The organism is Phycisphaerae bacterium (genome assembly GCA_017999985.1).
Taxonomy (GTDB): domain Bacteria; phylum Planctomycetota; class Phycisphaerae; order UBA1845; family Fen-1342; genus JAGNKU01.
In genome coordinates, this window is sequence record JAGNKU010000006.1 from 175947 (window position 1) to 233617 (window position 57671).

Consider the following 57671-nt stretch of genomic DNA (forward strand, 5'->3'; position numbering starts at 1 on the left):
CGTGCGCAGCTCGCCCGCCCGCAAGCCGCTTTCAGCCGCCAGCCGATACAGCCAATAGCGCTCTTCGGCGGGCACGCCGAACCGTTCCGGCCCCGTCCGGGCCGCCGTCAGCAGCCGCCGCACTTCGTCCGGCTCAAACGCTCGCCGGGCGTGCCGTTTCTCGGCGTTGGCGTCGGGCTTGGCCGCGTCGCGCAGGGGGTTCACGGGCACGAGCTGTTCCCGCTCGCCCCACCCCAGAAACGCGAAGAGCGCCCCGAAATAGTGCGCCCGTGTTTTGGCGCCGATGCCCTTCCGGCGTGCGCCCTTGGCTTCCAGCTTTCGTAGTGCCCGCCCGACAGCCCCGGGCGTCACGTCCGCGAAGCGCTGCGCGCCCATGCTCTTGAGCAGCAGCCGCACGCGCTGCCCGGTTTTCTGGACGTGAACGGCCGTCGCCGGCCGGCCCTTCTGCTTGTGCGATGCTACGCCGTCGCGCAAGGCTTGTTCGTAGGCCGCGACGTGTTCCGTGAGTGTTCGCTTGGCCGCTTCGGCCGCGACGCTCAGCAGCCCCCAGCGGGCAAGCTTGGCGCGGATCGAACCCGGCAGCCCTTCGATGTAGCGCCGCAGGTCGGGGGGCATCGGCTCGCCGCCGGCGCGAAGATCTGAAAGCCGATCCGCCCGGCGCCCCAGCTCAGCCGACGCGCCGCGGTCCGCGAACGCAGGTAGCCGCCGAGCCAGGCCCCGATGATCCGCAAACTCAACCGTGAACCGCCCGGCTTGTCGCCGCTCGCCCGCTTGTGCCCGCCCCTTGGGAACTCGATACCACCGACGATACACGCTTGCCATTGGGCACCATCCTTTGGAACGTGAGCCGCACCGTACCGCGCCTGCAGCTCGGGCCGCCACTACAAACGGGCGCGAAGAATCGAACCGGGCCGCCGCACCGGCTGCGTTTGCGCCGGCCGTGTCACCCCGGCCCGACGTACCAGCTCGCCGCGCCGCGCTCAGCCGCGGGCCACTTCCGGCCCGTCTGCGACGCGTGCCGCGGCCGGCTTCGCCCAGCCGCCAAGCACGCAACACCGCAACCAGCCGCCAACGCTCCGCAAGTCCGCGGGCATGATCCCCAGCGCCGCGGCAAACTCCGCAGGCCCGGCGAGCGTCGCCAGGTCGCGTGCGTCCGCTTCGCACAGGCCCGGGACGTTCCGCAGCAACCGGAAGCTCAGCGCTTGCACACCGTCGGGCAGCCGCCCGCGCCGGCGCCGCGGCTTGTCCGCCTGCGGGACAAACTGAGCCGCGGCCGAGCTGATCGGCTTGCCGAGCTGGCCGCCAGCTCGCCGCCGCTCCGCGGCGCGTCGTTCGATGAGGTGGCTTTGAAAGCTCGCCGCGTCCGGGTCCGCCACCCGGGCATCGTCGGCAGCAGCAGCAACAGCCACGCCAACCGGACCGCCGTCCGCTCCCGGGTTCTCTCTTGGGTTCACTGTTGGTTCTGTTGGGTTCCCCTGACGCGGGCGACAGGGTTCGATACCGGAAACTTCCGGGTTCGCAGTCGGCGCCGTCAGGGTTCCGGCGCCGTTCGTCCGGGTATCCGGCGCGGCAAACCCTGACGCGGGCGACAGGGTTCGCCCCGCTTCCGGCTCAGCCAGCGCGACGAGCTGAAACGTGTTCGCCCGGCCCTTGCCGTCTGGCCGCACACCGCCACCGTGTTTCAGAATGGACAGCTCTCCGCGTGCGATGAGCGCTCGCAGACAGGCCCGGGCGCGACGCTCGGACAGGCCGGCCCGTGCGGCAATGTCGGCCACGCCGCAATAGCACCGGCCGGCAGCGTTGGCGCGATCCGCCAGCGCCAGCAGCGTGAGCCGTTCGCCGCCGCGGCTCCCGCTTCGCCGGAAAACGTAGTCAAGCCAGACGTTCGCCACAGGTCACCGCCCCAGCTCGGCCGCCGCCAGCCACCGGCGGGCGCGGTCCGCGTCGCGGAGCCGCCACACCGACACCGGCCGCGCGTGCGACACTCGCCGGGCGGAAGTCGCGAAGCCGGCCGGCTCGATAAGGCCCGCGGCCCGCAGCCCGTGCGGAACCGCCCCAAGCCAGGTCGGGCGCCCGTCCAGTTCGCCGAGCTGACCGCGCACCGCGTCAATCGTCGCCGTGCCGTCGGCGCCGGCCGCCAGAAGCAGCCGGACCATGATGCGCTGCGCGTTCAGTACCGCCGCGCCATGCCGCGCCGCCAGCGCCGCCAGGGCGCGAAGCTTGTGCAACTCAGCCGCTTCGGTAGACTCGGGCAACCGACGTGCTTTTTCCCCCGGCCCGGCGCCGCCAGCGTCCGGGCCGGGCGGGAAAAGCTCACCCTGGCCGCTCATGGCCGCACCCCCGCCGCTTCGTCGCGGGACGGGCAGCCGTCCCGAACAAACCGCGCGATGTCACTATCGCGCCAACGCACTGACCTTCCCAGCCGCACCGGAGCCGGCAGCCGGCCACTTGCCAACAACTTCCAGCACTGACGCGCACTCACGCCCAGCCGATGCCCCACCTCTTGGACCCGCAGCAGCCGGTCCGCCTGCATCGCCGGCTTTTCCGTTTCGCTCTTCATCCTCGCACCCTCTTCGGGTTCCACGTCCCGGCCGCACACCGCGGCCGTCACCCGAAAACGTACGCGCGAATACGGACGGACAAACTCAGCGCGGAGTTTGTCCAGCGCAGCGAACGCGCAAACGTCGCAAAGCACAGACGGGAACCGCGTGCCCGAAGCGGACGGAATAACTCAGCGCCTACTTGACACCCTTGCGGCTCTGTCGCTTTCGGTTGCGCTCAAGTGCAAGCTTCACCTGTCGGACGGTTTCCCCTTTTGCCTTGGCAAGCTCTTCGTGCGAGCTGTAGTGCCCGCTTTCCCAAGCCGCGGCGAGCTGAGCATCGGCCCGCGGGTCGGTGTCCGTCGGCCGGCCACCCTTTCGGCGCTGGCGGTTCGCCTGCGTCAGCGTATCCAGCTCGGCCAGCAAGTCCCAACCGCGCGGCGTCAGTGTCAGCCAAGGCCCATACAGCCGCCCCCCTGTCGCCGAGAAACGGGCGCGGCGTTTGCCGTCGATGAGTAGCTCAGTGTGCGTCGTCCGGTCGGGATCGGCTGTACGTTCGTGGCGAATCGTGACGCGCCGGTCATCGGGCAATATCCAGGTTCCCGCCATGCCCCGCCCCGCCGTGCTTTCCAAGTAGCCGGCCCCAACCAGCTCCGTAACGTCGCCCTTGTCAAACGTGTCCCCCAGCTCGGCGCCGATCACCGCCTGCATTACACCGGGCAGCCCCATTACGCGCCCCCGCTCGCTCAGACGTTCGCCGCGTTGCCACGCGCGAACGCACCGCAGAATTGCCAGACAGCCCGACGATAACGGGGGCATGGCGCACCATCCAACCGGGCAAAGCCGCCCGGCCGTCGCCTGGATGGTGCCAGGGGCGACGGGCCGGGCAGCGCGGCGGGCGGCCGCCCGCCTCCCGGTGCGGCCATTCTACACCTTCCGCCGGCCGAACCAACCGGCGCGGCGTGCGGTTTAGTACGCTACTTGCGCCCACCCGCTTTTTCGCTTTTCCTTGGAAAACAAGCCGTTTGCGATGAGGAACGGAACGAAAGCAACGAAACCACCCCATGGCGCGGCGGCGTCTGTGCAAAAACGCCGGCCCGTTTTGCCCGCGCCCCTGGCAGACCCGCGGAAAGAACCTAGCGGCCGGGCCGCTCAGCGTCGCCCGGCCCGAGCCAGAGTGACTATCGCCTGTCGGATCGGGTCGGGCAGCGTCGCCCAGCCGTCCACCACGGCACCCAGCTCAGGCCACGTTTCCCGCCAGCCGGCCCGCCAGACGCCCGCCGGCGCGGCGCCGAGCTGTTCCGTATCGCTCGCCGCCTGCGCTACTTGCGCGCTACCAACGTCCCCCACCCGACAGGGGTTCGAATCCCCTTGGGGGCGTCCTTTCGTACCCCGGCGCACTGTGCCTGCATGCGCCGCCGGACCGGCCGCCGTGCGCAGCCGCTCGCCGACGCACAACTCGCCCGCCGGCACCCAGGCCTGTCGGTCCTCCGAGTACAGCGGGTGCTCCGCCGTCGGCTCCAGCGGTTCGTCCAGCCCGGCCACCCACAGTCGCAGCACGAAGCTGTTGTAGTGCGTGACCGTCGCCAGCACGACCCGCCCGGGCCCGGCCTCCACCGGCGGACACGGCTCGACCATGACGACGTACGCCGGCCCGACGACGCCGAGCTCCGGCAGGCCGAACAGAATCCACCCGCCCGGCTCCGCGCCCGTCTCGGCCAACCACTCCGGCGAGCGCAGGCAGCGGATGTCGATGAGGTCGCCGCTGCCGTCCGGGTTCGGCAGCTTCAGCGTGACAAGCCGCCAAGTCGCGGGATCGACCGCCGTTACGTCGCAGTCGCCGCCCTCCCGCGCGGCACTGGTGACACACGGGGCCGTGCCTTAGTCAATCTCCCCGCCGGGTATTCTAGCTTGTCTATATAGGTGGCTGTCCCGCATTGCACCACATTGCACGCGTTGCAAGACTTCGCCGCTGCACCCGTGTTCCTTCGTGGCTACGTGCCCGCGTGGCTGCAACACATCCTCAATTCACGGCCGCCGGTTGGGCGACGGGCACATGCGGAAACGCCTTCTGCGCTAACCTCGACCTCCTCGCTCGACAACAACCGCTTCGCAGACATCCCCGGATTCTGCGAAACCTGCTATCCGTGGTGCTCCGCAAACACGTTTCTGTAGGGCAACTTGTCGGGGCGCTCGTCCCCGCTGAAGAGGCGTACCTCCCAGATGTGCGGGGATTCCACTTGGATCGCAATCCGTCCCGACTGCCGCCGGCAAGTCAGCGTGCCACGTAGAACGCCGCGGTCCGTCTCGGTTGGCTCGTGCACATGGTCGCGGATCCGCCGGATCAATGTCACGCCGCACGGTCCCCGATACGCGTCTACTTGGTGCCATTTCGGCCCGATGGCCGCTCCCCACATACATGGGCGAACGCAGTCGCACTCCTCATGATAGAACAAGTACACGGCGCTGAAGTGTCCTGCCCACAGATCATGCACAAGCATCCGTGCGCATTCCAGCGCCTCCTGCTCAGTTCGCGCGTCCAATCGCATCCCGTTTTGAAACGGCTTATCCAGATCGAACAAGATTCCCGAGTTTGCGTCAGCGTCATGCATGCTCATTTCACCACCCACGGCCACGGGGGTCGTATCCCGTGTACCAATCCCCCGTGCGCAACCAGCCGCGTTTCCTGCCCAGCCACTCGCAGTGTCGCCTGTGGCGGCCTGCGTTCCAGCATTTATGCCGTAGGCCGCACCAACTCCTATGCCTGTCCCCGCTGCTACCACCCCCGCTACTGCAGCGACGGGCGCGGCAGCAACCGGCGTCGACGCCAAGTATTGACCAGTGGCGACCAGCGTGGTTGCTATCCCTGTGCCCGTGTTGCGAGCAGCTTCGCTGCCGTCCTTGACTAGTCCCCGGCACCCATCTTTCCACGCAACGGTGTATCCCTCTGGAATCGGCGACAAGTACCCGTTCTGGTCTTTAGGCAATAGGTCATTGCACTGCGGGATAGGAAGCTGGAATGTTCCTGCCATCACCAGGAATTGTTCGAGGGACATGTCTTCATCGCTTGGTAGCGGGTAGTAGTCGTGATCGTCGTCCTCGATCGGCGGAGGTGGTGGCGGTACAGGCGGAGGCGGTGATAGAGGTGTGCCGTTGCCGTTCATTATGTCAATCAAGTGCTGGATCATCTGATCGATCCAGGTGCTCAACCAAGGGCAAACCTTCTTCAGTTCTTCCAGGTTTTGGATGATCTGCTCGATGGTCAACTCCGGCGTCTTGTCCGGCTCCGGCGGATCTTTCGTCTCCTCCTTGTCCGGCTTGTTGTCGTCCTTCGACTCACCATCCTCGCTTGGGCACGGCTCCGCCGTCGGCCCGTCCTCGTCTGGCGGACCACCATCGTCACCGCCGTCCAGCGGCGAGGTCGTCGGCGGAATGGCACAGCCATACCCCGCCGCCAGCCCCAACGGATCGGTCAACCGTGTCGGCATGCTCCGAACATACTCGTACAGGTTCACCCCGTCCACGAACCCCAGCGGATCGCGTTGCAGCCAGCGGCCCAGCTCTGGCGAATACGCCCGGGCGAAGAACCCGTACAGCTTCACGCCAGCGTCGTAGCGCTGCCCCGTCCACGCGAACGGGTTGCCGTACTTCGACACCGCCCGCCGGACCGTGCTGTCGTCGTTCTCGATGTACGTCCGCCCATACGGATCGTACTCGTACCGCTCGACCACCGCCGGCGGAACGGACGGAACCGCTTCCGGGTCGCCCATATGCGCGAACCATGGCGCGCCGTCGCGGTACTGCGGGCGCGTCGGCTTGCGAACCGTATGCCACAGCCACGCCGCGCCGGCTGGACCGGAGCTTTATCGGCCGCGGCCCGAGACGTGGACTACATCAGAATCACCCCGGCTGGCCATCTGGCCGATGCATCCATACCCGGATCGTAAGCGGACACGTGGTGTGCCGCCCGGGACACCCGGCTGTTGGCCGTGAAGTCGCACGATGCGCAGCATCGCCGCCAAGTTCCTGATTTCCGTGGCCGTGCTGGGCACGCTCTTCGCGGCGTTCCTGCACTACCGGTCGTACACAACCGCCCGCCGGCACATGCTGGAGCTGACGGACCGGCAGGCCGCGCTGGCGCTGCAGTTCAACCTGGCGGTCCGGGAGTACGTCGCCGAGCAGATTCGACCGCTCGTCGCGGACCTGGTCGGACCGGACGACTTCATCCCCGAGGCGATGTCCACTTCGTTCGTGTCGCGCTCCGTATTCGAGAAGGTGCAGGCCCAGTTCCCGGACATCATCGTTAAGTTCTCCTCCGATCACCCGCGCAACCCGGTGAACGCCGCCAGCCCGGATGAGCTGCGTTTCATCAGGTACTTCAACGCGCACCCGGAAGTCGATACGCTCACTGCGACCCTGGCAATCGACGGCCGCCAGTACAAGGCCTACTTCAGCGCCAAACGTGTGGAGCCGAGCTGCCTGCGGTGTCACGGCGACCCGGCGGACGCGCCCGCGGCGCTGATCGCACGGTACGGCGACCAGGCGAGCTTTCACCGGGAGCTGGGCAAGGTCGTCGCGCTCGACACCGTGGCGATCCCTGTGGATCGCGTGACCGCCGCGCTCGCCAACGAGACCACGCGCCAATCGGCCATCACGTTGGGTGGGCTGGCGGTGCTGCTGGGCGGAATCGGCCTGGTCTTCCGCAGCGTGATCTCGTCACGGTTGGCACACATGGCCGCGCACTTCCGCCGCAGCGCCACGCAGGCCGAGGGAGCGCCGCTCCAGACGGTGCCCGTCCAGGGCCGCGACGAGATCGCGGGCCTGGCAGCGAGCTTCAACACATTGGCCGCGCGCCTGCAGGCCACACACGCATCCCTGGAGCAGCGCGTCGTGGAGCGGACGCAAGCCCTGGCTAACGCCAACGAGGAGCTGAAACGCCAGATCGCCGAGCGCGAGCAAACCGAGCGGCAACTGCAGAAGGCGAAGGCCGCGGCAGAGGCGGCGGTGGAAGCACGCAGCGAGTTTCTGGCCAATGTCAGTCATGAAGTGCGCACGCCGATGACCGCGATCCTCGGGTTCACCGACCTGCTGCTCGACGCGGACGACCTGTCGCCGGACCACACGGACGCGATTCGCACGATCAAGCGCAACGGTCAGTATCTGCTGAGCGTGTTGAACGACATCCTGGACCTGTCGAAGATCGAGGCGGGGCGGATGAGCGTGGAGCGCCTGCCCTGCGCGCTGGGCGACCTGGTCCGGGAGGTGGTCGCGCTGGCGCGGGTGCCGGCGGATTCGAAGGGATTGCCCCTGCACGTCGAGTACAGCGGCCCCATTCCCGCGACGATCTGCACGGACCCGACGCGCCTGCGGCAGATTCTCTTCAACGTCCTCGGCAACGCGGTCAAGTTCACCCAGCAGGGCGAGGTGCGTCTGAGCGTGCGGCTGCGGGACGACGGCCCGGAGCCGTTGATCCAGTTCGACGTGGCGGACACGGGGGTAGGCATGACCGCGGAGCAGGCCACCCGGTTGTTTCAACCGTTCACCCAGGCGGACATGTCCACGACGCGCCGCTTCGGCGGCACCGGCCTGGGCCTGACCATCAGCCGGCGGCTGGCCCGGACGCTCGGTGGCGATGTGACCGTGGTGGAGACGCAACCTGACGTCGGCACGCTTCTTCGTGTGACGATTGCCGCTGGCCCGCTGGACGGCGTGTGGATGACCGTCGCACCGCCCACGGAGGCGGCCGCCCCAACGGTTGCGGCGCACGGCGCCGCCCCGCACGACCCCGCGGCCCTGGCCGGCTGCCGGGTGCTGCTGGCTGAAGACGGCCCGGACAACCAGCGCCTGGTGTGTCGGATTCTGGAACGGGCCGGGGCACGCGTGACGGTCGTCGAAAGCGGCGAGACGGCGGTCAAAGCGGCGCTCGCAGCGGACAGCTCCGACCGCCCGTTTGACGTGATCCTGATGGACATGCAGATGCCGCTGATGGACGGCTACGAGGCGACCGGATTGCTGCGTGCGCGCGGCTACCGGGGTGCGATCGTCGCCCTCACCGCCAACGCCATGACGAGTGATCGCCGGCGCTGTCTCGACTGCGGGTGCGACGACTACCTGAGCAAGCCGCTCGACCGGGCCGCGCTCGTGGAGACGGTCCGGCGATTCGGCGCGACCTGCCGCGCGACCGAAGGCCCAGCTCGGCCGGCCGCAAATGTTCCCCCAGCATAGTTGAATGTGCGCCGCGCGGGGAAAGAATCAGCCGTGGGATGAAGAACCCGGCGTGCAGGGAGTCTCACGGCATGGAGAACACCGTCCGACAAGTTGGGCTGGCCCTGCTGGCCGCGCTGGTCGTTGCAGGCCACGGCGGGTGTCGTCCCGGCGAGGCCAGCGCCGCGGCCCAGGAGCGGCCGCGCGCCCGGACAGGCATGAAGGATGCTGAACGCGACATGAAACCAGTCTATTCAACGCTGCGATACGACATCACACCGCTGACGCGCGCGCGGGTGGCCGAGCTGGCTGCGAAGCTGGATCCCGAGGCCTACCGCGTCACGCAGAAAGCCGGAACGGAGGCGGCGTTCTGCGGCAACCTGCTGGACAACAAGCTGCACGGCACCTACGCATGCGTGGTGTGCGGGCTGCCGCTGTTTTCGAGCGAGCACAAGTTTAACTCGGGCACGGGCTGGCCAAGCTTCTTCCGCGAGTTCGACCCGGCGCATGTTACGCGGCAGCGGGATGCCAGCCGCGGGATGGTGCGGACGGAGATCAACTGCGCGCGCTGCGGCGCGCACCTGGGGCACGTGTTCGACGATGGTCCGGCGCCGACTCACGAGCGACACTGCCTCAACTCGGCGGCGCTGCGCTTCTACGAGCGTGGCGCCGAGCTGCCACCGGAGAGCCGCCCGGTCGCCACGGAGACGGCCTATTTCGCCGGCGGCTGCTTCTGGGGACTGGAGCACTACTTCGGCGCGGGCCCCGGCGTACTGGAGGCGGTCAGCGGCTACATGCAGGGTCATGTCGAACGCCCGACGTACAAGGACGTGTGCACCGACACGACCGGGCACGCCGAGACCGTGCAGGTGGTGTTTGACCCGCAGCGGATCAGCTACCGGCGGCTGCTGGAGGCGTTCTTCGTGATGCACGACCCGACGCAGCGCAATCGGCAGGGCCCCGACGTTGGCGCGCAGTATCGCTCCGGCATCTGGTATACCAGCGAGCAGCAAAAGCAGGAGGCCGAGGCCTACGTCCAGGCGCTGCAATCCCAGAAGCGCTTCGGAGGACGCCGGATCGTGACGCAGATTGAGCCGGCCGCCACGTTCTGGCCGGCGGAGGAATACCACCAGGATTACATCAGCAAGACCGGGCGCGCCTGCCACGTGAAGAATCCGTGGTGACGCGCTGCGCAAGTGTCTCGCGTTTCAGAGCTGCGTGAGCAGTGACACGAACGGGTTGATGTCGCCAAAGCTGACCGTGCCATCGTTGTTCGTATCGCCGTTCAGCACAGGGCAATGCGGGTACGCGCCTGCCCAAGCCGCCGGATTGCTCAGGAGCAGCACAAACGGATTGATGTCGTTGAAGCCGACCGTGCCATCGCAATTCACATCGCCGGCACAGGGACCGCCGGGGATCGGCGGCGCGACGGCGCCGAATTCGTACGCACCGATGTCGATGATCGGGGCCAGGCCACGACCGGTGTCGGGCGTCGCCGCGTCGTCCACGAACCGCGCCAGCCCGCCCAGATCGATCGGCAGCGGATCGGTTTCGCAGCCATCAGCGTCGGCATCCAGCGTGTCGCGCGGCGGGTCGAGGTTGTCGCCCGCGTCGATGCAGGGCGAGCCCGCCGCGAGCCGGTAGTCGTTGTCGGCCCAGGCGAGCGGATCGCCGTCCTGGCCGGCCGGGTCGGCTAGTAGCGGGTCGGCGTCGATGTTCCCGACGCCGGCGAAGCCGCCCCGCACATCGGAATAGCGCACCTCCACGTTGGTGAGATCGCCACCGATCGAGACGGGGTTCTCAGGCCAGATGATGCAGTTCGCGAAGCGCGCCGCGCTGCCGGTTTCGATGAGTAGCGCATGGTCGCCAGGATCGGCGGTGCCGCCCCAGAGCGTGCAGCCGTGCAGCGTGAGTCGGCCGGCACCATGGCACCATATCGCCGACGCATCTAGCGCCGCGTTGTGCGCAAAGACGCAGTGGATGGCGGTCAGTTCACTATCGTAGAGCGTGAGCGCGCCCCCCAGTTCGCTGGCCGTATTGGCGATGAACAGGCAGCGGTCGAGACGTGGCTGAGTCCCCGGCCAACACGCGAGCGCACCGTCAGCGGCTTCGTTGGCGACCCAGAGACACTGTTTGAAGATCGGCGAACCCGCATAGCAATAGACGGTCGCGCCGGTCGGTGGTGTCCCGGCACTGGTCCGGTTGTGCTGAAAGATGCAGCGCTCAACGAGCACATCGCCGCCGGACGTGCCCAGGGCCAGGCCGCCGGATGTTGCTTCGTGGTCATGGATGTAGCAGTCGGCGACGCGGAGGGTCGTCGCGAGCGCGGAAATGCCGGCCGCGTTGCGCGCGAACTCGCATCCCGTGACTGTCGTGTCGGACCAATTCTGAATGCGCAGACCAGCCCGCGTGTTGTCCGTGACCGTGCTGCCGGTGATGGTCGACGCACCACCGCTGATGTAAATGCCGTAGCCAGTGTTACCGGCAATCGTGCAGTTGGTGATCTGGCACGAGCCCGTGCCGGCGGCGACCGCACCGCCAAAATTACCCGCCCAATTGCCCACGATCGTGCAGCCGATGATGGTCACATTTTCGCCACCGCACTGGATACCGCCCCCCCCGCCGCCGGCGTTGTTACGAATCAGGCAATTCTCGATGCGCGGGCTGCCGCCGTCGCAGTGCACGCCGCCGCCGCCGTTGATCGCGTAGCTGTCTTCGATGATGCAGTTGGCAATCACCGGGCTGCTGTTCCAGCAGCGAATCGCGCCGCTGAGCTGCGTGCGGCCGCGGCGAATCGTGAAGCCATCGACCCGAGCCGTGCTGGGCTCGCCAGCCGTCAGCATGAAGCACGGGGCGGAACTCTCGGCGTCGATGATGCAGTTCACGGCGCCCGTAGCCGAGACGAGTTGGATCCCCTTGCCATAGAAGCGCAGGGTGTGGTTCAATTGTCCGGTGTAAGTGCCGTCGGCGACGCGCACATTGTCACCGGTCAAGGCGGCATCGATCCCCGCCTGGATCGTCAGCTTGGGCCCGCACGTGCCGCCGTCCCAGGTCTCGCAAAGACCATTCCACGCGTCATTGCCGTTGGTGCCGTCGACATAGATCGTGTCCGCAATGCAGGTCGCCACGCACACCCCAACCAGGACACAGCATCGCAAGACCGTTCTGGACCCCATGTGTGCGCCTCCTTCCCGACTGCGCTGGGCCGGCGTCGCATTGCACAGCGCTGGCGCGCCGGCCGGGTGGGGCACCGAATCGTGTGCGGTCATTACCCCGTGCCCCGATGATGGCAGCCTACTTCGGGCGGGGGTCGCGGGTCAAGACCAAAGCTGACCGTCGGTCGTGGCTCCCCTGCCCCGCGTGGCAGAATGCGTGGCTAATTGCTGGCGTCGAGCGGCCTGGCGCGCGGCAGCAGGACGTGCACGGTGGTGCCGTCGTCCGGCTGGCTTTCGAGCCAGATCCGCCCGCCGTGGGCCTCCACGATGCGATACGCCCGCGGCAGCCCGAGGCCCCGGCCGCGCCCGGCGGCCCGATGCGAGAAGAACGGGTCGAAGGCGCGCTGCAGGACGGCAGGGGTCATGCCGCAGCCGGCGTCCTGCACCAGCACCTCGAGTGTGTCGTCGGGCAGCGCCGGCTGAAAGTGCAGCACGATCGTCCCGTTGTTGGCAGCCACCGCGTCAGCAGCATTGGCGATCAGCTCGCGAAAAACCGTCTTCAGTTGCTCGCGGTCCACCAGCACGAGCGGGGCCGCGGCCACAGTCCCGCCCGCGAGATCGAGTCGCAGTTGTGACGGCGGCATGTGGCTGGTTTGGAGCCAGTCGCCGCGAACCTCGGCGAGCAGCTCGGCGATATTGACGGGCGCGAGCTTCGGCGGGCGCGGGCGGGCGAAGTCCATCAGCTCGCTCACGATGCCGCTGCACTCGTGGGCCTTGCTCGAGATCATCTGCAAGACGCGGGCGGCTTCGGGGTCGTGCAGTGTGGTCGCCAGCATCTGCGCGCGGCCCGATATTACCGAGAGCGGCGTATTCAGCTCATGGCCGGCCCCCGCCGCCATCTCCGCGATCATCGACAGCGTGCGTGAGCGCAACAGTTCGACCTGCATCTGCTGGAGCCGGCGGTTAGTCTCGGCAAGATCCTCGGACAGGCGCTGGGCGGCGGCCTGCGCGTTGGCGCGGCCGAGTGCCAGGCCCAGGCTGGCCAGGAACGAGCGCAACTCGTCGGCCTCCTCGGCCAGACGGGCACGCTCATCGCCCTCCGACAGGTACACGACGCCGCCGGCCATCTCGCCGTGATGAAAGATGGGCAGCAGCCAGGGCACGCCGCGGTCCGCCGGGCCCATCGCGGCGGCGAGCAGGGTGCGAATCTCGGGCGGGGCCTGGAAGAGCAGCGCGTCGATGCGGCCGCGCGCTTCCTCGAGCCACGCGCCCACCTCGGCGGGGACGGCCTGGGTCGTGTGTCCGCGCTCTTCGGGTCGCTCGCCGGTCCAGCAGAGATCGACCGCCGACTGGTGGTCACGCAACCCAAACGCCGCGACGCGCGGCCGCTGCAGCGCCGCCGCCGCCGCTTCGGCGAGGGCCACGACGACGGCGAGGGGATCGGCCCAGTCGGACAGGTGTTGCTCGAAATGCGTGATGGCCTTGAAGTAACGGGCGCCCGCGGCCAGGCGGCGATTGCCCGCCAGCAGGTCGGCGTTCAGCCGTCCGAGCTCCGCGTTGGCGCGCGTCATGGCCTTGACGTAGACCGCCTGGGGCGTCTCGCCGCCCAGCCCGAGCAGCGTCGCATGCTCGGCCACGTCGGTCGCGAGCGCGTCCACGACGTCTGCAACCTGATCGGTAGTGAAGCCGAGACGCTCCGCGAGGCGCGGCGACAGCTCGTAGAAGACGTGGTTACCGGAGTAGCCGATGCGCTGCTCGCGCGCCACGGTGTCCGCGAGCTGCACGATGCCGATCAGCCAGGGGCATGTGACGGAGGCCGGCAGCGCGTCGGCCGCGAGATGGTGCAGCCAGATGGACTCCTGCAGATCGCGCGGCAGACGCCACCGTTCCGCGAGACGCCGGCCCGCAACCGTGTGATCGGCGCCGAGAATCGTGCGCTCGTGGTCGGCGATGTCGCCCCGGCTGTGATTCGCCTGGGCGGCGATCCGGTCGTAAGCCTTGGGGAAAACGGTGTCGAGGGCGACCTTGCCGAGATCGTGCAGCAGGCCGGCAACGAAGGCCGCCTCCGGGTCGATGCCGAGCTCGCGCCGCGCCCGCGCCAGACGGCGGCTCGCGCAGGCCACGGCGAGCGCGTGCTTCCAGAACTCGACGCGGTCGAACGCCGCCAGCGGGCTGTCCGCCCCGCGCTTGCCGAAGCAGTCGAACACGCTGGTCGCGAGCACGATGCTGCGCACCGCGGAAAAACCGAGCAGCGGCACAGCGCGCTCCAGCGTCGTGACGGGACCACGCACGCCCAGCGCCGCCGAGCCAGCGACCGACAGGATCTTCGCCGTCAGCGACTGGTCGGCGCGCAGCAGCCGGATGACATCGCTGGCCGACGTGTCATCGAGCACCGTCACCTGCAGCAGCTTGACGGCGACCACCGGCAGCGTCGGCAGGCTGTCCAGGTGCGACAGGACGAGTTCGGGCGAAGTTTCCACGGCTTCAGCCACGATGGCTCGCTCGCTCGGGCGTCTTGCCGACCAGCTCGGTGATGCGATTGACCAGTTGCTCGATGCTGAAGGGCTTCTGGATAAAGTCGTCCGCCCCGTCCGCCAGCAGCTTGTCCACGTGCTCGCGGTCGATGACGCCCGAGACGATGATGATCTTCACGTCCTTGAGCGACTCGTCGCTGCGGATGCTCCGGCAGACGGCGTTGCCATTGATGTCGGGGAGCATGTAGTCGAGCACGATCGCGTCGGGGTGAAACTCGCGCGTCCGCAGGCCGGCGTCGAAACCGGTGGCCGCGGTCTGCACCTCGAAGCGGCCGTCGCGCTCCAGAAGTTCGACGAGCATCTCGACGATCGCGGGATCATCGTCCACGACGAGCACCCGCGTCTTCCCCATCTCAAGCTGATCGAGGGGGATATTGTGCTCTTTCATGAACTGGATCAGGGCGTCGCGTGGGATCCGGCGGAAACGCGATCCCGGTACGCGATACCCCCGCAGCCGGCCACTATCGAAGCAACGTATAACCGTCTGCTGACTGAGGTTACAGATCTCAGCCACCTCGCCGGTGGTGAACACGCTCTTGAGAGGAATCAGCCCGTCGCGGTCCGCTCTAGTCATCAAACTGCTCGCAGCTTCCCCAATTTAACTATATTGACAAATATAGCACGTCGGGGAGCTTTTGGCAAGTTTAGGAACTTTGTGGCGCCAGGTTTACTGGTTTCGGCTATCCGCCGGCGGACTGGCGTCCGCAACGATTCAGATGAACCAAAAGTATTGCCACATCGGTTGGATGAATGCCGCTGACCCGTGCGGCCTGTCCGATGCTGGCAGGGCGTACAGCAGACCAGCGATCGACCGCTTCACGCCGCAACTGGGATACCGTTCCGTAATCGATTTCGGGCGGGATCGGTCGGTCCTCGAGGTCGCGGAATTGGCCAATCAGGCGTTGCTGCCTCTGGATGTAACCCTCGTATTTGACGGCGACTATGGCGCTTGCCCACACGTCCGGCGCGCCCGCGAAGGCGGCGAGTTCCGGGACTATGTGCCTGAAGCGCTCACCATCCTCCTCCGATCGACGGAGAAGCTCGCGCAACGCGCGGCCATCGTGGCGCGTGCGATTGATGATGTCCATTAACTCGTTTATTCGCAGATACTTGCGCTGGAACTGCGCCCAACGGGCATCGCTGACGAGCCCGATTTCGCGCCCCAGCGGTGTGAGGCGCTCGTCGGCATTGTCGTAGCGCAGATGCAGCCGGTGCTCAGCGCGGGAGGTGAACATGCGATATGGCTCGGTCACGCCACGGGTCACCAAGTCATCAATCATTACACCGATGTAGCCTTGGTCGCGACCAATGGTTATGGGACGCTGTCCGGATGCCAACCGGGCAGCGTTGATGCCCGCGATGATCCCCTGCCCGGCGGCCTCCTCGTAGCCGCTGGTGCCGTTGATCTGACCGGCCAGGAAGAGTCCGTGCACGTGACGCACCATGAGCGCGGCGTCGAGCTGCTCCGGCGGCGCGAAGTCGTACTCGATGGCGTAGCCCCACTGCACGATCCGCGCATGCGCGAGGCCGTCGAGCAGCGCGACGAGCTGCGCCTGCACGTCGCGCGGCAGAGAGGTACTCACGCCATTCAGATAGATGCGATCGCTGTCACGCCCTTCCGGTTCCAGATACACTTGGTGCTGGCGCTTGTCGGGGAAGCGCAGGATCTTGGTTTCCAGGCTGGGGCAGTAACGCGGACCGGTGGAGGCAATCTGACCGGTGTAGAGCGGCGCGCGGTAGAGGTTCGCGCGAATCAGCGCGTGGACCGCATCGTTGGTCGCTGTCAGCCAGCACGGCACCTGCGGCTGCGTGATCTGTCGCGTGAGGAACGAGAACGGCACCGGCCGCTCGTCGCCGCGTTGTTCCGGCAGGCCGGAGAAGTCGATACTGTCGCGCGCCACGCGCGGTGGCGTGCCCGTCTTCAGCCGACGGAGCTCGATCCCCAAGGCCTGAAGCGCGGCACTCAACCGCTGCGCTGGGGGTTCGCCCACGCGTCCGCCGGGCGTCTGCTCTTCGCCGGTGTGCATGAGGCCGCGCAGAAACGTGCCGGCGGCGACCACGACGGCGCCGCTGCGTAGCGTACGACCATCGTCGAGCACAACGCCGGATATGTGTCGTCGGCCGCCCGGGTCGGGGGGATCCGCGAGCAGCGCATCCACACCGGCTTCGATGATCGTGAGGTTCGGGCAGCTTTCCAGGTAGCGCGAGAGCGTGGCGCCGTAGAGCCGGCTGTCGGCCTGCGCGCGGGGCGCCCACACGGCCGGCCCCTTGCGGCGATTGAGCATACGGAACTGGATGCCGGTCTCGTCGGTAACGAGGCCCATCAGGCCGCCAAGCGCGTCGATTTCCCGCACGATCTGGCCTTTGCCGATCCCGCCGATCGCGGGATTGCAGGACATGCGGCCGATGGCGGTGCGCCGGTGCGTGACAAGCGCGGTGCGGGCGCCGAGGCGCGCCCCAGCCCAGGCGGCCTCGGCACCGGCATGGCCACCGCCGATGACGACGACATCATAGTCCCGCGTGCTCATCGCGTGAGATTGTACCGCCCGGCCGCCTCCGCGGGCCGGACGTGGGGGCGGCGTCACTCTGTCCGCGCGGGTCGCGACAAACTCTGAGGGCCGTGTTACGATCGGGCCCTCTTTGGCGTACGCGGGGCGTTGGTGACAGGTTCGCGAGGGCGGCAGGCGACATGGCAAGCAACCACGCACAGCAGCACGAGCCCGGCGCAGACGGTCATATGCCCTTGCCCGGGATCAAGACCCACACCTTCACCGACGCGATCGTCCACATCTTTCTCGACTCGAACCTCTCGATCATCCTGATTCTGCTTGCAGCCGTGCTCGGGGCTGCGGCGCTGTTCGTCACGCCGCGCGAGGAAGACCCGCAGATCATCGTCCCCCTGGCGGACGTGTACGTGAATTTCCCCGGGCACTCGGCGGCCGAGGTCGAGCAACTCGTGTCCACACCGCTGGAGAAGCTGCTCTACCAGATCGACGGCGTCGAGTACGTGTACTCGATGTCGCGCGAGGGACAGGCGATCATCACGGTGCGGTACTACGTCGGCGAGGACCGCGAACGCAGCCTGGTAAAGCTCTACAAGCGCATCGACGAGCACCTCGACCTCGCTCCGCCGGGCGTCACCGGGTGGGTCGTGAAGCCGGTCGAGATCGATGATGTGCCGATTGTGACGCTCACGCTGCGAGGAAGGGATCGAGGGAGCGAGAGATCAAGGGATCAAGGGGCCGGAGCGCCAGACGAGTACCTCTTGCGGCGTGTCGGGGAGGAACTTGTCGAACGATTGGCGGCGGTGAAGAACGTCTCGCGGGCGTATGTCATCGGCGGGCAGCCGCGGACGGCGTACGTGTACCTCGTACCCGAGCGCATGCAGGCATACAGCGTGTCACCGCTCGAGATCCAGCGGGCGATCACGGCGACGAACGTGATGCAGGTGGCGGGCGACTTCGCGCGGAACGATGCGCTGTTCCGCGTGGAAGCCGGTCGGGCACTGCACAGCCCAGACGAGCTGCGCGACCTGGTGGTTGGGGTGTTCGGCGACCGGCCGGTGTTTCTGAAGGATGTCGCCGACGTGGTGGATGGGCCAGCGGAGGCGACCAGCTACGTGCGGCACGGCTGGGGAATGGCGCGCGGGTTCATGCACGAGGCGGGATTCCCGGGGTCAATCGTAGGAAGGCACGAAGGCACGGAGGCACGGAGGCACGAAGGGAAAGAGCCGACGTCTTTGCCGGCCGTGACCATTGCCCTCGCCAAGAAGAAGGGGACGAATGCGGTTTGGGTGGCCGAAGACCTGCTGGCGGCGATGGAGAAGCTTACCGCCGAAGTTGTGCCGGACGACATCGACGTCGTGATCACGCGGAACTACGGGCTCACCGCCGATGCGAAGGTCGATGAACTCGTCGAGGCGCTCGCGGTCGCCATCTTCATCGTCATCGCGCTGTTGACGCTCGGGCTGGGGTGGCGCGAGGCGCTGATCGTAGCCGTCGCCGTACCGGTCGTGTTCGGGCTGACGCTGACCGTGAACCTGGTCTTCGGCTACACGATTAACCGCGTGACGCTGTTCGCGCTGATCCTGTCGCTGGGGTTGCTGGTCGATGACCCGATCGTCGACGTCGAGAATATCGCCCGGCATTTCGCGCTGCGCGAGCGCGCGACGCGCCGCATCGTGCTCGAAGCGGTCGCCGAAATTCGCCCGCCGCTGATCACCGCGACGCTGGCCGTGATCGTCTCGTTCCTGCCGATGTTCTTCATCACCGGCATGATGGGGCCGTACATGCGGCCGATGGCTTTGAATGTGCCGGTCACCATGGTCATGTCGATGGTGGTCGCGTTCACGATCACGCCGTGGCTGACTTATCACGTGCTGAAGCGGCACTACGCGAAGAGCCACGGAGCCACGGAGCCACGGAGCCACGCAGCAGCGGAGGCAGCGGATGAGGTCCATGATCTCGAAGTGTTGAAGCACAGCTTTTTGTACCGGCTGTTCTATCCGCTGATGGCGCCTTTGCTGCATTCGCGCGTGGCGGCGTGGGCGTTTCTGGGCGTGATGGCGCTCTTGATGGTTGGGGCCGCGGGACTGGCGGCGGTGCGGGCCGTGCCACTGAAAATGCTGCCGTTCGACAACAAGAATGAGCTGTTGCTCGTGCTCGACCTGGACGAAGGCACGACGCTCGAACGCACCGATGCGGCGGTGCGCGATTTCGAGCGCTACCTGAGCGGCGTGCCGGAAGTCACCGACTTCACATCGTACGTCGGCGTGGCTTCGCCGATGGATTTCAACGGGCTCGTGCGGCACTACTACTTGCGGCGCGGCGACAACGTGGCCGAGGTGCGCATTGACCTGGTCGGCAAGAAGCACCGCAAATATCAAAGCCATGCGCTCGGGCTGCGTATGCGCGACGACCTGACGGCCATTGCCGACCGGCATGGCGTGCGGCTCAAGATCGTCGAGGTGCCGCCGGGGCCGCCGGTGATTTCCACGATCACCGCCGAGGTCCGCGGACGGCCGGACCATTCGTATGATGATCTGATCGCGGCCGCGAAGACTGTGCGGGCACGGCTCGAACGCGAGCCCGGTGTGGTTGACGTTGACGATATGGTCGAAGCCGATAGCCCGAAGCTCGTGTTCGTGACGGATCGTGAGAAGGCGGCGCTCAACGGCGTATCGGTCGCCGAGATCGCCAGCACGTTGCAGATCGCACTCGGCGGCGCGACCGCCGGCACAGTGCAACTGGCCGGCGAGCGCAATCCGCTGCGGATCGAGATACGGTTGCCGCGTGTGGAACGTTCCAGTGCGGCGGACCTGGCCGCGATCCATGTCAAAGGGCTGAGCGGAGCGCTGGTGCCGCTGGCGGAGCTGGGGCGCTGGGAGACGCAGAAGACCGACAAGACGATCTACCACAAGAACCTGGAGCGAATTGTCTACGTCTTCGGCGAGACGGCGGGCCGCACGCCGGCGGAATGCGTGGTGGATATTCAGGCAGACCAGCGCATCGACTACACCCCCCTGCCTCCCAGGGTGGGGTCAGGGGGCGGGTCAGGCGCCCAAGCGCGCGCCGTGGCCGGCCGGACGTTTCTCACGAATGGTGGCGGCATTCCTTGGTCTGTCCCCGACGGCATCCGCGTGAACTTCGCCGGCGAGGGCGAATGGCAGATCACGCTCGATGTCTTCCGCGACCTGGGCCTAGCGTTCGCGGCGGCGCTTGTCGGCATCTACATCCTGCTGGTCGCGCAGATGGGCTCGTTCGTCATTCCGGTCGTCGTGATGATGGCGATTCCGCTGACCGTGATCGGCATCATGCCAGGCTTCTGGTTCCTGAACCTGTTTGCGCCCCACGTCGGCGCGTACGCCGATCCGGTGCTGTTCACGGCGACAGGCATGATCGGCATGATCGCGCTGTCGGGGATCGTGACGCGCGACAGCATCATCCTGGTTGATTTCATCCACCTGTCGCTGAAGCGCGGTCGGTCGCTGTTCGATGCGATCATGGAGAGCCGTGTCGTGCGCCTGCGGCCGATCCTGCTGACGACGGGGGCGGCGATGCTGGGAGCGGCGCCGATCACGATCGACCCGATCTTCTCGGGGCTGGCGTGGGCACTGATCTTCGGGCTGTTCGCGTCGACCGTTTTCACGCTGTTCGTCATTCCGGTCGTGTACTGGCTGCTGTACGAAAAGAAGCCGGGACACGGGCTGCCGCTCTTGTCCGAGAATGAGTAACTCACGAATCGGCGTGCCACCGCTGACGATCTGGCAGCGCCGCAGCGGTGCGCGTCGGCAAGCGCATGGCGCACAACTGCTTACATAGAATGCACTTGCGATCCAACTGTGCTCTTGGCACGGCGCATGCTCTTCCTCTTGGCGTTGACGCCGCCGACTGGGTGGCGTGTGAAGCGAAGAGGACGCAACTGGAGGTTTGATCATGTTCGTGCTGCAACGCTTCGCCCGGCCGTTCATCCCTGAGCTGCACCGCGAGCTGGAGCGCGTTTTCAACGGCGCCCTGCACGCCGACGACTGCCGGTGCCAGACCACGACGTCCACCGCGCCGGCGGTGAACCTATGGGAAGAGGACGAGCACTTCGTCGCTGAGGTCGAGGTACCGGGGTTGTCCATGGAGAACCTGGAGCTCGTCGTGCGCGGTGAGGAGCTGAGCATCAAGGGCCAGCATCCGGACCGCCGCGACGAGAAAGTCGGGTATCATATAAAGGAGCGGAGCGGCGGCACGTTTGTACGTCTGCTGGCCCTGCCGGCGAAAATCGACACCGAGCGCGTCGACGCGACGCTCAAGGATGGTGTGTTGAAGGTCGTCCTGCCGAAGGCCGCCTCGGCCAAGGCCCGCAAGATTGCGGTGCAGGCGGCGTGACGACCGCGACTGGAGTTGCCGGGTGCGGACCCGGCGGCTGGGGTCGGCGCGGCAGGACCATGAGAGACAGGCCATGCCGACGTACGAGTACCAGGCTGAAAGACCCGAGGCCGGCTGCGAGCACTGCCGGCAGCGTTTCGAGGTGCAGCAGTCGATGCGCGACGAGCCGTTGAAACGCTGCCCGCAGTGCAACGGGCCGATCGTGCGGCTGATCTCAGCCTGCGGCATCAGCACGCAGATGTCGGAGCGTGCGATGCTGAGCGACAAGAACCTGAAGGCGAAGGGCTTCACCAAGCTGGTCAACGAGGGCGGCGGAAAATTCCGCAAGGTGACGTGAGCGGGAGTCAGGGACGGACTGGCGTGTGGGCGATGGGGCGCGTGGCCAGCAGATAGAAGAAGAACGCCGCCCCGAGGATATTCGTCACCACACCGACGGGGAGTTCTGTAACCGGCAACAGGCGGGCGATGCCGTCGCAGACGGACAGAAACGCCGCCCCAATCAGCAGCGACCCCAGCAGTAGCGGCAAGGTGCGGACACCGAACAGCGCGCGGCCGATGTGCGGGACCATCAGCCCGACAAATCCGATCGGGCCGCAATTCGCCACGATCACCGCTGTAAGCAGGCCAACGGCCGCATAGCAGCTCCAGATCGTCCAGCCGACGCGTACGCCGCGGGCAGCCGCCCAATCGTCGCCGAACGTGAGCAGATCGAGCGCCCGGTGCCCGCCCGCCGCCAGCAGAAGCACCGGCAGCAGCACGACCGCGATTTCCAGCGCGGCGCGCGGCCGCAACGTGCTCAGCGATCCCATCATCCACGTCACGATGTCGTTGGTAATTGCCCGGTCCGCGAGGAAGAAGACCAGCAGAATCCCGGCCGAGCACATATAGGCAACGCACACGCCCGCGAGCAGCAGCCGGGCCATGTCGCGCCCGCGCCGCAGGCGACTCAGCGCATACACGACCCCCATCGCGGCCAGCGCGCCGGCGAAGGCGAGCAGCGTCAGCGGCGGAGCCTGCGCGGCCGCCCCGCCCCGCCAGCCGGCCAGGAACCCGATGGCCGCCCCGAGCGACGCGCCGCTGGCGATGCCCAACGTGTACGGCTCGGCGAGCGGATTCCGGAAGAGCGTCTGGAACACGACCCCCCCCACCGCCAAACCTGCCCCGGCACACGCCGCCAGCAACGCGCGCGGCACACGCAAGTGCCAGAAAATGTAGGACGGCTCATCGGCGGCGAAGATCTCAGACCAGGGAATCCAGCTTGGTCCCAGCAGCGTCGTGGCAGCGACGACCACCACAACGACCGGCAGGAGGACCAGGAAGCGGAACGCGGTCGGGCGCGCAGGCATCCGTCACGGTTCCCACGGAGTCTTTTTCTCGAGGTCGACGTCGTAGAAGGGCATGGCCACCATCCAGGCCGCATCCCTGCCCAGCTTGGTCGCCTCGGCGTCCTCGGCGACGACGTCCCCGGTCTCGGTCACTGGGCGGGCCCGCTCGGTCAGGCGGCCCTCCGGCTCGCTGCTGCCCGGCCAGAGGCGCGCGGTTTCGGACGGGGCGGCGGGATCGATGACCTTCAGCCGCATGCGCACGGCCGCGTGCAGGACCGGCGCGGTCGGCTCATCGCGCATCTGCAGCCGATCGATGCGGATGTAGAGCACCTGCTGGGCATTCAGGCGGCGGCCGACCTTCTGCAGGCTCCACTTGGCGAAGTCGCGGTTCTGGTGGCGCAGCTTCATGACCTCGTCCTGCGGAATGAGCTGCGCTTTCACTTTGTGGTCGCGGAAGATCTCGGCCAGCTTTTCGCAGAGCGCCTGCGTGAAGACGGGGTTGTCCTCTTCGGGGCGCGCGGGCTCCACCAGCACGGCCAGGCGACCCTCGGTGAGCTTGAACTCCGCCTGCTGAATCCGTGGCGGGCTGAGGAAGTAGGCGGCGGCGGAGACGATGTTGCAGCCCGGCACGCCGAGCAGGCCAAGTGCGCCGGACACGCAGAGCAACAGCGCCCGCGCAACCGCGACGGATCTAGTCGATGCAGTCGCAGGCATGTTATCTCACCGGCACCTGGTGGTCGTAGAACTTCACCGCGACATCCTGGGCGAAGGCGGTCAGCGTCGCGGCACGAATGGCGCGATCGGTCGATCCATAGCGGCCCGGACCATCGGGTGGATACACCGTGCGGGCATCGCCCTGATAGGCGGCCTGCGAGTTGGGGTACTCGGTGTTGTACACCCGGAGCGCCGCCGTGATGTGCCCGCGGTAGAGGTACGGGCTCTCGGGCTCACGTGTTGTGTACTGGGTCAGCTCGATCTCGAGCACGCGGTCGGCGCCGAAGCGCTTGCCGAGCGCGGCCGGGTCCATCGTCGCCCAGTCGCGCTCGGTGCGCTGGAACTCGGTGATCTTCCGGGGATCAACCACCGACACGCCCTTGACGTTGGCTTCGAGGGCCACGCGCACATGATCGGCGACCTCCCAGGCCAGGTTGGCGTTCTCGAACAGCAGCTCGTCCGGAGCGCGCACGACAATACAGGCCGTCTTGTCTATCAGGTAGGGATACTCCGCCGGGACCGTCTTCGTCTGCTCGGGCAAAAACAGCGCCAGGGCGCGGCAACCCGCCAGCGAGATCGCCAGGGTCACGAGAAGCAACGTCGTCGCTACGCGCATCATCACCAACCCGCCTTCCCACGCCGCGGCCCCTGTGGCCGCACACGGTCCGCACACCATACCAAGCCGGCTCCGGGTTGGGTAGCCGACGCTGCCCCGGCCGGGCAGTAGAATGAAGCGTCGGGCGCCGGGACCGGCCGGGCCGCACGCAGCGCGGCCGGCGGCCCTACCGAGGTTGCCGCATGCCGTCCACGGGCACGGACACGTCCGAGCGTTTCACGATGCTCTGCCTCAAGTGCGGGCGCGTGCTGGCGGCGCGACGCGAGTGGATCGGCCGCGATGTGCGGTGCCCGCAGTGCGCGGAGCTGATGCGCGTGCCGACGCCGCGGGCGGACGGGCAGCCGGCCAAGGCCGTCCTGCCGCCGATCGGGGGCAGCGCGCTGCGCTTCCAGTTCGGCTGCCCGCGCTGCGAGACCCTGCTGGAGTCCGAGGGCGCCCAGAGCGGCCGCGTGGGCACCTGCCCGACGTGCGCAGCCCAGTTCACCGTACCGCGCTTCACGGCGGGGATGCACGGCCTGCCGATCGCGAAACTCCTGGTCAGCGATGATCAGGATCCGACGCCGCTGCACGCGTACGCGGCGAGCGGACGTGACGCGCCGCGAATCCACCGGCGCGGCGACGGACTCCTGGAGATCGAGTGCCCCCGCTGTCGGACGCACTGCGACATCTCCGCGAATGTCTGCGTGGAATGCGGCACGCCGTTCACGATTGAGGGCGTGCCGACGGTCGCGTCCGTCCGCGCGGACCCATTGGGCACGGCTGCGTTGATCGTGGGGATCATCTCGATTCCGCTGTGCATGCTGTTTGTGCCGGGGGGGCTGGCCGCCGTGCTCGGGCTGATCGGGCTGCTGCGGGCGCACCACGCGCGGCCGGGGCGCGCCCTGGCAGGCTTCATCATGGGGGTGATCAGCCTGGCGCTGGGGCTGATGATCCTGTACCTGTAACCACGCGACTGGCTGGGACAGACGCTCAGTCAACCCGGAGCAGCTCGTCCACGGTCACATGCGCCAAGTCCGGGGCCAGGCGGGCCACACCGGGCAGCGATGCCGGCGTGCCGATGCCGAACACGGCCATGCCGGCCCGGCGGGCGCTCTCGATGCCGGCCTGGGCATCCTCGATGACCAGGCACTCGACCGGCGGCAGTCCCAGGCGCCGAGCGGCGAGCAGGAACACCTCCGGATCCGGCTTGGAGCGCGTGATGTCATTCCCGTCCGCGACCGCGTCGAACCAAGCGTGCAACCCGAGCCGCTCCATGATGATCGGGACGTTCTTGCTGGAAGACGCGACCGCAGTCTTGATCCGCCGGCGACGCAGCTCGGCCAGCGTGTCCACGACGCCCGGCAGCAGGTCGGCCGGCGTGAGGCGCTGCAAATAGGTGAGGTAGATGGAGTTCTTACGCTCGGCCAGGGCGGCTTTCTCGGCGGACGTGTATTTGCGGGTCGCACGCTCCAAGACGATCTCCAGGCTCTCCATCCGGCTGATGCCGCGCAGCCGCTGGTTGATGGAGCGGTCGAAGTGGATGCCCTCGGCGGCGGTAAGCTGCTGCCAGGACTGAAAGTGCAATTCGTCGGTCAGCACGAGCACGCCGTCGAGATCGAAGATCACGCCACGAATCATCGCCGCCTCCGAACCGAGTAACAAAGGGGGCAGGTAACAAGGTAACCAAGAGGGCCGCTGCGGTCCAAGCCAGCCGTGCCACCCGGCAAAACCGAACACCGCTTGCCAGCGGCGGCGCGCGGCGGCAGACTGCCCGGACTATGGCAGAATTGGCTAGATACTGGACGCCCGTGGAAGCGGCCCGGCGGCTCGGCGAGCAGGCCGGGCAGTTGCACGCGGCCGAGTTCGCTGAGGTCCGCAACCTCGACTTCGTGTTCGCCCCGAGCGAGCTGTACCCCCTGGCCCCGCACGCCCGCCCCCCACTGCCGCGCATCGCCGCCTTCGCCGTGGACATGGACGGCACGAGCACGACCACGGAGCCGCTGGCCCTGAACGCGCTCGAGTACATGGTTCGGCGCATTACCGGCCGGCTGGAGGTCGCGCAGTGGCCCGGACTCGACGAGCGACTGGACCATCCACACGTCGTCGGCAACAGCAATTTCCGGCACACCGAGTTCCTCGTGCAGCGCTATCGCGATCAGATCGACCGCGCGGCGTTCGCCCGGGCGTTCATCGAAGCCGTCGCCTGGACGCTGGCGAACATGACCGACGCCGCCCGGCGGCGCGACGTGCTGCGCACTGCCGGTCATTGCGGGCTGGGCGCCCTGCTGGCGGACAGTGCATTTCGTCGGCTGGTCGAGGGCGGCGCGCTGGACATCGAGGCGGTCGGACAGCACGTGGCGCCGCTGGTCGCGAAGTACGGGCCGGCGTTTCAGCCACCGCACGAGAGCGAACAGGTGGCGGCGGCGCTTGACATCTACTACATGCGCTACCATGCGATCCTGGGCACGCTTGAACGCGGCGCGGCGCCCCAGGGGCTCGTCGCGCCCATGCCCGGCTACGAGGTTTTCGTGCCACTGATTAAGGGCTGGCTCGGCCCGGAGTGCGATGCGCTCTACGAGCCGCTGCGCGCCCATCTGCTGCAGCAGCCGGCGCTGGGACACACGGCGGCGGAGCTCGACCGCTACCGGCCGCGACTGGCGCGCCTGGCGGAGCACTTCCGCCGGCAGCCGGCGAAGCTCGCGCTCGTGACCGCGTCCATCGCGTACGAGACGCACGCGTGTCTGCGGGCGGTGCTGCGCGAGATGGCGGTGCGGGTGCAGGACTGGCCGGTGCCGGCCGATTGCCGCGCGCGGGTCGCCGAGGGTCTGGCCGAGGAGCACACGGTGTTCGACGGGCTGGTGTGCGCGTCGGACGCATGGGAGGCGCGCCTGAAGCCGCATCGCGATCTGTACAGCCTGGCGCTGTTTCAGATGTCGGTGCCGCGGGCGGACTACAATGCCTGCATCGGCTTGGAAGACACGGAGCCGGGCATCATCGCGCTGCGGGCGGCGGGCATCGGCTGCGCCATCGCGCTGCCCAATCGCGACACACAACGGCAGGACTACCGGGCCGCCACCGAAATCGTCCGCGGCGGGCTGCCGGAATTGATCCTGGCGCGAAACCTCTTGCTGGCGGACGACGCGTAGCGGCCTGCGGGCCACGAAGGTCAGGCACATGGGCGATTACGACACCTGGCAGGTCGTGAACACAAGTCCCGACCCCCACACGCTCGGGCAGTGGAACAGCGTGTGCACGATCTCCAACGGCTACCTCGGGCTCAAGGGCAATCTCGCCGAGCAGCGCGACGGCTACGAGCCGGTCACGCTGATCAACGGCGTGTTCGATGAGCTCGACATGTTCGGCCAGTTGCGCTGCACGGCGGAGGACCGGCGTTATCTCGACCCGCGCTACTTCGACACCGCCGGCAAGAGCCCTGCCGTCGCCAACCTGCCGAGTCCGCTGTTCGTGCAGGTCTTCGTCGGCGAGCGTGAAATCTCCCTTGGCCGCGGCGCCGTCAGCAATTTCGCCCAGGCGCTCGATCTCGCGACCGGCGTGTATCGCTACAGCTTCGAGCATCGCGACGGCGACGGCCGCACGACGCGGATCGAGATGGAGCGCTTCGCGTCGCTGAAGCACGCCCACCGCGTCTTCATGCGCTACGCCATCACGCCGCTGGATCACGAGGCCCCCATCCGCGTGCACTCCGGCATCCAGGGGCGCGTCCGCTCGAACACGACCGGCGAGCGGCAATTCTCGGTGACGGAGCTGTGGGCGTGGCCTCCGGAGCGTTGCCGGCTGACCGCGCACACGCCCGCGCGCGAGCATGATGTACGGCTGGGCGTGCTGCACACGCTGCGCGGCGGCGCGGCGGACGAAACCGCCGGCGTTGCGGAACACGATGCGGTGTACACGCGCTTCATATATCGCCAGCCCGCGCGGGGCAGGACCATCACGCTCGATCGACACGTGGTGCTGGTGTGCTCCGAAGATCTGCGGCACGGGGTGGTCGCGGACTTGGAGGCGGAGCTGGACGCGGCGGCGGCGCAGGGTTACGACGCCGCGCTGGAAGAGCAACGCGCGGCGTGGCGCGGCTTGTGGGAGCGCTGCGACGTGCAGATCGAGGGGGATAACCCGGCCCAGCTCGGCCTGCGCTTCTGCCTGTACCACCTGCTGGCGGCGGCGCCGCGCTTCACCGACCGGCTCTCGGTGCCGGTGAAGCTGTTGACCGGCGAGTACTACCAGGGCACGACGTTCTACGACACGGACGTCTACATTCTGCCGTTCTACACGTTCACGCTGCCGGAGCTGGCCCGGACGTGCCTGAACTATCGCTACGAGGGGCTGCGCGCCGGGCGCGAAATCGCTCAGCAACTCGGTGTCGAAGGCGCGAAGCTGGCGTGGCAGGCCGGGCCGCGCGGCGAGGAATGCCTCGGCCGCTGGTGGCGCTTCACGCACACGAACATCCACATCAACGCCGACGTGGCGTACGCGCTGCAGCAGTACTATTGGGCCACCGGCGATCTGCGTTTCATGGCCGAGCGCGGCATCGACCTGCTGGTCGAGACGGCCCGGTTCTTCGCGACGCGGGCCCGCCACGACGCCGCGCGCGACCACTACGACCTCCACGACGTCGCCGGACCGGACGAGGGACATTGCGAGAGCACCAACAACTTCTATACGAATTACCTCGCGCGGCTCAACCTGCGGTTCGCGGCGGACATGCTCGCGGAGCTGGCAGCATGGGACCCCTCCGCCCACGCCGCCGCCGTCCGCCGGGTCGCGCTGCGCCCCGGCGAGCCGGAGAAATGGCGACAGGTGGCCGCGCGGCTGACATTATTGCAGGACGCGAAGACCGGCGTGTATGAGCAGTATGCGGGGTTCTTCCAGCTCCCGCCGGCGCCGCCGGAGCTGCTCGAGCAGCGGCGCGTGTGGTTCGTGACGGTGGCGCCGTACCAGGCGCTGAATCAGCCGGACGTGCTGATGGCCATGGCGCTGTTGCCGGACAATTTCGACGCGGACACACTGCGCGCGAACTGGGAGTACTACCGCGACAAGAGCCTGAACTTCTCGTCGATGAGCTTCGTGATCAACGCGCTGAACGCGGTGGACGTCGGCGAGCCCGCCGCGGCGTACAAGCACTTCATCATTACAACCGGCATGGACCTGGATGAAGCGCTCACGGGGCGGCGCGACACGTACGCGGGCCTGCACGGCACCGCGGCGGGCGGGGCGTGGCTGGCGGCGGTGCGCGGGTTTGGCGGCGTGCGGCTGAGCCACGACGAGCTGCGCATCGATCCACACCTGCCGCCGCAGTGGCGTTCGCTGCGCTTCAACCTGGTGCTGCGCGGGACGGTGGTGCGCGTCGCGATCGATCCGCACGAGGTGGCGCTGACGGCCGAGGCCGGGCGGCGGCTGGACGTGCCCATCCTCGTCGGCGGAAGGACGGTGGCGCTGCGTGCCGGTGAGACCGTGGCGGTGCGGTACGCGGAGTGAACGCGCGGCTGGTCAGCCGCAGGCCGCGCGAGCAGTCTGCTGTTGCGGCGGGTGCGGGGCATGAGCCGCCACCCGCCGTCATTGGCCGGAGGAATGCACGATGAGACGCACGTGTCTGGCGCTGGCGGCGGGGCTCCTGGCGGGGCTGGCGGGCTGCGCGGCGAACTCGATCAGCGGGTCGGGCAGCCGCTACGCGCAGGTCTTCCAAGGCTCGATCAGCATTGTCGGCGAGTCGCACGAGGTCACGATCCAGAGCGGCTCGAAGGTGCCGAAGCTCTCGATCCTGGGCGAGGATGTCCGCGTGACCATCGAGCCGGGGGCCGCGGTCGTCAAGATCGAAGTCGCCGGCGACGACAACGAGATCATCTGTCCCGAGGGGCTGAACGTCGAGTTCGCAACGACCGGGGACGACAACAAACTGATCCGGCGATAGCGCCGGCTACCAAACGTAGGTCGTCGTCGCCCCCGCGCGGCGCGGCGCGATCAACTTGCCATCCCCACAGCGGGCCGGGCGCAGCGGGCCGCGCGCGCCGTGCAGAGTCAGGCGGCCATGCCCCTGGGCCGCGATCTGGATGGGCTCGTCCGCGGGGCCACTCAGCGGCAACCGGATGATCACCCGCGTCGTGCAGTCCAGAAACCGCCGGCCGTTGCGCCGCACCTGCAGGCCCTTGCCCAGACGCACCGCGTAGATGTCGCCGCCGACGCGGACGTTGCGCAGGCCGGCCGCGGGGAACATCACCGAGCCCAGCCGCAAATAGCCGGCGGGCTCCACGTCAATCAGCTCCTGAAACGCGACGTACGCAAGCAGGCCGCCCCAGTGATACAGCCGGGCCGCGTTCCAGACATCGCCGCCGGCACCCGTCTCGGCGTTGTAGTTCTCGTATACGCCGCCGTCGGCCCGCCAGTTGCGCATGAACAGGTCGAGGCTGCGCCGTGCCAGCTCCGCCGCTTCGGTGTCGAAGCGGTAGCGCCGCAGACCTTCGGCGACGAGGAAATTCAGCGGGCCCCAGACGCGGCCGCGCCAGTAGTCGTTGTCCGGGTACGCCGGATCGCTGCGTGCGATGGAGGGGATGACGAACTCGCCCCAGAACTCGCCTTCGTTGAGCAGGTGCTCCTGCACCAGGCGCGCCGCGCGGTCGGACGGGGCGACGCCGGCCAGCAGCGGGAAGAACGACGTCGGTGCCCAGCGGTCGGAGTAGCGTCCGTCCCAGTGCCGGTTGCAGTACAGCCCATGCTCTTCGTCCCACAAATGCCGGTTGATGCGCTGGGCCATGGTCGTGTGTTCGCGCCGATAGCGGGCGGCGTCCGCGCGGCGGCCGAGACAGGTCGCGACGCGGGCGAGGGCTTCGCAGTCGAGCGCGTAGTAGCTGCTGAGGGCCACATCGTCGAGTTCGAGCGTGTGGGCCCGCTCGTTGAAGACCACGCCGTCAAAGAGCGGTGAGTTGTCGAAGCCGGATTCGTACATCGCGGCCTGGCGCGTGAACTGCAGCTTCTGGTTGTAGGGCACGAGCTGCGGGAACTCGTAGTCCACCGGGTCGGAACCCCAGGCCAGCAGGCCGCGCGGCCCGCCGGCGCGATGCTTCATCCAGTACGCGTGCCAGCGACACAGGCGCGGGTACATCGTGCGCAGCCACGCGCGATCGGGGGCCGCGCATTGCGTCTTCCAGATCGCGTACGCCCCCAGCGGCGGCATCGAGCGATCCAGCGACGTGGCCCCGTGCGCCATGTAGTAATTCGGCACGTGGCCCAGCTCGTCGATGGCCGCGGTCACCGTCTCGAGATTGAGGCGCGCCAGCTCGGGCGCGGCGCAGGCGGTCATCGTCGCGACCAGGTACGTGTCCCAGCAGAACACCAGCACGCCGCGCCAGTCGTAGCACCAGTCACGACTGACCGGCGAGGACGCCAGGCACCGCCGGGTGTCATAGAGCGTGTTCCAGGTGACCGCCGAAAGCAGCGCCGTGGGAGCATCGGCCAGCGCGCCCGTGGCCGACAGCGTACAGCGTCGCAGCGCGCTGAACGTGCCGGGGGCCGCGTCGGTCGGCTTCCCGGGCGCGCGGCTGCCACGCGGGGGAGCAAGGGTCAGTTGCGCCGCCCGGCCCGCCGCTCCGATGGCGTACGGCTCGGCGACGTTGACGAAGTAGTCGCGCGGCCAAGTCGCGCCGCGCAGCCGCACACCCCACCCAGCAAACGTGCCAGCGGTCGGCGCCTTCCGCGTCGGCGTCTCGCCGACGGGAACGGCAAAGAGGAACACGACGCGCTGCCGGGTTTCGGCTAGCGGCGCCACCGTCAGTTGCAGGCGACCGTCCGTCCCGATGGCTGCGACCCGATACGGCACGCCACCGGCCTTGAACTCCAGTTGGGCCGGCAACCCCAACGGCGCATGCGGCCCCAGCCGCGTGACGTCGCTCCAGCGGAACTGCTCATAGAGCTCACCGATCTTCTTGCTGTCGGGTGCCGGCGGCGGGACGGACTCGTCCCAGAGCGCGAAGCGCACGGCCAGCACCGTGCGCCCCCGATCGAGGTACACAAGCCGGTTAAAGCCCTGAAAATCCCACGTGTTCCAACCGGTTGGCGTGTGCGTAATCGCGTTCATGGGGTGCACTTTTCGCCGCTGCGAGCGCCCGCGTCAAGCCGCCACGCCGCCGGGCCCCGACGCTGGTACAATGGAGGGACGAGCATTGGGAGTGGCATGTGTCCAGCCCGCCGGCCTCAACCAGCCCAGCGGCGACGCTGCGGGAGCCGCCGCGCCGACCGTTTCTGCGTCAGCCGACGCTCTACCCGGGTCTGTATACGTGGTACGTGTTCGTGTCCGCGCTGGACGTGCTGTTCACGTGGTTGATCCTGGCCGCGGACGGCGAGGAGGTGAACGCGCTGGCCGACTGGATCATCCGCAATCACAGCCTGCCGGGGCTGGCGGTGTTCAAGTTCGCCACCGTGGTGCTGGTGCTGCTGATCTGCGAGGTGGTCGGGCGGCGACGATTTCAGACCGGCGCCAAGCTGGCCCGCTGGGCCGTGGTGCTGAGCGGCTTTCCGGCGGTCGTGGGCGCGGCGCACCTGCTCCGCATAGCCCTGGGGCATGCCGGCCCGCTGGCCGCCCCGCTGCCGTGACCCAGCCGACCGCGACACAGGATGGTGTGCTGAGCGTGTAATGGAAGCGGATATTCTCAGAATCGTGGACGTGAATGTGAACCGGCTGCGCGAGGCGCTGCGGGTGATCGAGGATTATGCGCGGTTTGCGCTGGACGACGGCGACGCCGCCGGGGCGGTGAAACACTGTCGACATGAGCTGCAGTCGATGGTCCAGGCGCTCGGCGCGGACGGGCTGCTGGCGGCGCGCGACATCGTTGGCGACGTAGGACGCGACTTGAAGACGCCCGGTGAGCTGCGCCGCGACTCGACCGAGGACGTGGTGCGGGCCGCATTCGGGCGCGTGAGCGAGGCGGCCCGCGTGCTGGGGGAGTACGGCAAGATCGTGTCGGAGCCGGCCGCCGCGGCCGCCGAGGCCCTCCGCTATCGCGCCTACGAGCTGGAGCAACGCGTGGTGCTGCGCGGCGCGCTCCGCCGGCGGTTTCGTGGCGTGCGGCTGTACGTGCTGTTGACCGAGGCGCTGTGCCGCGGACCGTGGCTGGCGACGGCGGAGGCGGCGATCCGCGGCGGCGCGGGTTGCCTGCAACTGCGCGAGAAGGAATTGCCGGACGGCGAATTACTCCGGCGGGCACGGGCGCTGCGCGAGCTGACGACGACGCACGGCGTGCTGCTGGCGATCAACGACCGGCCGGACATCGCCCGGCTGGCCCGCGCGGACGCCGTCCATGTCGGGCAGGATGACCTGACGGTGCGCGAGGTGCGGCACATTGCCGGCGGCGGGATCCTGGTCGGCAAGAGCACGCACACACTGGAGCAGTTCGAGGCCGCCCGGGCCGAGGACCCGGACTACTTGGCGGTCGGGCCGATGTTCCAGAGCGGCACGAAGCCACAGAAGCACATCGCCGGCCCGGAGATGCTGCGCGCAGCGCGGGCCCGCACCGATTTGCCGCTGGTGGCGATTGGCGGCATTACGGCGCGCAACGTCGCGGAGATTCGGGCCGCCGGCGCTACGTGCATCGCGGCTTGCGCGGCTGTAATCGGCGCGGATGATGTCGAGGCCGCGGCGCGGGCCTTGTGCGGCAACTTGGCCGGCGGGAGCGTGCGATGAGCCGGCAGCGACTCGACGACCTCAAGGCCGGTGGTGTTCCGGGGGCGCGGCCGGCGGCTTCACCGGTGCGGCCGACCGCGCGGGCACTGGCGGAGGTCGTCGGCGGACAGGAATCGCGCTGCGACAAGCTGGTCTACTGGTCGCTGGAGACGCCGTTCGATGATGTCTGCGCGCAGCATGAGGTCCGTCCGCGAAGCCTGCTGCGGCCGCTGCACTACAACGTCGGCGGTGGACATCCGGCCGTGGTGGACGCCCGACGGACAATGATTCTGGACATCGAGACCGGCGGGTTCAGCGGAGCGCCGGTGTTCCTGATCGGCCTCGCCTTGCTGGACGACCGGCCGTTGCGCGTGCGGCAATTCCTGGCCCGCGACTACCCGGAAGAAGAGGCCATCCTCCGCGCGCTGGCCCGGCTGACCACCGAGCGCGACACGTGGGTCACGTTCAACGGCAAGAGCTTCGACGAGCCGTTCCTACGCGACCGCGCGACGATCCACCGCGTCCGACTGACGCCGCCGCGCCTGCACGTGGATTTGCTGCACGCCGCCCGGCGAGTGTGGCGGGGCCAGGTGCCAAACTGCCGGCTGGGGACGCTCGAAGAGCACATCCTGCACCGCCCGCGGGTCGGGGACGTGCCCAGCAGCGACGTGCCGGACCTGTTCCACCACTTCATCCGCACGGGCAACGCCGCCCCCCTGCGGCCCGTGCTCGTCCATAACCAGATCGACCTGGTGTCGGCGACGGAGCTGCTGCTGCGACTGGTGACCGCGAACGCGTAGGGGTGTGCGCAACCGGGGACAGCAAAGCTCCGCTTTGCTGCGGCAAACCAGAGGTTTGCCGTCCCCCGGGGCGGCGCGCAACCGTGGTTCTGCGCGGTGGACGCGCGCCTCCGTAACGCCGTTTGCCGGCCTATGATCTGCCAGGGTACACTTTGTGCGTGGGTCGAACCCCCACCTGCCTGGAGTAATGTATGCGCAACCGCACCGCCTCAGTCGTCGCTGGTCTGATCGCCATCTGTGGGGCGTGGTCGCTCGTCGCCCAGGAGCCGGCCAGCCGGCCCGCGTCGCCCTTTGCGGCCGAGGCGTACCTGGAACACATCAAGTATCTCGCCAGCGACGATCTGGAGGGACGTCAGCCGGGCACCGAGGGCATCGAGCTCGCCGCCGAGTACATCGCCCGCCATTTCGCCGAGGCCGGTCTCGAGCCCGCGGGCGATGACGGCACGTACTTCCAGACGTTTGAAGTGAAGCGCGGCAAGAAGCTGGTGGACGGCGCGGCGGTGCTGAAGGTGGACGGAATCGACCGGCAGTGGCAGTTTCGCAAGGACTGGATCGCGTTGCCATTCTCCGACACTGACGAGGTGGAGGGACCGCTGGCGTTTGCGGGATATGGAATCTCCGCTTCGGCCTACGAGTATGATGACTACAAGGACTTTGACGCGACCGACAAGGTCCTGCTGATCTTCCGTTACGAGCCGCGCGCGCAAGACCCGGAGGCTGCGTTCGGCGGCAAGACCCCCTCGCGCTACGCCGAGTTCGCACGAAAAGCCCGGGTCGCATACAAGGAAGGCGCCAAGGCGCTGTTGATCGTGAACCCGCCACAGCACGAGCCGTCGGACGACACGCTGTTCGTCTTTGACGAGGATCTGAGCAACCGGACGTGCGCTCTGCCCATGGTCCACGTATCGCGCGAACTCGCCCAGGCCCTGCTCGACAAGGCCGGGCTCGGTACCCTCGCGGAGTTGCAGGCCAAACTGGAACGGGAGCGCAAGCCGCTCTCTGCCGACATGAACCTGCACATCACGCTCAAGCCCGGCATCCGGCCGAACAAGCTCGCCGCGCGCAACGTGGTCGGCCGCCTGAAGGGCACCGGCGACACCACGGACACGATCGTCATTGGCGCGCATTACGACCACTTGGGCAACGTGCCGAGCCGCATGGGCGGAGCTGACGAGCCGCAGATCCACAACGGGGCCGACGACAACGCGTCCGGGACGGCCGGCGTGCTGGAGATGGCCCGCGTGCTGGCCAAGGAGCCCAAGCTGCGCCGCGACGTGATCTTCGTCGCGTTCAGTGCCGAAGAGATGGGCCTGCTCGGCAGCGCCCACTTCGTGGACCACCCGCCGACCGACCTGAAGAACATCCGCGCCATGGTGAATTTCGACATGATCGGCCGCCTCGGGACGAACAAGCTCACCGTCTACGGCGTGCCCAGTGGCAGCGGTCTGGCCGACTTGGTCAATCCCGCGGTCGCGCAGGCCGGCCTCGAGTGCAGCCCCGCGCAGGGCGGCATGTTCGGCGCCAGCGATCACGCGACGTTCTACGCCCATGACATCCCGGTGCTGTTCGCCTTCACCGGCGTCCACAAGCAGTATCACACGCCGGACGACGATTGGGAGCTCATCGACGCGGAGGGGGCGACGAAGGTGCTGACGGCGTTCCACCAGATCGTGCGGGCCGTGGCCGACCTGGAGACCGGACCGGAGTTCGCGAAGGTCGTACCGCAGGCCGAGCCGGAGCCGCCGATCAAGCCCGAAGTCGAGCATGAGAAGGAAGCCCAGGACAAGGACACCCACGACGAGCCCGGCGCGCACCGTCACCACGGCCCGCCGGGTCCGGGCGGTGACGCCGAGCGTCCCACGCGCCCACCGGTGCGCCTCGGCATCATGCCGGACTTCACCGGTGGCGATAAACCGGGTGTGGGTGTCACATCGGTGCTGGATGGCGGCCCCGCGAAGGCGGCGGGCATGCAGGATGGCGACCGCATCGTGAAGATCGGCGGTGAGCCCGTCAAGGACATCTATGGCTACATGGACGCTCTGCGCGAGTTCAAGCCGGGCGCGACCATCGAGATCGTCGTAGTCCGCAAGGACGAGGAACTCACGCTGAAGGTCACGCTGCAGGACGCACCCAAACCGCGCGGCGCGCAATAGCCGACGGAAAGACCACCACCAAGGCACCAAGGCACAAAGGTCAACCCATACGTGACAGGACTCGAAGCCGCAGCCCCGTAGGGACGTTTGTCAATAGCCCAGGGCGCGAGCCCTTGGACACGCAACGACCTTTCTCTCCTCCGTGAGCCCCGGAGGGGCGATTGACGGCTAGCCTGTCAGGCGATCACAAGGCTAGCCCGCGCCGGGACCATCCTTCGGTGTCTGTGGGCACGCCATGCTGCTCTCAGGACAGACGCACGCGCATTCGGGACAGCGACCGGACGTGTTACCTGTCAAGTCATATCCACACTTTCGGCAGTGCCCAGGTGGCGGAGCTACACGCCGTCGACAAGACGCTACCAGTATCAGTGCGGCCAGAGGGAGCAGAATCATGCATAGCGGGAACGCGGCCTGGAGTCCATTCGACGGATACACCACCCACGACGGACGCCACGCCAGCGCTGGCCCGCCGGGCGCATCGCAGAAGAACTCGACCCCGCGGATCGGATGGCCCTTTTCGAAGGGGCCGTGCACCTTGTGGTCCCAGTTTATGAAGACCTTGCCTCCGCCAACGCGGATTTCGCGGGTGTTGCCGTCGCCCACCGCAACTACGCAAAATCCGCTGGCGAGCCAGAGCAGGACCATGCGACCCGCCATGACGGCGGCCAGCCGGCTCGGCAGCTTCCAGCGCGAACGTTTGTGATCCCGTTCCATACAGATCGCACGAGCAGTCGAAGGCAGTCTCTGCAGTTCGCTTCATTGTGCGGGACATGCGCGCTCAGGGTCAACCGTTGCGCCAACGCGGACAGAGCACGACGACCAGCCACGGCGTTGCGTGGTCACAGGTGCGCTTGCACGGCCCTGCGGGTCGGGCGTCGACCGCCCCTACGGGGCTCAAGAGTTAGAAGCGAGGGAGCTTGGCTCTGTTCCCAGGGCTCGCCCCCTGGGCTACCAACACACGCCCCTACGGGGCTACAGGCACCCCGGGGCGGATCACTCGCTCGTTCCCCTCATTCCTTGCTCCCTTGATCCCTTGTTCCCTTGATCCCTCTGCGCCTGCGTGCTGCGCGGACCCGGCGCGGCCGCTTAGAGTCCTGATGGCCGTGCCGCTGCCTTGGGGGCGAAGCCCACGCAGCGCGATCGGCCGTGCGTCAGACCTGCTCGACGCGGTGCTCGCGGGCCGGGGCGGGTGTGGGCTCCGAATCCGCCGTCGCTTCGAGCTCGGCGGGATAGCGGAGCGGCACTTCGTAATCGGGGTAGGCGCGCCGGAGGGCGGCATCGACCAGGCCCAGGAAGAACGGCTGCGGCGACAGCGGCCGGCTGGTCAGCTCGGGGTGGGCCTGCGTGCCGACGAAATAGGGGTGCAGATCGGACCGGAGCTCCAGGATGTTCATGATCTCGGCCCGCGGCGACTTGCCGGAGAAGATCATCCCCGCCGCTTCGAGCTGCGCGATGTAGCGGGGATCGACCTCGTAGCGATGGCGGAACCGCAGGCGGGTGCGCGGGCCAAACATGCGGGCCGCGAGCGTCCCCGGCCGGACGACGATGTCATGCCCGCCCAGCCGCATGGTACCGCCGAGGCCCTCGATCTCCTTCTGCTCCGGCAGGAGGTTGATCACCGGGTAGCGGCACTCCGTGTCGATCTCGGTCGAGTTCGCGTCCTCCATCCCGCAGACGTTGCGGGCGAAGTCGATCACCGCCATCTGGAAGCCGTAGCAGATCCCCAGGCACGGCAGCTTGGAGAGACGGGCGTGCTTCAGGCAGGCGATCTTGCCGTCGGCGCCACGCGTGCCGAACGCGCCGGGCACGATGATGCCGTGCAGGTCCTGCAGGGCCTCGGGCACCGTCGCGTCCGTGAGCTCCGACGTATCAACCCAGCGCGTCTGCACCTTGCAGCCCAGGTGCGTGCCGGCGTGCTCCAGCGCCTTGAGGATGCTGGCGTAAGCGTCGCGAACGGCCGTGTACTTGCCGGTGATGCCGATGGTGACCTCGCGCGACGCGGTGCGCAGGTTGCCGAGGTAGCGGGACCACGCCTCGCGGGCCGCCCGCTCCGTCTCCTCGTCCACACGCGGCTTCAGCTCGAGCCAGTCCATGACCGCCTTGTCATAGCCCGCGCCCCGCAGCAGTTCGGGAATCAGGTACACGCTTTCACAGTCGTGCATGCTGAAGACCCGCTCCGGCGGAACGTTTGAGAAGAGCGCGATCTTCTCGCGCACCTTGCGCGTCACGGGCGTGTGGGCCCGGCACGCGATGATGTGGGGCTGCACGCCGCATTCCAGCAGCCGGCGGACGCCAAGCTGGGCGGCCTTGCTCTTCTGCTCGCCGAGAATCACCGGCTCGAGGACGTACGTCAGGGCAACGAAGCACACACTGCGCTGGCCCTCCTCGAAGGCGAGCTGCCGGACGGCCTCAATGTAGTGGGCATTCTCGACGTCGCCGACCGTTCCGCCGATCTCCACGAAAACCACGTCCGCCTTGGTAGCCAGGGCCAGTTCGCGGAGGCGGTTTTTCACCTCGCCGGTCACGTGCGGGATCATCTGCACGTCGCGGCCGAGGTAGGCGCCGGTCCGCTCGCGTTCGAGGACCCGGCGGAAGATCTGGCCGTTGGTGGCGAAGTTGAGGCGGCTGAGGTTCTGGTCGAGGGCCCGTTCGTAGGTGCCGAGGTCCATGTCGCACTCGGTGCCGTCGTCGAGGACGAACACCTCGCCGTGACGGAACGGGTTCAGCGTGCCGGAATCGATGTTGAGGTAGCCTTCGAGCTTGATCGGCGCGACAGCGAGGCCCTTGTCCTGGAGGCAACGGGCGAGCGACGAGCTGAAGATGCCCTTGCCGAGCCCGCTCATCACCGTCCCGAAGACGATGACGAACTTCGTCGACCCCGGCTTGTAGCCGGCGGGCATGGGCAGGTAGAACTCCGTGTCACCGGACTGGTCGCGAATCGATTCCAGCAGTCGATCGCCTTCCATTGGTCTGCACCCGCATCCCGACCGGGCCGGTGTCGCGCCGGCCAGATCCGCATCATCCCGCGTGTCCCATCGCCTCAAGTCTTGCGTGCCGTCCCGGACTCACGGCACCGGGCCACGAACTGTTCATAGTCCTGTGGCGTGTCGATGCCGACGCACGCGTGTTCAACAAGCTCAACGGCCAGCGCGATGCCGCGTTCCAGCACGCGTAGCTGTTCGAGTTTCTCGATGCGCTCGAGTACGCCTGGAAACCAGGCGGCGAGCTCAAGAAGGAACGACCGGCGGTACGCGTACACCCCGAGATGCAGCAAGCATCTGTCCGGGGCGCCGCCCCCACCGCCGTCTCGCGGATATGGTATCAGAGATCGCGAAAAATACAGCGCCCGACCGGCGGAATTCAGCACGACTTTCACGCAGTTCGGATCGCGCGGGTCGGCGTCGGGCGGAAACGGGCACGCCAGGGTGGCGATCGGGCAGTCCACCGGCTCACGGGCGAGCCGCGCGGCCAGTCGGTCGAGGTAGGCGGGCTCGATCTCGGGCTCGTCGCCCTGGACATTCAGGATGATGTCGTCGGGGGCGCCGGGCAGCCCGCTGACGACCTCGGCGATGCGGTCGGTGCCGCTGGGGTGGTCGGGCCGGGTCATGGCGACCTGGCCGCCGAACTCCTGGACGGCGGACGCGATCCGCGCGTCGTCGGTGGCGATAATGCAGCGGGCGATGCGCCGGGCGGCCAGCACGCGTTCGTAGACGTGCTGAATCAGGTACTTGCCGGTTTCACGGGCGAGGGGTTTCCCGGGGAAGCGCGTCGAGGCGTAGCGGGCGGGGATGACGGCGACCACGTCCATGCGTCGGCTGCCCGGGTAGAGCCGCGAGGTATCCGCCGAGGATGATACCGCCGACGGCCGACAATGCAAATTGCTTGGGTGGCAACTGCCCGGGAGCAGCGGCCGCCCATCCTTGTGCCCCTGCTCTGGCGCAGTGTCACACCTGGCCCTTTCGTATCGCCGACCGCCGAGTACCATATGCGATTGCACGTCCGGCGCGGGTCGCGCGGCCCCCGCGGGGCGGCCCCGGGCCAGCAGGTGTCACATGGATCTCGACGCCGTCCAACTGTCTCGCATCCAGTTCGCCCTGACGGTCGGCTTCCACTACCTGTTCCCGCCCCTCACCATCGGCCTCGGAGCCCTGATGGTCATCATGGAGGGGCTCTTCATGTGGACCAAGGACCACCAGTACGAGGCGATGGCCAAGTTCTGGACCAAAATCTTCGCCCTCATCTTCGCGATCGGCGTCGCCAGCGGCATCGTCATGGAGTTCCAGTTCGGGACCAACTGGTCCACGTACTCGCGCTTCGTGGGCGACGTGTTCGGGTCGGCCCTCGCCGCCGAGGGCATCTTCGCCTTCTTCCTCGAATCCGGGTTCCTCGCCGTGCTGGTCTTCGGCTGGGACCGCGTCAAGCCGCGGACGCACTTCCTCGCCACCATCCTCGTGTCGCTCGGGTCCATCTTCTCCGCCATCTGGATTGTCGTCGCGAACTCGTGGCAGCAGACCCCGGCCGGCTTCTACATCGTCGGCGAGGCGCTTGGCCGCCGCGCGGAGGTCACCGACTTCTGGGCAGTCGTCTTCAACCCGTCCACCATCGACCGCCTCGCCCACGTGCTCATCGGGGCGTTCATCGTCGGCGGGTTCTTCGTCATGAGCGTGTCGGCGTACTACCTGCTCAAACGCCGGCACGAGCAGTTCGCCCGGCTCAGCTTCAGCATCGCGTTGCCGTTCACGACCGTGTTCTCACTGGCTGCCCTGGCCTCCGGGCACCACCAGGCCCAGGTCGTTGGCACGCATCAGCCGTCCAAGCTGGCCGCGTTCGAGGGCCACTTCGAGACGAGCGCCGGCGGGGCCCCGCTGTATCTCTTCGGCATGCCGGACGTCGAAGCGCGGAAGGTCAATTACGGGGTCGCCGTCCCGGGCATGCTGAGCTTCCTGCTGCATACGGACTGGAACGCGCCGGTGCGGGCACTGGACTCCTACCCGCGCGAGAACTGGCCGCCGGTGAACCTCGCGTTCCAGTCGTACCACCTGATGGTCGCGCTGGGGATGCTGTTCATCCTGCTGACACTGGTGGCGTGCTTCCTGAAATGGCGCGGGACGCTGTTCGAGCACCGTTGGCTGCTGAAGATCTTCGTCGTCGCGGTCGCGGGCCCGCTGATCGCGAACCAGGTGGGCTGGATCGCCGCCGAGGTCGGCCGCCAGCCCTGGATCGTCTGGGAGCTGCTGCGAACCAGTGACGCCGCGTCCAAGGTCGTCTCGGCCAACGAGGTGCTGACGTCGATTATCGTCTTCGGCGCGATCTACCTGATGTTGCTGGCGGTCTGGCTGTTCGTTCTGGACCACAAGATCAAGCTCGGACCGGAAGACCCCCAGATGCTGGCCGCCGAGGCCCGGAAACGCGGCTGGTTCGCGGTGGCGGCGGAGCGGGTGGCGCCGTCCGGCCCCTCGTTCACCGAGGCGCGTGACGAATCCGCCGGCGGCGGCAAAAAACGCTAGGCGGCCTTTCGTGAAGGAGTCCATACGGTCATGGACCTGAATCAATTCTGGTTCGTCACGCTCGGGGTGCTGCTCGCCGGGTACGCCATCCTGGACGGGTTCGACCTGGGCGTTGGCATCCTGCACCTCGGCGCCCGCAACGACACCGAACGCCGGATCTTCATGAACTCCATCGGCCCGCTCTGGGACGGCAACGAGGTGTGGCTGGTGACGTTCGGCGGGGCGCTGTTCGCGGCGTTTCGGGAAGCTTATGCGACTGCCTTCTCGGGGTTTTACCTGGCGTTCATGCTGCTGCTCTTCGCGCTGATCTTCCGCGCCGTCTCGATGGAGTTCCGCAGCAAGCGCGACTCGGCCGCGTGGCGCGGCGTCTTCGATGTCTGTTTCTGCGGCGCCAGTACACTCGCCGCGCTGCTCTTCGGCGTCGCCGTCGGCAACTGCATCAAGGGCGTGCCGATCGGCGCGGACCATGAGCTGCACATCGCGCTCCTGGGTTTGCTGACCCCCTACCCCGTGCTGGTCGGGCTGTTCACCGTCGCCATGTTCGCCATGCACGGCTCGATCTACCTGTACCTGAAAACCACCGGCGACCTGCAGAAGCGCATCCACGGCTGGATGTGGCGGACTTTCGGGGTCTTCCTGGTGCTGTACCTGCTCACGACGATCTACTCGCTCGTGCAGATCCCGAACGCGACGCGCAACTTCAACGCGCACCCCTGGGTCTGGGTGGTCGTGGTCCTCAATGTGCTGGCCATCGCCAACATCCCGCGGGCCATCTATCTCAGCCGGCCGTTCTACGCGTTCATCTCGTCGAGCGCGTCCATCGCGGCGTTCGTGTTCCTGTTCGGAGTTGCGCTGTATCCGGACCTGCTCGTGTCGAGCCTGAACCCGGAGTGGAGCCTGAACATCTACAACGCGGCCTCGTCGCAGAAGACGCTCCAGATCATGCAGATCATCGCGTTCCTGGGGATGCCGTTCGTGCTCGCGTACACGTGCGTCATCTACTGGGTGTTTCGCGGCAAGGTGGAAATCGGGAAGTTCAGCTACTGAACGCGGCTACACTACGGGCACGTTTCGCCCATGCAACGCGCCGCCGGCGCCCCTTGGTGTTCCGCGGCGCTCCCGTTAGACTGGCGGGTTCCGAAGGCCGACCCGGCTGACAGACGCTTCTGCCAGGTTTGGCGTGTCACCGGGCGGCACCGGGAGCGGAAGGAAATGGACGTGGATCGGGCGCCGGGGAACGCTTACCGATTGGTGATCCGTCTCGCCACGCGCGAGGTCATCTTTGACCGCTCGCCCTTCCCCGGCTACAAGCAGGCGGTCGCGCGCGTCGCCGACGCCGTCCGCCGTCACGCCCGCGACGGCGACGTGGTCAACGTGCTGCTGCAACGCCAGACGCCGCTCCGGCCGCATCGGCGCAACGGCACGGCGCAGCCCGGCGCCGCAACCGAGGGCGATGCCGGCCGCTGGATGACACTGGAGCACTGGGGCGGCGACGTCATCGGGCGCATCTTGGATCAGACCGGCGCGCCACACCCGGCCGCTCCGGAGCCCACGCCCGAACCATCCGGGCCGCCGGCACCGCGAGTCGCCGCCCCCGAGCGCGCGGCCGTCGAGATGGCCGACGCGGCTGAGCCGGTTGCCGCCAGCGCCTCGTCGCCGCCGTTCGCGCCGCCGCACAGCAACGGACACCCCGCGCCCCGCACGCGGCCGAAGAACGGCCAACTGGGGCATCGTTGGCACATCGCGTTATCGGTCGCGCTGGCGATCGTCGCGTGGCTCGTGCTGGCGTATTTCCTCGCCGGCGGACGCATCGGCGAGTTGCTGGGAGCGGTGACCGCCTCTCGCCCCGCGGTCGCGACGGATTTGCCCTTCGACGCGCGGCAATCGGAAAGTCATGCGTCTCCCTCCGCCAAGCCCCGGCGGCCAGACAGCCTGCGATAACTTCATTAATTTCAATGCGTTGCGCGGACTTCGCGGCGACAGGCCGCGGTTGGCCGGCGTCAGAAAAAACGCCGCGCCGCTCCGGCGCGACAAACGCATGAATAGATGGACGGTCTGAATCGTCAGGAGGATGGAGACTGGAGAACGTCATGCACACGCATTTGCGAACGCTGCTCATCGGAACGTTGCTGCTGGGGACCGCGGCCGGCTGCGACCTCGACATCCTGGTGGATGAGTTGGACGACGGAACGGTAATCATCGATGGGGGCTGCCCGGACTGTTACTACGAGGAAGAGGTCTGGGTTGAAGACACGTACGTCGAGGAAGTGTGGGTCGACGACTACGGGTACGACTACTACTACGAGGACTACTACGTCGAAGAGCCGTACTACTACGACGAGGTGTACGTCGAGACCGCGTACTACGATGAAGGGTGGGACGACGAGTACTACGCGGACGAGTACTACGAAGACGACTACTACGCGGACGAGTACTACGACGACGACTATGATGACGAGTGGGACGACTGAGCCCGCCGTGCCGCGTAGCTGACCACCGCACACAAAACGCGATCCCCCGACGGTTTGCCTCCTTCACCGCCGGGGGATCGCGATGTTTCTGGGCGCGGCGTTGTCGGCGGCTACTTCACGCCGTGCATGAGCCGCTTGAGCAGCGGGGTGAGCAGGAACAGGAGCAGCGCGGCGCCGCCCGCCATGGCGCCGATGCGCAGAAAGACCGGCGCGTAACCGAGCTTGGCGGTCATCGGGCCGACCACTCCTCCGGTGATGACGTTGGCGAGCGCCGACGACAGGAACCACATGCCCATGAAGACGCCCACCAGGCGCGCCGGCGCCAGTTTCGTGACCATCGACAGCCCCACCGGCGACAGGCACAGTTCGCCCGTGGTGAACAGCAGGAACCCCAGCAGGAGCCAGATCAGCGGGCCTTGGCCGCCATCGCGCGCCTGCAGCGCCGGGATCCAGAGCACGAGGAAGCCCAGACCGAGTTGGAGCAGTCCCAGCGAGAACTTGAGTGGCGTCGAGGGCTCGATGTGCTTGCGATCGAGCCAGACCCACAACCAGGAGAACGGTATGCCCAGCAGGATGATCAGGAACGGGTTGATGAAGTTGACCACCCACGCCGTGGGCAGTTCCCACCCGAGCACGCGCATATTGATATGCTGCGCGGCGAAGCGGATCACCGTGCTGCCCTGCAGTTCGAAGAACCCCCAGAAGACCATCGAGAACATACAGAGCACGATGATGACGAACATGCGGCCGCCCTCTTCGCGCGTGGCCCGGTAGCACTCGAAGAGCAGGTACGCCAGCACCGGGACGGCGATGATCGTCGCGAGGCCCTGCACATACCGTGGCACCGACATCAGGTACGCGGCCAGCGGGATGAACACCAGCACGCCGATCAGCAACGGCAGGACATTCGGCACGCCGAAACGCCCGGGCCCGAGCAGCCGCGCCCCGGCCGGCGGCAAGCCGCGCCCCTGGATCCAGTTGCGGCCGGTGAACATGATGACCAGCGACACGATCATGCCGATGCCGGCCAGCAGGTACGCCAGGTACCAGCCCCATTTCTCCGCCGCCCCGCTGGAAAAGCTGCTGATCATCGCACCGATGTTGATGCCCATGTAGAAGATGGTGAACGCTCCATCCCGGCGGGCATCCTGCTGTTCATACAGCGTGCCCACGATGGTCGAGATGTTCGGCTTGAAGAACCCGTTTCCGCAGGCCAGCAAACCGAGGCCCAGGTAGAACAGGAAATTCAGCTCGCCGGGCTTGTAAGTCGAACTTACCAGCAGCGCATGCGTCGTGAGCGTGAAGTGCGCCAACGACATGAGGATGCCACCGATGTAGATCGCGCGGCGTTGCCCCAGCAGCCGGTCGGCCAGCATGCCGCCGATGAAGGTCGCGGAGTAGACGAAGCCCACGTAGGCCCCATACACCTGGTCGGCAAACCCGCCGGCCTTCTCGGCACCCTCCTGCGCCGCCATGGCCACCAGCACGACGTTGACCATGTACAGCGTCATGATCCCGCGCATGCTGTAGAAGCTGAATCGTTCCCACAGCTCGGTCGAGAACAGGACGAACAGCCCCTTCGGATGGCCGAGGAATTCGCCGGAGGGCGCGGGGTGGCGCGCGTACGCGACGGCGCCAGGCGGGGTCTGGTTCGGAGCTGGATCGGGCACGGCGTACTCTCCCATTAGCCGGGGTCGGACAGCAGCGCACGCAATTGGGCGGTTAGGATAGCGACGCACCAGGCGCCACGCGAGCACCACCCGCCCGCCGCCCGCGCCGAGTTCGGCGTAGCGGCCAACGGATGGCGGACCCCCTGCGGCGGAAACGACTCGCGCGTGCCGGGGCGCCGCTGCGCTGGTACGGGAATGGACTTGCAGCGCTTCCCGCCGTCGAGCGTCTGGAAGCCAGTGTTCCGCGGCTGAACCCGGGGGGTGCGCGCCATGGCGAGGAATCTATCCACCGCGCCACCACGCGTCAACGAAGTCGCACGTGGAGCGTGAGTGGTCCAGTTTCCTGGCAATCGGACGGCGGACCGGGATCTCGCCCGGGCCCGGAGCGTTTATAATCCAGGGGAATCCGCTGGTGGAAGCAGGCTGCGCACGGCGGGTGGCCGGCATCCGTGCGGCGCATCGAGGGCAAGTACATGACTTATGTCGCAACGTCGCAACCATGGGCAAACCGTGACTGCCGCCCGACACGCACTGGACCGCAACATCCAACGCTTGTTCGTGGCCTGACGCTCGCCGAACTGCTGATGACCGTCGCGGTCATGGCACTGCTCTGCCCGCTGGTGCTGGCCGCAGTCGGGCGTGCCCGCACGCAGACCCGGACCGCCGTCTGCGAAGCTCAGCTTGCGATGCTCGGCCAGCTCATGCTCATGTATTCCAACGACAATGGTGAGTTCATACCCGGGGTGAACACGACCGGTATCGCGGCCCGCGCCAAGAGCCGCACCCCCGGCGCAATGAATTCGCGGCAAATCCCCGTCCAGAGTTTCGACTGGATGACGCCGCTGCTGCAGAACGACCCGAATCTGCCCGACAACCGCGCAGCACGGTTTCACTACCTATATTCGCAGTATCGCTGCCCGTCGCAGAACGCCACCGCCTGGCTGTACGGCCTGAACCAATGCACGGACCAGGTCGATTTCGACAACTTCGCCATCTGGCCGGCATGCAGCTACCTCATGTCAACTCACTTCTCGCTGTGGGGCCAAAACCATGCGGGCGAAGTCCTCGGCTATTTCGAGAACACCCCCATCCCGATCGTTGCCCGGGTCACCCCGCCAAACTGGGAAGCCGGCCACGCGGAGTTCGAATCCCGCCTCGGTCAAGTCGGCCCCCCGGCGCGCAAGATCTTCGCCGGCGACGGCACGCGCTACATCGGTGCGACCGGCATGATCGACGTCGACGTCAGTCCGGACCCCGTCTTCTTTGGCGCATTCAGCAGCGCGGCCGGCTGGTACGCCAGCGGGACAGAGTATGGCGTCAAAGCGGGCACGCTCACCTGGGGCGGCCGACCGGTCACCCCTGGCAGTCCGTCACACGGACAGAACCTGCCCGTTTCCTACCGCCACGGCCTGCCAGTACTCCATGACGGGCCAACGGTCACGGCCGGCGCAGTGCCGGGCAACGCGCTGCCCATGCACGGCCCGGAGCTCGACGAAGGAAACCTCGTGCCGTTGCAGGATGGCTCCGCCCAGCAGAATTCGGGCCACATCAACGCGGTCTTCTTCGACGGGCACGTCGAACGGCTCAACGACTACCAGTCGCGTGCGATCGAACTGTGGTACGCGACTGGTTCCGTAGTGCAGGACGCTACCGCCGGCATGACCGATGTGCCCGCCGGCTACGTCATCCCGTAGGCGTTCATCAATGCCAAGACGCCGGCGACACGGCGCGCCGATCATCTAGCCGTGCCTCAGGGCGTCGGCGGCGGCGCGGGGGTCAGCGCTGTCGTGGGCGCCGGCGGCTGCCCGGCCGTCGGCACGCGGTCCGAAGCGTGCGCCGCGCTCTTCACAATCGGCACCGTGAAATGCTGATAGGCCTCGTCCGGCGCATCCGTGAAGATCTGCAGCGTCATGGTCCCGTTGGGCAGCTCGTCGTACGGCGGCAACGTCACCCGCACCACCTGCGACCGGGTGGTGCTGCCCGCCGGCGGCTCCTCCGGCGGCAGGATCTCCCAGCGCACCGCGTCCACGCTCGATTTCACTTCGGTAACCCGCACCGCGCTGCCCGCGCGCGTCTGCACCCGCACGATCTGCGGCAGCGGCCGCGTCGCCGCCGGGGTGACGGTCAGCCGCGGCGGAGTGAGCGACACCAGCGGCGGAACATGGGCCGACACGTACACCGGGATGCTCGGCACTTTCTCGTTGCCGGTTTCCAGGAAGACCGTCGCGTTGTTCATGTTCAGCCGCAGCGGCGGCTTCGTCGTCGCCGTCAGCTCGTAGAGCCTGCCGGGCTCCAGTTCCTTCAGTTCCACCTGGAACGGTTCGAGCTTCTGGTTCTCACGCAGCTTCAGGTTCAGCGGGCTGTCGAAATTCGTCGCGAGCCTGATCGTCTGGCTCACGACGGCATCGCGTTCGAGGTTGCTGAATGCGATCCGGTCGGACGGCGTCATCGTGACCGGAGACTTGACCGTGCCCATGACCTTGATGACGACCGATGGCTGCGTGGGGTCGTTCGTCGTGACCGTGACGGACTTGTTCGCCGGCCCGGCGCGCGTCGTGTGGTATGAGATCTTGAAGGTCGTCGTGGCGCCCGGCGCCAGCGGCGACTCCGGCTTCGTGGCCACCGTGCAGCCGCACGAACTGCGGGTCTCCAGGGTCAGCGGGTCGGTGCCGACGTTCTTGATCGTGAACTCGCCCTCGGCCGGCTCTCCTTGCCAGACCTCCTTAAAATCGAACACGGTTGGGCTCATCTCCAGCCGCGCACCGCCCGACAGGGCCGCGCCGCCGGGCCGGGTGGCCGTGGGTCGCGCAGGTACGGGTCGCGCGGGCCGGGTAGCGGGCTGCGTCGCCGGTTTTTCCCGCGCCCGCTGCTCGACCTGCTGGCGAATGTACTCTGCCAGGGCGTCGCGCTCGGAATCGGACAGCGGCTGACCGTCGCGCGGTGCGTTGACATCGAAGGGCTGCGTGGTCGGGGGCGGAGCGGCCACGGCCGGCGACTGGGCCAAGCTGGCGGGAATAACCGCGCCGAGCACAATCAGGGGCGACGAAACAACCAGCGCCCGTGGGCGCCGCAGTGCTGCGAACATATGCGTACTCCTTGGTGAGCTGCGACCGGGAATGTCCCGGCGCGCCGGGCTCAGGTGCCCGCCGCCCCGGGTGAAACGGACCCGCCGGACTGGAAGCCCCGCACGGGGGCCGGCGCCTGCGAGCCTCATATGTGACGCTGCCATGTCATGGGTGTGCTTCCGTCCGCATCCCGTGCTTACATCGTACGATTCTTCGCCGCTCAGAACAAGCACGCCCCCATGCGAAAACAACGCTGCGCAGCATCCCCGCGCCCGGGCGACTGGGCCGACGTTCAGGGCGTCGAACGCATGTTCTCCTGCCGATCCACAAACGGCCACTTCCGGTCATAGTCCGCGCCGTACACCGCCCGCCACAGCTCGTTCGCACCCAGAACGCGCGCCCCCACCGTGGGATAGTCATCCAGTTGCCAGTAGTCGCCGCGGGACAACAGGCCGGGGGAGTACACGTTCATCCGCGCCAGCGTGTCCGGGTCGAAGATATCGCGCCGGCTGGCCCGCGCGGGGCGCGCGGCTCCGTCGCAGAACAGTAAGTTGTCGGTCATGAACCGCCGATGCCAGCCCGTCACCAGCACTGGGTCGGGGTCCGGCAGGTCATCGCGTCCGATCATGTTGAAAAAGGTGGGCTCACCGACGAGCGCCAGGCGCGACGTGCTGCGGAGGGTCGACGCGCGGTGGCCCCACGGGCCGGTCGAAAAATGCCCCTGGTTGCCGCCGTCGCCCGCGATCAGCGTGAGCATCGACAGGCTGGCGCGGTAGCTGTTGCCGAGCGTGTCGTAACAGGGCCGCTCGGCGTTCTCGAGCGGCGAGTCGTCGATGTCGGGGTGCGCGGGGTAGCCGCGATCGGACGGGCAGTGGAACCACTCGATCTGGCGCGTGTCGGCGAGGTTCACGCTCGCGAGCGCATAACGCGTCAACGGCCGGCGGCGGGCATCGTACGCCGGCTCCGCGGCGGCGCCTTCCGCCGCCAGCAGCAGGCCTTCGTTCGGCCCCGTGCAAAACGGGACCTGGCCGGAGCGGCCGCCCCAGGCGAACCAGTGGACGGTGCGCCACTCCCAGTAGGAAACACTCTGGAGCATGCGCTCATGGATCGGAATGAGTTGCTCGGCGGGGTCCTCGAGCGCGTACGCCTGCAGCGTGAGGCCGATGCTCTTGAGGTTGGCGAGGCACTTGGCCTGTTTGCCGTGCTCGCGGGCGGCCGACAGGCTGGGCAGCAGAATCGCGATCAGCAGGGCGATGATCGCAACCACGACCAGCAACTCGATGAGCGTGAACGCTCGTGGGCGCCTGCGCCGACCCATGGCCACCTCCGCGGCGTCCTCCCCGGGGGCCTCCGCCCGTTCCATAGTATACCCCGGCGGGCGCGCCGCGCGGGCCGGCGCGCAAGAAGGGGGCATACGCAACACCCGGCGCGAGTCGCAGGTCGGGGGCCGGTTGGACCCGCCGGCCGGCGCCACCCCCGCGTGGTTCGCGAGGGGCTCAGGAGGTTGCGTATGCCCCAGGGCTGCCGTCGGCATCCCTTGTCACCGGCGGCGGCGACCGCGTGCGTCCGGCCCAGGTCAGGCGCGGACCGCAGCGTCAGTGGCCGTGTCGGGCGCGGGAAGCCGAACTCATCGGCTTGGGCGCCTGCCGGTCGTTAGCAGACGCTGCGCTTCTTGGCCTTCTTCTTCGCGGTCTTCTTCTTGGCGACCTTCCGCTTGGCGACCTTCTTCTTGGCCTTCTTCTTTGCCATGGCGCAACCTCACAAAGAAAAGGAAACAGGAACTAGAAACACTCACGCCACATGTGGCGCTTGTACGCGGTCGTCAAACCGGACGCTGACGCGCTTGCTGACGCCCGGCTCTTCCATCGTGACTCCGTATAGCACGTCCGCACAGGCCATCGTCCGCTTGCTGTGCGTGATCACCACGAACTGCGAATGCGACAGGAACTCCTGGAGGACGCTATTGAAGCGTTCCACGTTCGCTTCATCAAGGGCTGCATCGACTTCATCCAAAATTGCGAATGGCGACGGCCGGCTCCGGAAGACCCCCATCAGCAGCGACACGGCCGTCAGCGTCTTCTCGCCGCCCGACAGCAGTGAGATGGATTGTGGCTCTTTTCCCGGGGGGCGCGCGATGATCTCGATGCCGCACTCCAGCGGATTCTCGGCATCCTCGAGGAGCACATCGGCGCGGCCGCCGCCGAAGAGCTTGCGAAACATCTCCTGAAAATTCGCGCGGATCTGTTCGAACGCGGCGAGGAAACGAGCCCGCGACTCGCGGTCCAGCTCTTCGATCAGCGTCTGCAGGCGCTCGATCGCGCTCAACAGGTCGCTGCGCTGCGCCATCAGGTGCTCGTAGCGCGGGCTGAGCTCTTCCAGTTCCGCGATGGCATCCAGGTTCACGTTCCCCAGCCGCGCGATCTTGCCGCGCAGTTCCTCGATCTCGGCCCGCACCGCGGCCCAGTCCTGCTCGGCATGCGCATACGTCGGATAGAGCGCGGCCAGGTCCACCGCCAGCTCGTCGCGCACCCGCGCCACCAGCGCTTCCTGCCGGACCTCGCATTCACGCAGCTCCACCTCGCCGGCACGCAGCGCGGCCTCGAGCTCCTCGCAGCGCTTCTGCAACGCCCGGATGGCCTGCCCGCAGTCCTCGCGCTGCTGCACCAGCGCCTGCCGGCCCTGACGCAGCCGCAGCACCTCGGCCCGGCGCTCTTCGCATTCCGTCGCCCGCGCCGCCTGCTGCTGCCGGGCCGCATCCAGCTCCTGCTCGGCCGCGGCGATCTGCGCGGTGATCTCCTCCGCCTCGCGCTCGGCACCGGCCTGCTCGCGCTCCAGGCCCGCGCAGCGGGCCTGCAATTCCCGCAACGCCGCTTCACCGGCCGCCCGCTTCTCCGCCGCCCGCCCGCGCTCGACCAGTGCCTCGGTGCACTGCTGCGCCAGCCGCGTGCCGGCCGCCTCGGCCTCCGTCAGCGCCGCCGCCAGGGCCGTGATGCGGGCCTCGTGGGCCCGCTGGGTCGCGTCCACCGTGGCGCTGTCCGCCTGCAGGCGCTGCAATTGTGCAGTCAGTTCGTCGATCTGCCGCTGGACACCGCGGACCTCGTCATCCACCAGCGCCCCCTCGCGTTCGAACCGCTGCAACGCGTCGTCCACCCGCACACGCGCGCTGTGGGCCTCGACATGCTCGCGCTGCAGGGCCGCGCTGCGCTGCAGCAACCCGTCGCGGTGCAACTGCACGTCCGAGACCCCCTCATCCACTTCCATGCGCCGCCGCGTGAGCTGCACCAGCGTGGTTTCCACGTCCTCCAGCTCGCTGCGCAACTGCCGGATCTCGGCCTTCCGGCTGATCAGGCCCGCCGCCGCGGCCGTCGCGCCAAACGTCAAGCGACCGTCCGCCGCCACGGTCGTCCCGTCGAGCGTCACGAACACGCAGCCCGCGAGCGCGTCGGCCGCCAGGCGCAGGGCCTGCTCCACGGTCTGGACGATGAACGTCCGCCCCAGCAGGTGCTCGGCCAACCCCCGGTGCTGCGGCGCGCATTCGACCCAGTCCACGGCGCGGGCGACGAAACCCGGCGCATGCTCATAGCTGATCGGCGTCGGCGGCCGCGCCAGGCGATCGAGCGCCAGCACGCGCAACGGCCCGAGCTGCTCCCCGCAGCGCGCCAGCTCGTCCAGAAACGCCGCTGTGTCGCGCACGACCACGTGGCTTTCGAACGTCGCGAGCACCGTCTGCAGGATACCGACGCGCGGGTCATCGATGCGCAGCAGGTCCGCCAGCAGACCGACGACCAGGTCGGCCCCCGCGGGCGTGTCCCGCCACGCCAGCACGGCGCGCGTGCCCTGATCGACCCCCTCCAGGCGCCGCTCCAGGTCCGCGAGCAGCGTCAGCCGTGACACGATGGCGCTGCGCGTTTCCTTGGCCGTGCCGACCTGCGCATCCAGGCGGTCCGCCTCGTCCGACAGTGTTGCCAGGCGGGCTTCATCCTGGCGCAGCTCGTCGCTCAGCGCGCCGAGCTGCTGTTCCAGTCGCGCCACGCGCTCGGCCAGCTCGCCGACCTGCTGCGCCAGGCCCTCGGCCTCGCGCGCGATCTCCTGCCGGCGAGCGGTCAGCCGCTGCGCCTGCGCCCGCAGGCGGCCGTGCTGCTGGGCGCAATTCTCATGCTCGTTCTGCAGTAGCGCGCCCCGCCGTACCGCTTCGAACGCCGCGACCTTTTCGCGCTCGAGCGTCTGGCGGGCCTCGTCGGTGCGCACCTCGGCCGCCTGCCGTTCTGCGTGCAACGCGGCGATGCGCGCTGCGCAGGCCTCCTCGGCCGCCCGCAGCTCGGCGTGCACCTGCTCCTCGGCCGCGATGCGCGCGCGCTGCGTGCCCAAGCGGTTGGCCACCTCGGTGGCCTGCGCCCGGCGGCGCTCGCGGACCGCCGCGAGTTCCGGCAGGCGCTGCGTCCCCAGCGTGATGCGCTCGATCAACGCGCTCAGTGCGCTCTGCGCGCCTAGCAGTCCGCTCTCGGCCGCCTGGATCTGGTCGTCCAGCGCCTGCCGCGCATGCTCGACCTCCGCCGCCTCCGCATCGCGCGCCGCCAGCCGGGCCCGCTCTTCCTGCAGGCTCGCCCCCAGCGCATCCGCCTGCGCGCGCCCGCGGCGGCGCTCCTGCTCCAGCTCGTGGTACTCGGCCATCGAGAACGACGAGCGCAGCTCGCGCAGGCGCCCGTCGTACTGCTGGAAATTGCGGGCCTTGCCCGCCGCCAGCCGCACGCTGCGCAGCCGCTTCTCCAGCTCGTCCACCAAGTCCTGCAGCCGCTCCAGGTTGCCCTGCGTCCGCTCGAGCTTGCGCTGCGCCTCGTTGCGCCGGAACTTGTACCGGCTGATGCCGGCCGCCTCCTCGAAAATCTCGCGGCGTTCGAGCGGGCTGGCCTGCAGCAGCAGGTCCACGCGGCCCTGCTCGATCACGCTGTACGCGTCCACGCCCACCCCGGTGTCGAGCAGCAGCTCGCGGACTTCCTTCAGGCGGCACGCGCTGCCGTTCAAGCGGTATTCACTCTCGCCGCTGCGATACAGCACCCGGCCGACCGTCACCTCTGCGCAGTCACTGCGCAGGATCCCCGTGCGGTTGTCGAACGTGAGCTGCACTTCGGCGGCGTTGGCGGGCTTGCGCGAGCGCGAGCCGGCGAAGATCACGTCCGCCATCTTGCCCCCGCGCAGGCTGCGCGCCGATTGCTCGCCAAGCACCCAGCGGAACGCGTCCAGCACGTTGCTCTTGCCGCACCCGTTCGGGCCCACGATCGACGTGATGCCGGGCCCGAACTCAAATTCGGTACGGTCGGCGAAGCTCTTAAAGCCGTGCAAGACGATTCGCTTCAGAAACACGCGCTCACCAAACCAGCCGCAGGCCCGGGTGGCGCCGCGCCAACCCGGCCACACCCAGCCTGCACCGCGCCTACTACATATTGTATTATGGGCGACAATATAGCCCCAGCCCTGTGCACGTGCAAGTGGATTATGCGCTTTATGCAACCCGCGCGCCGCAGGCCGCAGCACCGGACCGGCAGCGCCGTTTGCCAGCGCGCGCGCGTTCAGATATTCTGCGACCACGCGCTGGCAATTCCGCCACGCCATTGGGACGAACCCCCGTGCGCACACCGCTCCTGTATCTGCTGTTCCTTCTGTCCGGCGCCGCCGGCCTGATCTACGAGCTCGTCTGGGTGCGCGAGCTCATTTTTGTTTTCGGCGGCACCACGTACGCCATCACCACCGTGCTTGTCGCGTTCATGGGCGGCCTCGGCCTCGGCTGCTTTTTCGCCGGGCGCTGGTGTCACCGCCTCGAGCGGCCGGGGCACACCTACGGCGTGCTGGAGATCTGCATCGGGCTCTACGCGCTGTGCGTGCCGTTCCTGCTGAACGTGGCCGAGCCGGGGTACCGCGCGCTGTACCCGCATCTGGCAAACCAGCCGTGGCTGCTCAACCTCGTCCGCTTTGGCGTGGGCGGCCTGATCCTGATCGTACCGACCACGTTCATGGGCGCGACGCTGCCGATCCTCGTCCGCTACGTCACGCTGCAGGGCGGCGCGCTGGGCCGCTCCGTCGGTCATCTGTACGGCATCAACACGTTCGGCGCCGTGCTCGGCACGCTGGCGGCCGGGTTCGTGCTCATCCCCACGCTCGGCCTGCTGCACACGACCTGGCTCGCCGCAACGCTCAACATCCTGATCGGCATCGTCGCCGTGAATCTGCTGAACCAGACGGCGCAGGCGGCCGCGCCGGCGCGCGCCGCGGCCGCGCGCGCGGACGCACTGGCTGCTCCGCCGCTTTCCGGTCGGCTGCGCCAGGTCGTGCTCGTGGGCTTCGCGGTCTCCGGCTTCGCGGCCATGGTTTACCAGATCACGTGGTCGCGCGCGCTGGTCATGGCGGTCGGCTCCACCACCTACGCCTTTACCTGCATCCTGGCGGCGTTCATCCTCGGCCTGGCCCTGGGCAGCCTCGCGATCGCGCGCTGGGCCGACCGCTGGAAGGACCCGGTCTTCGTCTTCGGCGTGCTCGAGCTGCTGATCGGCCTGATCGCGGTCGTGATCGTGCCGATCCACGGCCGCGTGCCCCTCATCGTCGCAGACATCATCGACGCCTACTCCAAACGCCACAACGGAGCCGTCATTACGTGGCAATTCTATGTAACCTGGCAGTTCCTGCTGATCATCGCCATCACGTTCGTGCCGACGTTTCTGATGGGCGCGATCTTCCCGCTCGCAACCCGCGCCCTCGCCGGGGCCGGCGACGAAGCCGGGGCCGCCACCGGCCGCGCCTACCTCGTGAACACGATCGGCACGATCGCCGGATCGTTTCTGGCGGGCTTCATGCTGATTCGGAGCGACGTGCTGGGGATTCAGAACTCCATCATCCTGGCCAGCCTCCTCAACGGCATCGTCGGGCTGGCGCTGGTGCTGCTCGCGCGGCGACCAACCGGTGCGGCGTTCGCGCCCCGGGCCGCGGTGGCCGGCGTGCTGCTCGTACTCATCCCCGTCGTCGCGGTCGCCGCCGGGCGCTGGGACCGGCACACCCTGACCGCCGCTCCGTTCATGATGCGCCACTCGGCGACGGCGGCGCGCGAGATCGTCTACTACGGCGAAGGTGTGGACGTCACGGTGAGCGTCGAGCACCCGGCCGGCCTGCCGCAGCTGCTCACCATGCGCGTCAACGGCAAGCCCGACGCGTCCACGGACTTCGGCGACATGGTCACGATGCTGCTGCTCGGCCACGTGCCCGCGCTGGTGGGCCCCGAAGCCCGCACGGCCTGCATGGTCGGCCTGGGCTCGGGCCTGTCGCTCGGCGCGCTCGCCTGTCACCCGTCGTTCGAGCAGATCGACTGCGTGGAGATCAGTGACGACGTGATTCGCGGCGCGCAGTTGTTCAACCCGTACACGTACAACGTCCTGAACCGTGATCCGCGCGTCCACATGATCCTGGCCGACGGGCGCAACCACCTGCTGCTGACCAACCGCACCTACGACATGATCATCACCCAGCCGTCGAACCCCTGGATGGCCGGCGTGTCCAACCTCTTCACGCGCGAATACTTCGAACTCGGCCGACGGCGCCTGACCGACCGCGGCGTGATCGCCGTCTGGCTCCAGGGCTACCGGACCTCGCTGCGCGACTTCCAGATGATTGTGCGCACGCTGTTCGAGGTCTTCCCGCACGTGTCGCTCTGGGAGCTCAACGAGGACGACTTCCTGATGATCGCCTCGCCCCAGGCGCTGCAGCTCGATTTCACCGAGTTCACGCGCCGCTTTCGCACACCCACCGTGTGGGCTGACCTGTACCGCGTCAGCGTGCGGCGGCCGGCCGACGTGCTCAGCCGCTACGTGGCCTCGGACCAGACGCTGCGCGAATGGGTGGCACAGGCGCCGATCCACACAGACGACAACGCCCTGCTCGAATTCTCCGCCCCGCGCCAGATGTTCATCGCCCATCGCACGATTGCCGCGGCCTTGTATCTCTTGCAGCGCTCGCCGGTCACCGACCTGGTGCGCGATCCGGCCACTGTGCCTGCGGAGTTCGTCCGCGAGCTCGAAAACGCCGTCGCGGCGCGCTGGGTCCGCATTCGTGGCGATGAGCTCATGGAGCGCGAGGACGTCGCCGGCGCGCTGCGCCTGCTGCTTGACACCTACGCGACCTGCCCGCACAACGCGCAGCTCTACCGATTCATCATGTATTCGCACGACGGGATCACGGACAGCTTGCGGAAGCGGCAGATCCCGGCCCAACCCGAAGTCGCGGCGTTGCTGGAGCGAATCGCGCAGCTGCCGCCCCCCAGGGGGTTCGCGCCGCTGACGGGCGCAACGCTGGCGCAACTCGCGACCACCCAGCGCGGCCTTGCACAGGCCGCGGCGCAGCGCGGCCAGTGGCCT

General features: G+C 67.8%; 40 protein-coding genes and 1 pseudogene (2 of these 41 cut by a window edge). 19 read left to right on the forward strand and 22 right to left on the reverse strand.

Annotated elements, in window-relative coordinates:
* The 7 genes and pseudogenes from KA383_09885 to KA383_09915 all read right to left on the reverse strand — a co-directional run.
* A pseudogene (locus KA383_09885) lies at positions 1–822 on the reverse strand (tyrosine-type recombinase/integrase) (it extends 384 nt beyond the left edge of the window).
* 158 nt (positions 823–980) lie between these two features.
* A complete protein-coding gene (locus tag KA383_09890; protein ID MBP7746434.1) occupies positions 981–1892 on the reverse strand; it encodes a helix-turn-helix domain-containing protein in 912 nt (303 codons plus the stop codon).
* A 3-nt stretch (positions 1893–1895) separates the two neighbouring features.
* Positions 1896–2255 carry a hypothetical protein gene (locus tag KA383_09895; GenBank protein MBP7746435.1) on the reverse strand — a complete coding sequence of 120 codons (360 nt, stop codon included), beginning with the start codon at positions 2253–2255 and terminating at the stop codon, positions 1896–1898.
* Between the two features lie 71 nt (positions 2256–2326).
* Positions 2327–2560: an AlpA family phage regulatory protein gene (locus KA383_09900; protein MBP7746436.1), complete on the reverse strand. Its 234-nt coding sequence runs from the start codon at positions 2558–2560 to the stop codon at positions 2327–2329.
* A 178-nt stretch (positions 2561–2738) separates the two neighbouring features.
* A complete protein-coding gene (locus KA383_09905; GenBank protein MBP7746437.1) occupies positions 2739–3359 on the reverse strand; it encodes a hypothetical protein in 621 nt (206 codons plus the stop codon).
* A 333-nt stretch (positions 3360–3692) separates the two neighbouring features.
* Positions 3693–4262 carry a hypothetical protein gene (locus KA383_09910; GenBank protein MBP7746438.1) on the reverse strand — a complete coding sequence of 190 codons (570 nt, stop codon included), beginning with the start codon at positions 4260–4262 and terminating at the stop codon, positions 3693–3695.
* Between the two features lie 419 nt (positions 4263–4681).
* Positions 4682–6310: an RHS repeat-associated core domain-containing protein gene (locus KA383_09915; protein MBP7746439.1), complete on the reverse strand. Its 1629-nt coding sequence runs from the start codon at positions 6308–6310 to the stop codon at positions 4682–4684.
* A 232-nt stretch (positions 6311–6542) separates the two neighbouring features.
* Here KA383_09915 and KA383_09920 point away from each other — a divergent pair, with 232 nt between their 5' ends.
* Together KA383_09920 and KA383_09925 are read left to right on the forward strand one after the other, a co-directional pair.
* Entirely contained in the window at positions 6543–8765 is a 2223-nt protein-coding gene (locus KA383_09920; protein ID MBP7746440.1) for a DUF3365 domain-containing protein, read from the forward strand.
* A gap of 218 nt (positions 8766–8983) precedes the next feature.
* Positions 8984–9928, forward strand: a complete 945-nt coding sequence (locus KA383_09925; protein MBP7746441.1) for a bifunctional methionine sulfoxide reductase B/A protein — start codon at positions 8984–8986, stop codon at positions 9926–9928.
* 24 nt (positions 9929–9952) lie between these two features.
* On the opposite strand, the gene KA383_09930 is transcribed toward KA383_09925, so the two are convergent.
* The 4 genes from KA383_09930 to mnmG all read right to left on the reverse strand — a co-directional run bounded on the left by KA383_09930 (position 9953) and on the right by mnmG (position 16961).
* Positions 9953–11920: a right-handed parallel beta-helix repeat-containing protein gene (locus KA383_09930; protein MBP7746442.1), complete on the reverse strand. Its 1968-nt coding sequence runs from the start codon at positions 11918–11920 to the stop codon at positions 9953–9955.
* 200 nt (positions 11921–12120) lie between these two features.
* Positions 12121–14391 (reverse strand): HDOD domain-containing protein, encoded by a 2271-nt coding sequence (locus KA383_09935; GenBank protein MBP7746443.1) that lies wholly within the window; start codon positions 14389–14391, stop codon positions 12121–12123.
* A complete protein-coding gene (locus KA383_09940) occupies positions 14384–15007 on the reverse strand; it encodes a response regulator (protein MBP7746444.1) in 624 nt (207 codons plus the stop codon). The genes KA383_09935 and KA383_09940 overlap by 8 nt, the downstream gene beginning before the upstream one ends.
* Before the next feature lie 106 nt (positions 15008–15113).
* Entirely contained in the window at positions 15114–16961 is a 1848-nt protein-coding gene (gene mnmG, locus KA383_09945) for a tRNA uridine-5-carboxymethylaminomethyl(34) synthesis enzyme MnmG (protein ID MBP7746445.1), read from the reverse strand.
* A gap of 209 nt (positions 16962–17170) precedes the next feature.
* Here mnmG and KA383_09950 point away from each other — a divergent pair, with 209 nt between their 5' ends.
* The 3 genes from KA383_09950 (at position 17171) to KA383_09960 (ending at position 21645) form a co-directional block, all read left to right on the forward strand.
* Complete coding sequence (locus KA383_09950) at positions 17171–20665, forward strand: efflux RND transporter permease subunit (GenBank protein MBP7746446.1); 3495 nt, start codon at positions 17171–17173, stop codon at positions 20663–20665.
* Between the two features lie 202 nt (positions 20666–20867).
* Positions 20868–21308 (forward strand): Hsp20/alpha crystallin family protein, encoded by a 441-nt coding sequence (locus KA383_09955; GenBank protein MBP7746447.1) that lies wholly within the window; start codon positions 20868–20870, stop codon positions 21306–21308.
* 73 nt (positions 21309–21381) lie between these two features.
* Positions 21382–21645: a zinc ribbon domain-containing protein gene (locus tag KA383_09960; protein MBP7746448.1), complete on the forward strand. Its 264-nt coding sequence runs from the start codon at positions 21382–21384 to the stop codon at positions 21643–21645.
* Between the two features lie 7 nt (positions 21646–21652).
* Here the strand turns inward: KA383_09960 and KA383_09965 are convergent, their stop codons facing one another.
* Genes KA383_09965 through KA383_09975 form a run of 3 tightly spaced genes read right to left on the reverse strand, consistent with a single transcriptional unit; the run spans position 21653 to position 23966 of the window.
* A complete protein-coding gene (locus KA383_09965) occupies positions 21653–22654 on the reverse strand; it encodes an iron ABC transporter permease (protein MBP7746449.1) in 1002 nt (333 codons plus the stop codon).
* Between the two features lie 3 nt (positions 22655–22657).
* Positions 22658–23347: a hypothetical protein gene (locus KA383_09970; GenBank protein ID MBP7746450.1), complete on the reverse strand. Its 690-nt coding sequence runs from the start codon at positions 23345–23347 to the stop codon at positions 22658–22660.
* Between the two features lies 1 nt (position 23348).
* Positions 23349–23966: a hypothetical protein gene (locus tag KA383_09975; protein ID MBP7746451.1), complete on the reverse strand. Its 618-nt coding sequence runs from the start codon at positions 23964–23966 to the stop codon at positions 23349–23351.
* A 179-nt stretch (positions 23967–24145) separates the two neighbouring features.
* Between KA383_09975 and KA383_09980 the strand changes: the two genes are divergently transcribed.
* Positions 24146–24907, forward strand: a complete 762-nt coding sequence (locus KA383_09980; GenBank protein MBP7746452.1) for a hypothetical protein — start codon at positions 24146–24148, stop codon at positions 24905–24907.
* 25 nt (positions 24908–24932) lie between these two features.
* Here the strand turns inward: KA383_09980 and pgmB are convergent, their stop codons facing one another.
* Positions 24933–25580 carry a beta-phosphoglucomutase gene (pgmB, locus tag KA383_09985; protein ID MBP7746453.1) on the reverse strand — a complete coding sequence of 216 codons (648 nt, stop codon included), beginning with the start codon at positions 25578–25580 and terminating at the stop codon, positions 24933–24935.
* A gap of 149 nt (positions 25581–25729) precedes the next feature.
* Between pgmB and KA383_09990 the strand changes: the two genes are divergently transcribed.
* The 3 genes from KA383_09990 (at position 25730) to KA383_10000 (ending at position 29868) form a co-directional block, all read left to right on the forward strand.
* Entirely contained in the window at positions 25730–27088 is a 1359-nt protein-coding gene (locus KA383_09990) for a hypothetical protein (protein ID MBP7746454.1), read from the forward strand.
* 28 nt (positions 27089–27116) lie between these two features.
* Complete coding sequence (locus KA383_09995) at positions 27117–29435, forward strand: glycoside hydrolase family 65 protein (protein ID MBP7746455.1); 2319 nt, start codon at positions 27117–27119, stop codon at positions 29433–29435.
* 100 nt (positions 29436–29535) lie between these two features.
* The gene (locus tag KA383_10000; GenBank protein MBP7746456.1) at positions 29536–29868 is read left to right on the forward strand and encodes a hypothetical protein; all 333 of its coding nucleotides are present in this window, start codon (positions 29536–29538) and stop codon (positions 29866–29868) included.
* Between the two features lie 6 nt (positions 29869–29874).
* Here KA383_10000 and KA383_10005 read toward each other — a convergent pair whose 3' ends face one another.
* Positions 29875–32028: a hypothetical protein gene (locus tag KA383_10005; protein ID MBP7746457.1), complete on the reverse strand. Its 2154-nt coding sequence runs from the start codon at positions 32026–32028 to the stop codon at positions 29875–29877.
* A 98-nt stretch (positions 32029–32126) separates the two neighbouring features.
* Here KA383_10005 and KA383_10010 point away from each other — a divergent pair, with 98 nt between their 5' ends.
* From KA383_10010 to KA383_10025, 4 genes are all read left to right on the forward strand, one after another.
* Positions 32127–32543 (forward strand): hypothetical protein, encoded by a 417-nt coding sequence (locus tag KA383_10010; GenBank protein MBP7746458.1) that lies wholly within the window; start codon positions 32127–32129, stop codon positions 32541–32543.
* Positions 32544–32583: 40 nt separating this feature from the next.
* The gene (gene thiE, locus KA383_10015; protein ID MBP7746459.1) at positions 32584–33630 is read left to right on the forward strand and encodes a thiamine phosphate synthase; all 1047 of its coding nucleotides are present in this window, start codon (positions 32584–32586) and stop codon (positions 33628–33630) included.
* Complete coding sequence (locus tag KA383_10020; protein ID MBP7746460.1) at positions 33627–34409, forward strand: ribonuclease H-like domain-containing protein; 783 nt, start codon at positions 33627–33629, stop codon at positions 34407–34409. The genes thiE and KA383_10020 overlap by 4 nt, the downstream gene beginning before the upstream one ends.
* 191 nt (positions 34410–34600) lie before the next feature.
* A complete protein-coding gene (locus tag KA383_10025; GenBank protein ID MBP7746461.1) occupies positions 34601–36562 on the forward strand; it encodes a M20/M25/M40 family metallo-hydrolase in 1962 nt (653 codons plus the stop codon).
* A 1151-nt stretch (positions 36563–37713) separates the two neighbouring features.
* Here KA383_10025 and KA383_10030 read toward each other — a convergent pair.
* Together KA383_10030 and kdsB are read right to left on the reverse strand one after the other, a co-directional pair.
* The gene (locus tag KA383_10030; GenBank protein ID MBP7746462.1) at positions 37714–39528 is read right to left on the reverse strand and encodes a CTP synthase; all 1815 of its coding nucleotides are present in this window, start codon (positions 39526–39528) and stop codon (positions 37714–37716) included.
* A gap of 74 nt (positions 39529–39602) precedes the next feature.
* Positions 39603–40370: a 3-deoxy-manno-octulosonate cytidylyltransferase gene (kdsB, locus tag KA383_10035; protein MBP7746463.1), complete on the reverse strand. Its 768-nt coding sequence runs from the start codon at positions 40368–40370 to the stop codon at positions 39603–39605.
* 244 nt (positions 40371–40614) lie between these two features.
* Between kdsB and KA383_10040 the strand changes: the two genes are divergently transcribed.
* The 4 genes from KA383_10040 (at position 40615) to KA383_10055 (ending at position 44540) form a co-directional block, all read left to right on the forward strand.
* Positions 40615–42069 carry a cytochrome ubiquinol oxidase subunit I gene (locus KA383_10040; GenBank protein MBP7746464.1) on the forward strand — a complete coding sequence of 485 codons (1455 nt, stop codon included), beginning with the start codon at positions 40615–40617 and terminating at the stop codon, positions 42067–42069.
* A 30-nt stretch (positions 42070–42099) separates the two neighbouring features.
* Positions 42100–43116: a cytochrome d ubiquinol oxidase subunit II gene (cydB, locus tag KA383_10045; GenBank protein ID MBP7746465.1), complete on the forward strand. Its 1017-nt coding sequence runs from the start codon at positions 42100–42102 to the stop codon at positions 43114–43116.
* A gap of 165 nt (positions 43117–43281) precedes the next feature.
* The gene (locus KA383_10050) at positions 43282–44010 is read left to right on the forward strand and encodes a hypothetical protein (protein ID MBP7746466.1); all 729 of its coding nucleotides are present in this window, start codon (positions 43282–43284) and stop codon (positions 44008–44010) included.
* Positions 44011–44159: 149 nt separating this feature from the next.
* Entirely contained in the window at positions 44160–44540 is a 381-nt protein-coding gene (locus tag KA383_10055) for a hypothetical protein (GenBank protein ID MBP7746467.1), read from the forward strand.
* 110 nt (positions 44541–44650) lie between these two features.
* Here the strand turns inward: KA383_10055 and KA383_10060 are convergent, their stop codons facing one another.
* A complete protein-coding gene (locus tag KA383_10060; GenBank protein MBP7746468.1) occupies positions 44651–46210 on the reverse strand; it encodes a peptide MFS transporter in 1560 nt (519 codons plus the stop codon).
* 449 nt (positions 46211–46659) lie between these two features.
* Here KA383_10060 and KA383_10065 point away from each other — a divergent pair, with 449 nt between their 5' ends.
* Positions 46660–47904: a hypothetical protein gene (locus KA383_10065; protein MBP7746469.1), complete on the forward strand. Its 1245-nt coding sequence runs from the start codon at positions 46660–46662 to the stop codon at positions 47902–47904.
* 56 nt (positions 47905–47960) lie between these two features.
* Here the strand turns inward: KA383_10065 and KA383_10070 are convergent, their stop codons facing one another.
* The 3 genes from KA383_10070 to smc all read right to left on the reverse strand — a co-directional run bounded on the left by KA383_10070 (position 47961) and on the right by smc (position 54636).
* On the reverse strand, positions 47961–49295 hold the full coding sequence (locus KA383_10070) for a DUF1573 domain-containing protein (protein ID MBP7746470.1): 1335 nt from the start codon (positions 49293–49295) through the stop codon (positions 47961–47963).
* 272 nt (positions 49296–49567) lie between these two features.
* Entirely contained in the window at positions 49568–50593 is a 1026-nt protein-coding gene (locus KA383_10075; GenBank protein ID MBP7746471.1) for a prepilin-type N-terminal cleavage/methylation domain-containing protein, read from the reverse strand.
* Between the two features lie 473 nt (positions 50594–51066).
* The gene (gene smc, locus KA383_10080; GenBank protein MBP7746472.1) at positions 51067–54636 is read right to left on the reverse strand and encodes a chromosome segregation protein SMC; all 3570 of its coding nucleotides are present in this window, start codon (positions 54634–54636) and stop codon (positions 51067–51069) included.
* 263 nt (positions 54637–54899) lie between these two features.
* Here smc and KA383_10085 point away from each other — a divergent pair, with 263 nt between their 5' ends.
* Positions 54900–57671: the 5' portion of a fused MFS/spermidine synthase gene (locus KA383_10085; protein MBP7746473.1), read on the forward strand. Its footprint extends 354 nt past the window's final position; only the first 2772 of its 3126 coding nucleotides appear in the window; it begins with the start codon at positions 54900–54902; its stop codon lies beyond the right edge, outside the window.

Bases quoted from the DNA above. Each gene is read 5' to 3' on its own strand.
- KA383_09900 (MBP7746436.1), bottom strand. From the start codon at position 2,560: ATGAAGAGCGAAACGGAAAAGCCGGCGATGCAGGCGGACCGGCTGCTG.
- KA383_09905 (MBP7746437.1), bottom strand. From the start codon at position 3,359: ATGCCCCCGTTATCGTCGGGCTGTCTGGCAATTCTGCGGTGCGTTCGC.
- KA383_09915 (MBP7746439.1), bottom strand. From the start codon at position 6,310: ATGGGCGACCCGGAAGCGGTTCCGTCCGTTCCGCCGGCGGTGGTCGAG.
- KA383_09920 (MBP7746440.1), top strand. From the start codon at position 6,543: ATGCGCAGCATCGCCGCCAAGTTCCTGATTTCCGTGGCCGTGCTGGGC.
- KA383_09925 (MBP7746441.1), top strand. From the start codon at position 8,984: ATGAAACCAGTCTATTCAACGCTGCGATACGACATCACACCGCTGACG.
- KA383_09930 (MBP7746442.1), bottom strand. From the start codon at position 11,920: ATGGGGTCCAGAACGGTCTTGCGATGCTGTGTCCTGGTTGGGGTGTGC.
- KA383_09940 (MBP7746444.1), bottom strand. From the start codon at position 15,007: ATGACTAGAGCGGACCGCGACGGGCTGATTCCTCTCAAGAGCGTGTTC.
- mnmG (MBP7746445.1), bottom strand. From the start codon at position 16,961: ATGAGCACGCGGGACTATGATGTCGTCGTCATCGGCGGTGGCCATGCC.
- KA383_09950 (MBP7746446.1), top strand. From the start codon at position 17,171: ATGCCCTTGCCCGGGATCAAGACCCACACCTTCACCGACGCGATCGTC.
- KA383_09955 (MBP7746447.1), top strand. From the start codon at position 20,868: ATGTTCGTGCTGCAACGCTTCGCCCGGCCGTTCATCCCTGAGCTGCAC.
- KA383_09960 (MBP7746448.1), top strand. From the start codon at position 21,382: ATGCCGACGTACGAGTACCAGGCTGAAAGACCCGAGGCCGGCTGCGAG.
- KA383_09965 (MBP7746449.1), bottom strand. From the start codon at position 22,654: ATGCCTGCGCGCCCGACCGCGTTCCGCTTCCTGGTCCTCCTGCCGGTC.
- KA383_09970 (MBP7746450.1), bottom strand. From the start codon at position 23,347: ATGCCTGCGACTGCATCGACTAGATCCGTCGCGGTTGCGCGGGCGCTG.
- KA383_09975 (MBP7746451.1), bottom strand. From the start codon at position 23,966: ATGATGCGCGTAGCGACGACGTTGCTTCTCGTGACCCTGGCGATCTCG.
- KA383_09980 (MBP7746452.1), top strand. From the start codon at position 24,146: ATGCCGTCCACGGGCACGGACACGTCCGAGCGTTTCACGATGCTCTGC.
- pgmB (MBP7746453.1), bottom strand. From the start codon at position 25,580: ATGATTCGTGGCGTGATCTTCGATCTCGACGGCGTGCTCGTGCTGACC.
- KA383_09995 (MBP7746455.1), top strand. From the start codon at position 27,117: ATGGGCGATTACGACACCTGGCAGGTCGTGAACACAAGTCCCGACCCC.
- KA383_10000 (MBP7746456.1), top strand. From the start codon at position 29,536: ATGAGACGCACGTGTCTGGCGCTGGCGGCGGGGCTCCTGGCGGGGCTG.
- KA383_10005 (MBP7746457.1), bottom strand. From the start codon at position 32,028: ATGAACGCGATTACGCACACGCCAACCGGTTGGAACACGTGGGATTTT.
- thiE (MBP7746459.1), top strand. From the start codon at position 32,584: ATGGAAGCGGATATTCTCAGAATCGTGGACGTGAATGTGAACCGGCTG.
- KA383_10020 (MBP7746460.1), top strand. From the start codon at position 33,627: ATGAGCCGGCAGCGACTCGACGACCTCAAGGCCGGTGGTGTTCCGGGG.
- KA383_10025 (MBP7746461.1), top strand. From the start codon at position 34,601: ATGCGCAACCGCACCGCCTCAGTCGTCGCTGGTCTGATCGCCATCTGT.
- KA383_10030 (MBP7746462.1), bottom strand. From the start codon at position 39,528: ATGGAAGGCGATCGACTGCTGGAATCGATTCGCGACCAGTCCGGTGAC.
- kdsB (MBP7746463.1), bottom strand. From the start codon at position 40,370: ATGGACGTGGTCGCCGTCATCCCCGCCCGCTACGCCTCGACGCGCTTC.
- KA383_10040 (MBP7746464.1), top strand. From the start codon at position 40,615: ATGGATCTCGACGCCGTCCAACTGTCTCGCATCCAGTTCGCCCTGACG.
- cydB (MBP7746465.1), top strand. From the start codon at position 42,100: ATGGACCTGAATCAATTCTGGTTCGTCACGCTCGGGGTGCTGCTCGCC.
- KA383_10050 (MBP7746466.1), top strand. From the start codon at position 43,282: ATGGACGTGGATCGGGCGCCGGGGAACGCTTACCGATTGGTGATCCGT.
- KA383_10055 (MBP7746467.1), top strand. From the start codon at position 44,160: ATGCACACGCATTTGCGAACGCTGCTCATCGGAACGTTGCTGCTGGGG.
- KA383_10070 (MBP7746470.1), bottom strand. From the start codon at position 49,295: ATGTTCGCAGCACTGCGGCGCCCACGGGCGCTGGTTGTTTCGTCGCCC.
- KA383_10075 (MBP7746471.1), bottom strand. From the start codon at position 50,593: ATGGGTCGGCGCAGGCGCCCACGAGCGTTCACGCTCATCGAGTTGCTG.